Genomic DNA, 57,671 nt, shown 5'->3' with positions numbered 1-57,671 from the left:
GTCAGATTCTCGAGCTTCGCATCGGGCTTGCTTGCAGCGGTCAGCTTGATCACCTCACTCCAGTCGCCGGTTCGAAGAGCGACGGGCAGGAGCGGATCGATGCGGGAGATGCCATCGCGTGGCGACTGAATGTAAAGCGTCTCGCGGAACTGTCCGCGTGCTCCCATAAGCTTGGCGGAGAGTGTCGTCGCTTGGGAGAGCTTTCCCTCTTCCATCAGGTTGGCGATGCCGTACATCAGGTTGTGAACGTAGTTCCAGTCATCGTCGACGGCGACGTGCTGGTCGCGCATGTAGCTCTCGTCAGCAGTGGTAGAGGCGGCGAACCAATGCTCGGCGTGGGCGTAGTCCCCAACGCGGTAGTAGATGTGGCCGGGCATGTGGACCATGTGTCCGGAGGTGGGCGCGAGGCTGGCCAGCAACGCCGCGCTGGCAATCGCCTGCTCGGGATGATTGCCCGGCTCGAGAGCATGGATCCAGTAATGATTGGCGGCGGAGTCGTTCGGAGTCTTCTTCAGTACTTCCGTCAGGATCGCGATCGTCTCCTTCGTCCCCTTCTTCGGTTCACCCGCGTCGTCGTAGCCGTTCTGGAGACTGATCGCGAGATAGATATTCGCCTGGGTGTCGGCCGGGTACTTCTTCACCAGTTCGCGGAAGATCGAGGTCTCCTTCTCATCCAGGGCCGGTGAACCGGTCCCCGCATCCGATGCCTTGCGGGCCTCACTGGCGGCCACAGCGGCGTCGATGTAGAACTTGCCCATCTCGTTGTCCTTGTCGCGAAGCCGAACGGCGTTATCGAGAGCCGCTCCGGAGTAAGCCGTTGCGCCGCTATGCCGGAAGATCAGCGCCTGGTGCAGTCCCCAGTAGCACATCGCGCAGTTTGGATCGACGCGCACGGCTTGTTCAAAGGCGCGAGCGGATTCGTACTCCCAGAAATCGTGAAGCAGATTCAGGCCCTGGTCGAACCAGAGCTGAGCTTCCGGGGTGGAGTTGATCGCGATGTGGCTGTTGCCAATGCCCGCCATCTTCACCGGCACGGGAAGTTTCTCCGGTGGAGGAATCTCCTTCATCGTCATGGCTACGCCATGCGAGGACATATCCATCTGTGCGGAGCAAAGCGATGACGAAACGGCCGCGGCCAGGGCGAAGACAAGAAGTGTTGCAGGTTTCATGCAGCCATCTTAGCCGGTCTCAACCAGTTTTAGGACGATTGATGACGCGGGGGCCAGTCTGCGGAGGAGTCATGACCAAGCCACGTCCAGCGACGGCGACGTTGTTGCGCGAGGTGGCTTTCACCTCGTACATCATCTTGTCGGCGGAGCGAAGGATCGCATGGACTGAGTTGCCATCTTCGGGAAAGGTGGCGAGGCCGAAGCTTCCAGAGACGCCCAGAGAAAGGCCGCGGCTATCGAGGAAGCGAGCTTCGCGCAAGCGTTGGCAGATCTCCATGGTCGTAGCCATCGCGGCATCCTTGCCAACGCCAGGAAGGAGGATGACGAACTCGTCTCCACCGTAACGGTAGGCCGAGTTCTCCGGGCCGGCAGCTCTCTTCAACAAGTTGCCCACTTCCGCCAGCAGGGCGCTTCCGACCTGGTGGCCGTGCGTGTCGTTCACATTCTTGAAGCGGTCGAGATCGACGAAGAGCAGGCTGAACTGCGTCTTCTGCACGTTGCCGGCAAGCTGCACCTGTTGGTCGAGAGTCACGTAGAGGTGACGCGCGTTGAAGAGCCCCGTGCAGTCGTCGGTGATCGTAAGTTCCTGGATCAGGTTCATCGAACGCGAATTTTGAATGGCGATGGCGGCGTAGTCACAGAGGATGCGCAGGAACGAAAGCGAGAACTCGCTCATCAGGTCAAGCTTGCTGTTGAGGAGCTGGATGACGCCAAGCGTCTTGTTGTTCGCGCGCACTGGAAGACAAGCGATTGACTGGATATTCAACTCAGGGTGATTTCGCGAGAAGACAGACCAATGCGGATCGAGTGCGACATCCGGAACGACCAACGTGTTGCCGGTTGCGGCAACCCATCCTGCGACGCCTTCCCCAAGAGGAACGCGCAGGCCTTTCAGGGTCTGTTCGTTCTCGCCGACAGCAATGGCGTAGTAGAGTTCGGTGGTCGCTTCATCCACCATCATCAGCGACCAGCGCTCCGGCCCGAAGAACGACGCCATCTTGTTCATGATGGTGTGAAGGATCTCTTCAAGTTCGAGACTTGACGTAAGCGCACGCGCAACATCGTGGAACACCCGGAGATGGTCCATCTGCGCACTATCGATTGCCTCGTAGTGCTGCTTCTTGCCGCCTAGAAATCCTCGCATGTATACCTCAGCTTACACTGCCAACACAATTGCGGAAGTCACAAGTTTGGGGAGGTAAAGCAGAATTTGCGGGCAAACTATTGTTGTTTTAATGACATTTCAGGTGTTTTGTACCGAACTACCGATCTTAACCGCCAATGTGCACCATATTACGAGCGGGTTTCTGAAAACCTGTTTCGCCGATATGGTGCCTGGCTTCTTTGCGAAAGACTACGTATCGGATGTACGCAGCTAGTTCCGAATCGGATTTGCCTTCGCGAGATTTTTGATAAAGATCGTGATCAATCTGGGAGAAGAGGCAGGTCCGGATCTTCGAGTCCGAGGTGAGCCGGATGCGGCTGCAGTGGCCGCAGAAGGGCCGCGAGACCGGAGCGATGATGCCGATCTCCCCTATGCCGTCATCGAAGGTAAATCGCCGCGCTGTCTCACTTGCGGCATTCGGTTCGAGATCGACCAGTGGCCGCCACGCGTTCAGCCGCGCAACAATCTCGTCCATGGTCACGACCGTCTCCGGCTTCCAGCTCCGATCCTCTTCAAGTGGCATCCACTCGATAAAGCGAACGATAACGCCTTCAGTACGGCTGAACTCCGCGAAACGCTCGATCTGGTCGTCGTTGAAACCGCGAAGAAGGACGCAGTTCACCTTCACCGGGCCGAGACCGGCATCCCGGGCGGCACGGATACCCGCCAGCACCCGCTCAAAGCTGCGTGGAACGCGGGTGATGCGCGTAAAGGTCTCTGAGTCGACAGCGTCCATGCTCACCGTAATTCTGCTCAATCCCGCTGCCTTCAGAGGCGCGGCCATCGATTCGAGCAGGTGCCCGTTGGTCGTGAGTGCGATATCGAGAGGTTTACCTGCATCGCCGAATTCCACGGATGGATACGTTGTTCGCATCTGCGCCAGCTCACTGACCATGTCGACGAGCCCTGCGCGCAGCAGCGGCTCGCCACCGGTGATGCGAACCTTTTCAATGCCGAGTGACACGAAGATCCGGATCATGCGCAGATAATGCTCGATCGGAAGCTCGGTAAAGTTGATGCCCTCTTCGCCTGTCCGGCAGTAGACGCACTTGTAGTTGCAGCGGTCGGTGACCGAGATGCGCAAATCGGTGATCGCTCGACCGTGGCTGTCGGTCAGCCGACCCTCCGCCTCCGGGGCGGAGAGATGTCCTGCCATCACGGGGATGGTAGAAGCGATCGAGATGAGCGTCGGACTGGCCATTAGAGATTGGATGCCCCGCCGGGGTGATGGTTACAATCCGGAGAACATAGCTCTATCTTGCCTGAAAGCCGCGCTGTGTGGGAATTCTTAGCTCTTTGCGGCGAGCACAGCCTTTGTCAGAGCCGGGACAATCTCGAACAGGTCCCCCACAACACCGAAGTCAGCGACCTCAAAGATGGGCGCGTTCTCGTCCTTGTTGATGGCGATGACGGCCTTCGATCCCTTCATGCCGACGAGATGCTGGATGGCTCCCGAGATTCCGACGGCGAGGTAGAGCTTCGGCGCGACGGTTTGCCCGGAGCTGCCAACCTGGCGCTCCATGGGCAGCCAGCCGTTGTCGCAGATGGGCCGGGACGCGGCCAGCTCTGCGCCGAGCGCAGCGGCCAGTTCTTCGATCATGGGGATGTTGTCGGCTTCACCGATACCGCGGCCTACGGAGACGATTACTGGCGCGACGGTTAGGTCTACCGTGCTGGCTGACTCACGAAAGCGCTCGCCGGGCTTGTTGCGGATTTGCGATGCCTCAATCGCGGGATTGATCGTCTCAATCTGCGCCGCGCCCTCGACGACGGTGTCCGCACGAAATGTCCCAGCCTGAATCGAGATGAAGGCTGGAGCCTCCGCAGTCTGCTTATAGTCTGCGTTCAGCTTGCCCTGCAGCAGTTGTCGCACGAAGACTGGCGTACCGTCGCCTTCTGCGTGGATCGCCACAACATCCGAGATCAATACCCGACGAAATCTGGTTGCGAGTGCCGGGGCGAAGTCGCGCACCTGATAGGTGTGGGGAAAGATAACGTAGTTAGGGGCGGCCTGTTTGACGAGCTGCTCCAGCGTGGTCACGTATCCGTCGGAGGTGTATTCGCCTAGCAGCTCGTGTTCCACCAGGAAGACTTTGTCGAGTCGCTTGCTGGCGAGCTCTGTGCCGAGCGCAGCGATGCCGCTTCCGACCACGGCGGCAGAGCAGGAAATGCCGAGAGCCGCGGCAAGCTGTTGACCTGCGGCTAGAGCTTCGAAGCTCATCCGGTTCCAGTTGCCGGCGCGTTGTTCGAGAACGACAAGAACTCCGCTCATATCACCCTCACTTCAAACTTCAACTTTTCGACAAGTTGCGCGGCGATCTGTTCAGGCGTGCCGGTCAGCATCACGGTCTTCTTCTGCTTCTCCGGAAGGTAGACGCGAGCAAGTTTGAGTGCGGCTGCTTCGGAGGAATCGGCGGCCGCGATGGTGTTCGTCTCCTTCGACTTCGCCTTCTTGATGCCCATCAAAGTCGCGTAGCGCAGCTTATTGCCGCCTGACTGGATCGTCAGCAGCGCGGGGAGCGGCATATCGACATGTTGGAACCAGCCATCTTCAAGCTCGCGCTTCACGCGCAGACCGGTGTCCGTCTTCTCCACCTGCATGATGATCGTCGCGTGAGGGATGCCGAGAAGCTCTGCCAGCACAACTCCGGTCTGGCCAAGGCCAAGATCATCGGACTGCAGGCCGGTCAAAATGAGATCAGGCGATTCCGCTTTCACTGCGACCGCCAGCAACTCGGCGACACCAAGCGTGTCGCGCTGGGCGAGGTCGTCGGCTTCGATGTGGATGGCCCGGTCAGCACCCTTGGCCAGTGCATCGCGCAGCGTGCTGGTGACGCGCTCCGGTCCGGCGCAGAGGACGATGACCTCGCCGCCATTCTTTTCCTTGAACTGCAGCGCCTCTTCGAGCGCGTAGGCGTCGGGCTCGTTGATGGCGTAGGTGAGGTCGTCCTCGTCAATCCACTTGCCGTTCGCGGCGATTTGAATTTGCGCGTCGCGTTCAGGCACCTGTTTGATGGCTACGATGATCTTCATGCGGGAAAGGCTCCGGAACTTGGCAAAAATGAATGCTCATTCAGTTGGAGAGTTTAGCGCATGGGAGCGCGGTTTGGCGAGGGGGTGGTGACTGGCTTTGATAGAGTGACGGAATGCCGGTTGTGTTTCGTTATCGCGGCTTCAAGTTTTTCTTCTAGTCGAATGAAGGATCACCTCGCGAGCCGATTCACATCCACGTCGAGAAAGACCAAGCTGAAGCCAAATTCTGGCTTTTTCCCGAGGTTTCGGTGGCCTAGAATAATGGCTACGATGCCCGAACGCTCCGCGAGCTGATTGAGATCGTGAGAGAGAATCGGGAATTGATCGTGAGGACCTGGAATGAGCACTTCGGTTAGTGCAACGCGAGTCCGTTTCGACGGAGACAGCATGTGGGTTGGACCTGAGCGACGGCCGGACGCTGGGTGTGCCGCTGGCGTGGTTCCCTAGGCTGCTTTGCAGCAGTGCGGAGCAACGCGAGCAGGTGCGGATCAGCAGTCATGGGCTTCATTGGGAGGCGCTGGACGAGGATATCTCGGTCGCGGGCCTACTGGTTGGGTTGGGCGATCAGAGTTCGAGTGGGAAAACGTTCGCAGCTTAGATTTTGGTCGGCGGCAAAGCTCGTGCCGTGAGTTGCGCGATGTCGTAGAGCTGCGGCGGAGCTTCGCTGACCGCGGAGAGCGCGTCGCGGAACATCGTGTTGCAGAAGGGACAGGCGGTGCCGACGGTCTGGGCCCCGGTGTCGGCAAGTTCCTTTGCGCGGACATGGCTGACGCGCTCGCCGGACTCTTCGCCAAGGAAGGCGAGTCCGCCGCCGGCCCCGCAGCAGAAGCTGCGTTCGTGGTTGCGCGGAGCTTCGACCAATTCACCGGCAAGAGCGACGATCTCGCGAGGCTGTTCGTAGACGTCGCGATATCGTCCCAGATAGCAGGGGTCGTGATAGACGATCTCGCCGCCTTCAAACTGTTTCGGCAGGCGATCCTTGTGACGCGCCATGAACTCGGAGTGGTGTTCGATCTCCGGAGCGATTCCGTACTCGCGCCAGTCGTTTGAGATCGTCCGAACGCAGTGGGGACAGATGGCAACGATCTTCTGCACCTTCGCCGTTTCGAGCGCCTTCAGGCCGTGTTCCGCCAGGGTCTGGAAGACGAGATCATTACCTAAGCGGCGCGCCGGATCGCCGGTGCATTTTTCTTTCTTCAACACGCCAAAGGTTGTGCCCAGGAAGTCCATGACGCGGGCGAAGTCGGCGATAATCTCCCGGCCTTTGGGATCATAGCCACCCATACAGCCAAGCCAGAGGCAGTATTCCTGCGTGCCGTCGAAGATAGGGAAGCCCTGCTTCGCGATGAACTTATCGCGTTCGACGGCGCTGAGGCCGAGCGCGTTGCCGTTCTTCTCAAGTGCGAGGAAGAGCTTGGTGCCGTAAGTGTCTTCCCATTGGCCGGTGTTGGTGGCGCCACGGCGCAGGCCTACGATGATCGGCAGATGCTGTATCCCGACGGGGCATTGGAACTCACAGCTTCCGCAGGTGGTGCACTGGAATGCGGCTTCCATGGAGAGGTGACTCGTTGGCGCGTCTTCCTTCAAGAGAGGAGCATCTGAGTCAGCTCCGAACTCATTGAGATAGCTACGCATCCCGAGGATGATCTCCTTCGGGTTGAGCACCTTTCCCGTTGTCGCGGCCGGACAGTGCTCGGTGCAGCGCCCGCACTCGACGCAGCTATAGGTCTGTAGCGCAATGAGCTGGGTGACATCTTTGCCAGAGACAAGGCCGAAGTCCTCGTCGCCTGCGAGCGGTGGGATCTTCGAAAATTCATCACGCTTGAGGAAGACGGTCAGCGGGCTGAGGACGAGGTGCAGGTGCTTGGTATGCGGGATCAGCGGAAGGAAGATGAGCAGCGCTAGCGTGTGCGTCCACCAAAGGGCTTTGACCGTGACGGAGCCATCGGTCGCGAAGAACGCGCCGAGATAAGTGACCATCAGCAGAAAGATAAGGAAGGAGATGAAGCCGGACTCGTACGAAATCTTCTTGCCCAGCCAGATGGGGCGGACGAAGAACCGTCGGATAAAGAGGGAAGCGATGGAGACTGCGACCAGCACGGCCCAGACGGCGGCGAAGTCAAAGTAGAACCTGCCGACGAGGCTCTCAGGCGGCAGGAAGCCCAGCCGCAGACCCGCGGCGAAGTGGTTCAGACTGACCAGAGCGAAGGCGAGAAATCCCCAGAAGACGAACGCGTGAGCGATGCCGGGCGCGGGCCGCTGCTCGATCACCTTAGCCTGGCAGAGGACCTCCCAGAAGAACTCCCAGACGCGACGGCCAAGCGGATGCAGCGAGAAGTCAGCGTCCTCTTTCGAGCGCAGAATTGTCCGCAGAATCGGCCCGAAGCGCCAGAAGAAGAGGCCGCCGGAAATCAGGATGCAGAAAGCAAGAAGGCCCATCTCCGATGCGGAGAAATGGGCTGGTTCTGCGAAAATTGGTAGAAGGAATGCGCCCGGCATTGCAGCCGGAGACCACGAAGCGGAGTGTACAACCAGCATCCGAACCCATCCCGCCGGGCGACGCCTGTGTTGGCGCATCGCTCGCAATCGCAACGACTGTTGCAGGAGGTTCCGGTTTCTTCAGAGGCCAGCTAACAAAAGCCTAGTAGCTGATGAACTCGGTGCTCCCGCGGCGTAGACGAAGTCCGGTAAGGCCGAAGAACGTTGCCAGAATCAGCGTGGTCGCGTTCCAGTAGGCAACTGGATGAGCCCAGCCCGGAGAGTAGGTTAGATCCTGACCCGACCACAGTGTCAGTAGCGTCGACACGATGAGGCACTGGAAACAGATGACCAGGAAGAGTTGGCCGCGACGGCGACGCTTGTCCAGGTGTTCCACTTCGTCCGGGGTAAGATTCCGTTCCTTCGGGCTCAGCAACATGTTCGCCATCGGTCTTGTTCTCTCCTGCGTCGGTTCAGTACAGACCCATTAAATCACAGCTTGCTCATTTAGTTGGCCTAAAGGGTTTGTATCGGCTGAATGAAGCATTCGATTCAGGGGTTCGTCTACGCAGCGAAGGATAGCTGAATGTCCATTCATTCGTAAAGGCCGAAATCGATGGGCCTTCGCCTACTCATCCAGCGAGCGCCACGCTTCGCCTAGCCAGTGCTTGACCAGCCGAAGGCCTGTTCTCTTCTCGTTGTCGACCGGCGGCTTCACCCCATCGACCTCCAACCCATTGCCACCCGGCCCTGGCCCTGGTGAATGTGCCAGATAGTCCTGTGCCGGCAAACCGCCGTGTCGCGCCAAAATGGAGGTCAGTTGCGCCTCGTCGACACCGTTTTTGCGGACGAGCCAGCACTCCTGGTCGCCCTCCCATCCCGGTTCATGTTTCCAGCTCCTGTAGCGCGTATTGCCCGCCGGTAGCAGCCAAAGCTGGTAGTTCGCCAAGTCTGCGCCCGCAAGCACATTCCGCGTCATGTGCTTCCATGTCCGGGCTGTGTAGGGAACATCCCAATCCGCGTGGCGAAAACAGTCAATATCGCCACCCGTGTAGACCAGGATAAGGTCCGGCTTGATCTCCTCTACGTCCGACGGCTTGAAGAGCCGCTTTGCAAAATCCGCGGTATTCAAGCCCCACGGGTCGTACACGGCCCAATGTGAGTAATACGTTACCAGCCCCGCTTCGCTCAGGATCAGCTTGCCGGGCGGCAGGTTCGCCATCTCCTGCGCGATGGCGCGCCGGTTGTCGTACTGCAGAACGTAAGCATATTTGCCTTCTGTGAACCAGATCCGCGCGATCAGCACTACCCACAGGAGAACGCTTAGCCGCAGCAGCGTCGGCGCCTTCAGGCGCAGCTCCGTCCAGTTCATCGCAATCAGCAGCGCCGTCCCGATCGGCAGATAGATGAAGAACCGGTGGCCGACGTTCTGGTCCAGTCGCATGGCGAGGTAAAACAGGTTCGGCAGCACAACGATGCACAACAGAACAGCCCGGTTCCGGGCATCAGCTAGACGCCCGCGCATTGCAAAGATCAGCACTACCAGGGAGAAGAGGCCAAGAAGCTTCCATTGCTTCAGCGAGGTCTCGACAAACAGATGCCAGATGCGCGGCGCACTTGCTTTCACAAGGAAGGGCAGCGGTAGCATCTGGCCGAAGTAATGCCAACGCCAGACGAAGTAGCAGAGTCCCGGCACAACAAACAAAACCGTGTAAAGCGCCAGCCGCCGCGAACGAGCCGGATAGATCATCAGACCGGCAATCAGCATGGGAACGACAAACACCACTCCGTCCGGACGGAAGAGGCAAAGCACCAGGCCGGCGATTGCCATCGCAGCATCGTTTCTTTGAAGAAAGAAGTAAACGAACGCAATCAGCAGATAGGCGAACGGCAGGCTTGAAAAGCCCCCGATCGCCGCCACGATCTGTGGCATCAGGGCGATGGTGCCCACTACGAAGAACAGAGAGAGCAACTTCGGCTTGCGCCCTGCGATCCTGATCAGAAGGTCCGCCAGCAGCAGAATCGACGCAACATTCAGTACCGCCACCAGCCACATCGGATCGATGTGCAGCTTCATACCCAGCGAGATCAGCGCCATCCAAGCGAAGTCGGTTGCACCTTCAGCGCGCGGGCCCATCGGAATGAACGTGATGGCGCCGTTGACTGCTAGGTTCCGGCTGAACTGAAAGAGGATCGCCGCGTCTTCGGCCGGAAGGAACAGCTTCGGTGTCAAGAGCAGAAGGAGCGACGCCATCGCACCATAAACCGCAATGGCCCAAACCAGCACCTTATCGAAAAGCGTCCATCCTGGGTCCGGTTCGGCATAATTCAATTTGACAGGGGAATCCGACAGCAGCATGGGTGGTTGGCCTTTCCGGCTTCTTACACGATTGCAAACGCTGAGCTGAATTGATCTGTGAATTAGCTTTCGGTGCGTCGATTATAGCAACGCGCTCAAGGCGTTAGATCGCCTCTGCAGGGTCTCGCCCTACCCTGGTAACCCGGTCGGTACGTCAGCTTCAAGCCATCTGAGGCAGTCTATAGATGTCATCCAGTCCCCGCCGCTTGCTGACCTTCTTCGCTATCGGTCGGCCGGAGTGGTTCGTTGATCCCTCCGGTCGCATCCCCCGACGCCGCGTTCTAAATGAACGCCACTGACTGGATGCTGGTCACGTCGAAGCGCTTGCGGCATCGAATGTTTTTGCAGCCGAGCATGTCGTCGCGGCGGACCATATAGCTCTGTGCCTTGGCGAAGCGGGCGCGGTCCCGGTCGTCTGCACCGCGCGGGAGCTGGGCCTTCTTCCGGCGGACCAGCCAGCTTACCTCGTACTCCCCGGGCTGACCGCAGTGCGGACATGTGATCGTATGCGTACGGCTCTCGGGCCGTTCATCAAAAAAATCGCGTTCTTCCATGCGTGGTGTCCCTCCCCTTTTGGTGCCGACGCGGGCAATACTTCTGCGCCTCCAGTATCTTAGGCCTTGTGTGTCTCAGAGTGAAGTAGTGGATAATGACCGAGTCGCCAGCTTTTGTTCTTGGTGATGGGGAAAGAAAGTGGCATGAAGAAGGCAAAAAAGAGAGTGTTTTCGATTGTGAAGGCGGTCAAGGAGAATGCGCGAGACCGCGTCGGCACGCCGCCGCCGGAGCGCGTCATTCCGGACCCCAAACAGAAGCTCGCGGCGAAGCCGAAGCATCAAGAGACGCTGGCCGATCTGCTCGAAAAGCAGGATGGCGACGTCTAACCCACCTGCGGCTTGGCCGCTGAAGACTCTCGAACGAGGAATTATGTACAGAATTGGACTTTCAGTGGTCGCGCTTGCGGCGATGACGTTTGCGGCGCAAGCGCAGACGATTCAGGTGAACAAAGATAACCGGACGATCGCTATCACTACGACGGACGAGGCACAGGCAATTGCAGACCGGGCGATCGTCTCGATCGGGTTCACGGTGTATGGGCCGGATCAGGATTCGACCTATGGGGAGGCGTCGAAGGTCTCGAACGCCGTAGTAAAGGCACTCAAGGACGCCGGAGTGAAGGCCGAGGGGATTGAGAGCCGCGAGCAGAATCTGACGGCGATCGATGACAACGACAAGGTGCGGTATAGCAAAGGAATTCGGTTCGTAGCGGCGCAGTCGTGGGGCGTCACGGTGCCGGCGAAGGATGCCGCGGAGACGTTGCATCTGGCGATTACGGCGGGAGCGAATAACAGCGGTGGGATCGACTGGCAACTTGTAGACGATCAGGCGCTCGAATCTGAAGCCGCAACGAAGGCGCTGGTGCATGCTCAGCAGATCGCGGAGGGAATGGCGAAGGGACTGAAGGTGACGCTTGGACCGCTGGTCTATGCCAGCAATCAAACGCCTTCAAACGCGCAACCCCGTCAGTTCGACAGGTTGAACGCCTTCGCCAAGATTTCCGATGCTCGAGAGCGATTCCAGCCCCTCGCAATCAGCCCCGCGAAGATCTCCAGGTCCGCTACTGTGTACGCGGTTTTCTCACTGCAATAGCTCTACCTCGATGGCCCTCGGCTCTGCGCCTGACTCATGCTTCCGATAAGCTTGAAGCATGAGTCAGGACGTTGCACTCGCAATCTTTGAATTTGTTGTTCTTCTTTTGGCGATTTCGATCCACGATGCCGCCCAGGCATGGATGGCTAATCGCCTCGGCGACCCAACAGCCAAGATGCTCGGCCGGATCAGCCTGAACCCGCTGAAGCACTACGACGTTCTCGGGACGATCATTTGGCCCGCCCTCTTCATCTTTCGCAGCCCTCTGGTGCTCGGCTGGGGCAAGCCCATCCCGATCACAACGCGCAACCTGAAGCGCTACAAAGATGAGATGTTTATCTATCTGACCGGCCCGCTTGCGCACCTGGCGGCGGCTGCGGTCTGCCTGGCTATACTGGTGGTGCTAAAGCATACGGTTGCCGGCACGACGGAGTCGCTCGATATCGCCTCGCGACTGGCCTTCCGCGATCCCATGGTCTCGACGCTCGACCTGCCGCCGATCTTCCCCATCCTGCTGTTTCTCTACTACGGCATCCTGGTGAATCTGCTGCTCTTCGCCTTCAACTTGATCCCTCTGCCGTCGCTCGACGGCGGGAAGGTGTTGCGCTACTTCTTGCCCTACAACGCTCAGCAGACCTTCGACAGTTGGAGCTTCTACCTGATGATCGCCTTCTTTTTCATCGGCTTCCGAATCATCATGTTCATTCTGGTCCCGATGCTGACGATCTTTGATAGCGTCCTGAACGCGCTTTAACACTGGTCGATCAAGTACCATGGCCTATTGAGGAACACAGCAGGGAATGACACTTTCGACGACTGAATTAGGGCAAAATCCGGCCCCTGCCGGCGGACGGCCACGCGTGCTGAGCGGCATGCGGCCGACAGGAAAACTGCATCTCGGAAACTACATGGGAGCGCTGTACAACTGGGTCAAGCTGCAGCACGAGTTCGAGTGCTACTTCTTCATCGCGGACTGGCATGCGCTGACGACGGACTACGCGGACACCTCGAAGATCAACGCCAATATTGACGACGTCGTCCTGGACTTCCTCGCGGCGGGACTTGATCCGAGCCGATGCACCATCTTCATTCAGAGCGCGGTACCGGCTCATGCGGTTCTCCACCTGCTCTTGAGCAACATCACGCCCGTGACTTGGCTGGAGCGTGTTCCCACGTATAAGGACCAGCAGGAACAGCTAAAGGAGAAAGACCTCGCGACCTATGGCTTTCTCGGATATCCGCTGCTGCAGTCGGCGGACATCCTGCTGTACAAGCCGAAGTACGTTCCGGTAGGTCAGGATCAGGCAGCGCACGTCGAGATCACGCGTGAGATTGCGCGACGGTTCAATCACATCTACGGATCGAAGACGACGTCGGTCCTGTCCGAAGCTCACTCCGATAAGGAGAAACTTACGGCCGAGCTATCGCAGATTGCTCCGGTCAACGAGATTCTTCCCGAACCTGCTGTTATGCTGACGCCCTCGCCAAAGCTGCCAGGACTCGACGGTCGCAAGATGTCGAAGAGCTACGGCAATACGATTCTGTTGTCCGAGACTGAGCCGGATATTCGCGCGAAGTTGAAGACGATGGTGACCGATCCAGCACGCGTGAGGCGGACTGATCCGGGCAATCCGGACGTCTGCCCGGTCTTCGATCTGCACAAGGTCTTCTCGAGCGATGACGTGCAGGCGGAGGTCCGCCAGGGCTGCACGACTGCGGGCATTGGTTGCATTCAGTGCAAGGGCTGGCTCGCGGACGCAGTTGTAAAGGAACTGAAGCCGATCCAGGAAAGGCGAGCTTACTATGAGTCCCATCCAGAGGAAGTTGCCGCGATCCTTGAGGCCGGAAACATCAAGGCCAACGAGCGTGCGAACCTGACGATGAGTGACGTTCGCAGAGCGATGGGGTTGAGATAGTCATGGCCGAGGAGATTGTTCAAAGCGACGCAGTTGAGGCTGAAGATCCAAGCGAGAGTGCGGCAGTGAGCGGAGATGCAGGTCCTTCGACTCCGCTGCGCTCCGCTCAAGATGACGGTTCTGGGGACTCTTCGAAAGAAAACGATGCAGTGAGCGAGCCTACTCTGCAGGAGCCCTTCGCGCTCGAGTCCCGTCCCATCGCTGCGCCCCTGCCGGAGTCGAAGCGCGGCGACGCGAAGAAGAATTCAGCCGCCAAGGAAGAAGCTTCACAGTCGCCGTTCTCCGTCACCGTGGGACAGGTCTATGATGGGCCGTTCGACCTACTGCTCGACCTGATCCGCAAGCAAAATATAGACATCTACGACATCCCGATCTCGCAGATCACGTCGCAGTTTCTCGAGTACACGCACCACCTCAAGCAAGTCGATGTCGATTCTGCAGGCGAGTTCATCTACATGGCGTCGCTGCTGATCCACATCAAGAGCAAGACCATGCTGCCACGCGACCCCAGCGATGTTACGGGGGCTGATTCCGAAGATCCGCGCCGCGAGTTGGTAGAGCGTCTGCTGGAGCACGAGCGCTTCAAGGCTGCCGCGCAGATGCTCATGCAGAAGCAGCAGATCGAAGAGGCGACCTGGTCGGTCCCCGGCATTCGCGAGTTTCGCGAGGACACGAGTGCCGAGCGCGAGATCGCCGCAGATGTCCCGGATCTGGTTCGTGTCTTCCAGGACATTCTGGCCCGGATGAGGTCGCGACCGGTGCTGAATGTGGACGAGGAATCGGTGACGGTTGCGCAGATGATCGAGTATGTGAAGCGCCGGCTGCTGATGGAGGAGAAGCCGGTCTCACTGCGCAAGCTGCTGCACCAGACGCACTCGGAGCGCGCGCTGATTTGCATGTTTCTGGCAATGCTGGAGCTGGTAAGGCTTCAGGCTGTTCTGCTGAATCAGCCCGCATTGATGGGGGACATCCTCATCAAGAAGACGGAGAACTTCGATGCGGTCTTCGCAGATCAGGCTCAGACTCGGGACGACTGGCGCTAACGACTGGGCGATCCACCCACGTCTCAGAAACGAGACGTGGGGCACCCGATTCGCGACTACTTCGTAATCTTCACAAACTCGTCTGTCTTCTCCCAACGCACATGCAGCTCGGCCGAGGTAGCCGTCGTGTTCTCGAAGCTGATGGACATGACTTCCTGCGGGCTGGCCATCGGCTTCGCGGTCATCGGTACCCGACCCAGGTCCTGAGTAATGTCATACTCTGTGCCCCACTGGCCCGTCTGCTTGTTGAGGATCAACAGCCACTCCTTTTCGCTGGGGTAGCTGTAGATGGTGTGCGTCCCAGCTGGCACCAGCAGCTTTCCGAAGTGCAGGTCGGATGTGGTGGTAATAGTAGTGGCGGGGTTCGCGCCGGTGCGCCAGACCTTTCCGTAGGGAACCAGGCCGCCCACGATCTTGCGGCCGCGCACCGAGGGAGCATTGTAGGCGATCGTGATCTTGGCGTCGCCCACTGTCGCCATGGCGGTCGCGGCGGGGCTGGCGAGGGGCTTGCCGGAGTCGGCTGTCTGGGCGGCGCAACCCAGCGTCGGGACGGCGAGAGTGGAACTGGCAAGCAGCAGCGTACAGGCAAGGGAGCGGAGGAACATTTCGGAGGGTCTCGCTTTCTTCGAATCGGCTACACGAACGTCTCCGATGTTCAAGCGTGACGCGGCAGGTGTCAACTTCGGGTGTTTGCCGGATGGAAGTGTCCGACAGGTCGTGCTAGGCTTAAGCCATGCACCCGTAGCTCAGCTGGATAGAGCGGCAGCCTCCGAAGCTGTAGGTCAGAAGTTCGAATCTTCTCGGGTGCACCATCCCTTTCCATCAAATATTTATGCAGACACTCCGTCAACCCCAGCAACCGGATGCGAGACCGTCTGGACCCCTCCACGTTGATCTGCAAACTCGGAGCGGACCGGTGCGCTCTGCCCCACAGGCATGGGCAAAAATCCAATTTCCACGGATTTGGGTCAATGTCTTCTTTTCGTTGGTTGGAGCAGTCACCTTCGTTCTCGGCTTCGTCCTTACCAAGACAGCCCGGGGGTGGGTCCTAGGGCAATGGCTCATCAGTTACGAAGGAGGATTTGTACGACGGGGGCTACCGGGTGAAGTCTTCTACCTGCTTGGAAAGCTGTTTCACGTCTCCCCCGTGGCATTTCTTCTGGTCTCGTGTTTCGCGCTTTATGCACTGATCTTTGTTTCTGTCCGAAGTCTCGCAATGGCATCTTCACGGAATGTGTGGCTTATGGCGCTCCTGTTGTCCCCTGCCACTTTCTGGTTCCAGATCCTGCACCCGCACAACGGGTTCAACAAAGAGATCCTCTACCTCGCCACGCTTTCGGTGTTCGCTGTCCTTCTATCCAAATTTCAGATAAGTGGGATTATGGCGTCGCTCTACATGTCGATTGCGGTGGTTTTGGTAGTGCTGTCGCACGAAGGGATGGTGTTCTATGCGCCATACTTTTTTGCCCTTCTCGTCATCAGCGGCAAGACCGTGCGGCAGGCGGCGATCGAGTGCTCCGTGCCGGCCTTACTGGGGCTGGCGGTTGCGTACCTTTGCTCCCAACACAGCGGCAACGTAGAGGCGGCATCGCAGATATGTTCTTCGCTCGGTTACAAATTAGATCTGGAAGGGAACTCGCAGATCTGTGCCGGCGGTGCAATTGCGTATTTCACTCGAAGCATGGCCTACGCACGCGCGAATACGCTGGACAGTATGCGGAAGTACCATTTTCTGGTGGTGTTCCCCATCTTCGCAGCCATCGCCATTCTACCGGCGGTTGCAGAGAGTGCCCGGATGCTCCGCTCGCGGATGAAACGCGAGGTTGCTGTCTTATGGACGACGGTCGTAATATCGTTTCTCGGCACGGTCATTCTGTTTGTCTATGCATACGATTGGAATCGCTGGATTTACATCCACATCGCGAGCATCACCGTACTGCTTTTGTTCATGGATGGGAAGATCCAGCGAAAGTCCGGAGATGAAACTCCTCCAAACCGGCAGATGACAGTAAAGCGGCAAGCTGCCTGGGCAGTTATCTACGTGCTTTACGCAATACTGTGTTTCACGCCAAATGCCATTCAGGCTGCAAGTCTGGGTTTCCTGAATCGGCTAACGCACTCGCAGCACGCAATGCCTCCCGCTGCCTCGTGAGGTTTGCAATCAAAGCGACGTAAGTTCGTTGGCCTCATAATCTTCCGGTAGCGCGGCGATCGCCTCCGGCTTGCGGGGGCGTATCTTCGCCGGAATGCCAACTGCAATCGAGTTCGAGGGCACGTCCGTGATGACGACCGCGTTTGCCCCTATGGCGACATCGTCCCCAATCTTGATGGGTCCCAGAATCTTCGCTCCTGCCCCGATGTCACAGCGATTGCCGATCACTGGCGATCCGCGAACGAGCCGGTGGCGCAGGCCGATGGTGACGCCGTTGCGCAGGATGACATCATCGCCGAGCACGGCGTCGCCGCTGACGACGATGTCGAAGGCGTGTTCGATCATGAGTCGCTTGCCGACGACTGTCTCGCAGGGAAGTTCGACGCCGGTGACCATCTCACTGAAGACCTTCAACACCTTGTAGAGCATCGAGAAAGGCTTGCGGATCAATCCTGACTTGATGGTGTAGCGCCATTGCCCGAAGCGATAGGTTGCCATCGCCCACAGACCACGGTGGCCGATGGCGCCGTTATAGTTTGCCCAGTCTTCCTTGAAGTCCTTGAACATCGTCCCGCTCCAGAGGGTTATGGGGTGGATTTGTACTCGATGATCGCTGCGTTGCCGCCGCGCTGGCGCTGCCTGCGATATCGAAGCTGGCCGAAGAAGATCGGAATCTGCTGCAGGTGGGAGTGAACGCTGTAGGCGGCCAATAACTTCGTGGATTCAGTGCGGCTTCGAACCTTCATCGCGGTGCGTGCGAACAGTGCGAGCGCGACGAGAAGGAAGAGAAATAAGGGTAGTAGCGACCACATCAGGATCGAAAGCAGAGTCGCAAACGCTGGCCCGCAGGTCCAGAATATCCCGCGTGTCCAGTTGCTGCTGCTTTCGGCGCTCCAGAGTGGATCGTTCGTGTTCGCGTACATCGAAGAGATCTCGGCATACGCATAGCCGGTGCGAACGGATCGCCGCCAGTACTGCTTGAGGGTGTACATCGCCAGGTCATGCAGCGTCATGGGCGCATCGATATGCAGGATGCGATTGCCAAGGCCGCGCATGCGACGGCAGAGATCCGGCTCTTCGCCTGCGATCAGAGATTCGTTATAGCCGCCGACGCTCTCGAGCGCCGACCGGCGGACAAGGGCATCGCCGCCAAAGAAGATCGACCAACTGCTGCCCGTGCTCGATGCCGCGTTCCAGTCCATGTCGAAGATGGCGTTGTAGATCGAATCGGCGGTCCGCATCTCGCGCCGATCCCCGTAGACGCCGGCGATGCTCCCGTCCGCAAGCCGGGGTAGGGAAGTAGCGACAAACTCCGCATTGAGCAGCGTATCGCCATCGAGAAAGAGAATGAACGGAGTATCCGTCGCTGTCCAACCAGCGTTGCGACCACGCGCGGCTGTCGTTGGTCCATCGAGCACGATCGTCCTCACTCCCATGCTCTTTGCCAACGCGACCGACCCGTCAGTCGAAGAGGAGTCGACATAGATCACGTCCAGCAGGTCGCCGGGATAGTTCATCGCTAGGACCGAGGTGAGGCAGGCGCGCAGGCGCTCGCCTTCATTGCGTCCGATGACGACAACACCGATGCGTGGAAGGGACGAATTGGCAGTGGTGTCGCTCATACGGTCGTCTCGATCTCTGCGTTCGCATGCTCGGCCATGGGCGCGACGGCGTCAAGCATCAAAGCTTCAAGCGCGATGCCCGAGCGTTCCCACGTGAATTGCTGAATTAGTTCATGTCCCTGCTTTGCCAGCCTTAGTCGAAGTTCCCTATCGAGCACGAGCCGGATGATGTTCGCCGCGAGCGCAGCCGGATCTTTGATCGGGCTCACCAGCGCGGTCTCGTTGTCTATCGCAAATGCCTCGTCGGCTCCACCGCGTGTCACGGCGATCGCACCACCGCACATCAGAGCCTCCGCTGGCGGCAGCCCCCAGCCTTCGGTCCAGCTTGGGCTGATGAAGACCGCGGCGCGGTTGTAGAAGCTGTTCAGCATATCCTGCGGCGGTTGGTGGTGATATTCGACTCCCGGCGGCAACTTCGGCGGCGCGGGATCGATGCCGAACAGTGTCAGACGTAGCTCCGGAATCGTCTGTCGCGCAATCTCAAAGGCCGCGAGACCGTCCGCTGAACCCTTCCATTCCACGATGTGATACAGCATCAGCAACTGATGCGGATCGCGATCTTCAGATGGCACCGTCTGCCTAAACCGGGTGAAGTCCATGCCGTTGGGGATCAGATGAGACGTCAGTCCCATCTCGGTGGCGATGCGCTGCAGCCATCCGGCGATGACGATCTTTTCGAACGGCGCCTTCCATGTGTCGAAGACGCGCTCTTCCGGTCCGGACCAAGTCTCGAGATGTTGAATGATATAGAAACGTCTGCCCTTGCCCGGAGGGTAGGTGATCGCCCACTCGACTGTCTCCCACGCCGTGGCGACAACGATATCCGCATCGGGAACATTCGCCGCCGAAAGATCCTTCGTCCAGGGCATGCCTACAGCAGGGGAGACGGTAAACCAGTGATCGGGGCGATAGCCGTTCGTCCACTTCATCTTGAAGTAACGCATCACCGCTTTTATCTTTGCCTTCAACCCAAGAGAAGACAGCGGCTCATCGATCCGCAGCAGGTTCGGATGGATGACCTTCACCTGATGGCCTCGCGCGACTAAAAAATTCGCGTACTCGTACACCACCTTGAAGCCCCCCGCCGGCTTGGCCGCGGACATAGGCAGAAGAAAGGTGATGCGAAGCGAATTGGCGCTGGAGGTCATACGGTTGTCCGGGAGTTACGCCTCGGAACTCTCCTTGAAGAAGTACGCAACGCGCCGGGCGACCAGCTCGGGTTCCATGGCCGGATCGAATCCGCGAACCCCTCGTTTTGCAATCAAGTCGGCCCAGGGAAGATTTGCTGACTCTTCGATTCGCCTTGCGAGCAGATCTTCGATGTTTCCGATAACCCGTGCCGGAACACCGCCAACTACGGTTCCCGGAGGAACGTCCTTCGTGACGACCGCCCCCGCGGCGACGATCGCGTTGGGGCCAATCGTAATGCCGGGCATGACGATCGCGTTATGCCCGATGAAGACATTGTCCTTGATACGGACCGCTCCGACTCCCTCGAGCGCGACGTTGTATGCGCGGTTCAGCATCGCGTTCGAGCCGTCGTGACCCAGGATGGTACACGTCGCGAACTGAACATTATTGCCTAGTTCGACATACTTTGGATCAGAGAACTGGGTCGACATCAGGATGCTGCAGTGCTCGCCCTGAGCGTGAAAGACCTTTCGCGCGCGCAGAAAGTCGGCGTACTCGGAGCCGCCCGGACCGCATAACTTCAGGTAGAGCGACGTAAGTCTCCCGGTCCTGAAGGCAATCTTTCTGATGAGGTTCTTGAGCATAGTTCAGAGGCCCTGCTTATCCCAGAATGAGCTTCTTGACGAAGTGGCCGATGCCGAGAAATCCGAGAAACATCGCCGTCGAATAGATGTCCTGCCGCCACACACTGACCTTCTCCTTCCAGACACCCCAGGTCAGCACCAAGTAAAAGGGGAAGTCGCCTGCAGCCACGCTGATGACCGCACCGCGCAGACCGAAGTGAGCATACGCGATAGGGAGAGCGAGGAACATCGTAGCGCAATAGCATGCCGTTCCGATGGCGTTGTACTTTGACTTCCCGAGCGCGAAGAGAATATCGCCGATGGTTGCGTACATCAGCGTATGCCATAGACCAAGCGCAAGGATTGGGATCATCCACGCCGTGTCGGCGTAACGTTTGTCATAAAGGTGAGGGATGATGGTGCCACCGAAGTTGACTACCAGGCTGAGGACCAACGAACCAGCGGCAAGCACGTAGAAACGATACTTCAGGCAGTTCTTGCGGAACTCCGGCAGGGGCAGATGAACCAGCTTCGAGATGAAGGGAAGACCTACACGGTAGGAGAACTGCTGGATGACCTGTCGCGGAATATCCGCAAAGGTGAAGGCGACGATATATACGCCTAGGATACTAGCCCCGACAAGCCGTCCCAGGATAAGCCGGTCAGCCTGCGACGCCATATAGTAAAGCGCCGTCCCGAGCATGATCCACTTCCCGAAATGAACGAGGCTGTGGACCGCGTCTTTCTCCCAGGCGAAGGAGTTCCTCCTTCCCGGAAGAATCTTCGGCAGGTGGCTTATCGAGGTCTTCAGAACCGAGGCAGCAAGAGATCCACCCACGAGCGACCAGATGCTGTGGGTGGCCACCGCGAGACCATAGGTGACAAGAATCGTGACTATCTGGCTGGAAAGATCGATCATCAACAGCCGCTTGACGCCGATATGTCGAGCGGCCGTCATCAGGTTGCTGCTGGCAAAGCCGTCGATGACTGTGCTGAACGCGACAATCGGAATCAGCATGTAGAGTCGGGAATCGCGATAAAAGTGTGCGGCAGGTATTGTAAGGATGAGAGCGACAACCCAGAGGAAACAGCCGCGAACAACCTGGATCGTCCACGCTGTATCAAGAAATATAGGCTCGTCGCCGCGCGGTGATCCGATCACTCCGGGAAGGAGACCAATGTCAGAGATCAGGGTCGCTCCCAGCGTGATCGTGCTTACGAGGCCCATAAGGCCGAAGTATTCTGGCACCAACATGTGCGTGAGCAGTGTGTTGTTTACCAACCTCAGAGACTGAGAGATCCCATAGGACCCTGCGGTCCAAAGGGTCGCCTTAAGCGCTGTTCCTTCGAGATTGCGCTGTTTCGTTGCCTGGAGTACCTCAACAGCCGCAGCCCCGCCCTCGATCTCTTCGGTGGTAAGCGGTGGCAGCAGGGAATCAGAGGACGGCATAGGCTCCTTGGGGCGGGCTATTCAAAATCGGGACTAGCTTTGCCGGGCGTGTCGGAGCACGCCTAAGCGGCGCTTCGGCGATAGTCGGCGATGGTCTTGGCGACATCCTCTTCGGCGCGCTTCTCGGTCACTCCGTTCAGCACGATGGCGATTCCCGCGATCTTCAGCCGTTCCAGCAGGCGCGCTGCGCGGACAAGCTCGTCCTTGCGAGTTTCGCCAGAATCGACGATCAGCACCGTTCCATCGGCGGTGCGTGCAAAGTGTTCCGTATACGCGGAGGTGAAGAGCGGGTCGGCTGCAACCAGGATGGTGTTGTAGTAGCTGCGAGAGCGACGCAGCAACTCTGCGACCTCCGAAGCCGGAAGCGAGATGACGCGATAGGGCTCTTTGTCGACCTCGGTGGAGAGCTGGGCTGAGCCATCTGTAACCGTGAGCAGACGCGGATTCGGCTGTCCAGTTTCGACGCCGGCCGTCTTGGTTGTCGGCTTCGCCTGTCCGGGGTGCAGTATGTTGACCACCAGGACGCGCAAACCGTTGCTTGAAAGCTCAGCGCCGAGCCGTTCCACGATGGTGCTGGAGTTGCTCCGTCCCACCGAGGGGAACACAAAGGTACGTGCTCCGGTGCGGCGATGGGCTTGGTCCAGGCCACCCGCTAGACGCAGGAAGTACTCGCGTTGAATGTCCGGAGAAAACTCCGAGTCGCTCAGCAGCAGGCCGATTGGCGGGAAGCCAACCACTTTCCGGATGTCGCGGCTGGTGTAGATGTGCGGGTCGACTGCATCGGCGATGAACGCTGCAGCGAATCCGGATAGCAGGCACGCGATCAACAGCGCACCGTAAGCGATTGCGGTCTTGCGCTTGACCGCGCCGTTGGGAGGCAGAGCCGCTGAGAAGAGACGCACCGATCCAGGTGAGTCGCCCTCAAGCGAGACGTTCTGGAGACGTGTCTCGACTACGCCTTCCATGGCCAGCAGCCGGTCCACCTCTGAAGAGACCAGCTGGGATTGCTGGAGTCGGGGACGCGCTGTCGATGCCTCCGAAGTTGTCTTTGCAATGTCAGCGGACAGGTCATTCTCTAGGCTTGTTGCACGCGATTTGGCAGACAATGCCCGTTGCTGAATATGCGCGGAAGCCTTTCGGATCGCCTCTCGATTGATCTGTTCAAGACGTTGATCAATCTCAGAGTTATCGTTCTGCATCTGGAGGTAAGCGGGATTGGTAGGCTTCAGCCCGGTCATCAGCGAAAGATTCGCCGCCTTCTTGGCGGTCAGCCCGGATTTGATTGCTCCCACTGAGCCATCCAGGTTCACCTCTTCCTGAGCTGCCTGCAGTAGAGCAGGGCTGGGGGTGCTGCCCGTGCCCAGAGAGCGAAGTTCTGCGTCAGCCTCGGTCGCCTTCTCACGCGCGTCGCTGTACTCCTCGCGCAACTTGCCGAGCCTGTCATCAAAGGGATTGGCCCCGCCAGTGGCTTCATAGTGAGCCATGCCAACATCCTGCAGCAACTGGTTCTGCTTCTGCATGGCAGCGGCCAGCTGACGCTCGATGTCAGCTTTATCCTGCTTCAGGGTTGCCAGCTTCTGATCGTGGCCAAAGACTTCCTGGTCACGCGCATCGGCGAGGTACTGCGATGTAATTTCGTTGACGAAGTCCGCTACTGTTGCCGGACGATCGCTCTCAAGCGTTATCGCGACCTCATAGCTGTGTCCGACCTGCTCTACCTTCAACGCCTTCTGGAGTCTGAGAATCTGGTTCTGCTCCGGCTCGCCGGGAAAAATCTGAGGCCATGCCTGGGGGAACTTCCGGATCGCCTTCTGCAGCGTCTCGTAACGCGTTGCCGACGTCACCTGTTGTTCCAGGAAGGAGTCGTATTGGCGGTCATGATCGTGGCTGTCGCCCAGCGCAGTGGGGAAGATAGGCGAGACATAGACGACGGCTGTGGACTCGTAGGACGGCCTCATACGGTTGTGCAGCACCAAGGCGCCGAGCAGGCCTACTGAGAGCGCAACCCCGACCGCGAGCTTTGCGTGTCGGCGGATGAGGTCGAGGGGCTGAATGCCAACCCGTACAGGCTCGCCGGTGGAGGACGCAACTCCAGGTGGTGAGGCGATCGGGGAGAGCTCGCTGGTTGAGGGCATACTAGATCATTCTCCAGAGAAATTGATTTGAAGCATCGTGCGCTATCTTTGCCGTGCGTCTGTTGCCATGCGTCGATCGACTGCGTCTCGTGCCTAACGCGCCAACGTGAAGATCGTCCCAATTCCGATGATGGGAGATATCTGCTGGAAGAAGAAGCCAGTCTTTGCCAATCCACTGCGCGGCACGAAGATGACGTCTCCGTCGTGCAGCGCAATATCCGTTCCAGCCGGTGGCTGTAGAAGATCTTTGAACTTGACTGTCTGAATCTTTCCCGTTGAGGGTGTAATGACTTGGATCAACGGATTGCCCGCCTTCTCCGTAATGCCACCCGCGCTTGAAAGCAGAGTAGTCACCGTGCTGTTCCCAGCGAGCCTTACCGGGCCGGGGTGAGTTACCTCGCCCAGAACCGAGATCAGACTCGCCTGGTCTTCCGGAAAATAGACGATGTCGTTGCGTCTTAGCCGAACATTGTTCAGAGCTCGCTTGCTGTCGAAGCGTTCGCTCAGGTTTACATTCATCACCTTATCGTCGCCGCGATAAATCACACACTTGCGAGCCATCTGTGTCGTCTTATCGGCGTTGTAGACGAGCCCTGCACGTGTGACCGCCTCAAGCAAAGTTGGCGGTTGGTCGAATGTGATCACGCCGGGCTTTTCAATGGCTCCGAGCAGCAGAATGTGGTTTGAACCGTACTTGGTCACCTGTATGGTGGAAGACATCTCTCCGCTGTAGTACTTCGAGAGGGCTGTATCCACGGCTTTGGCGGCGTCATCTCGCGACTTTTCGCCGATATTCACCGTTCCGATGACAGGCATTGTGATGCGCCCGTCGGGGCCGATGACATGCGCGCCGCTCAACTCCGGCCGGCCGGAGACCGTGACGACTATGTCATCGCCGCCGCCCAGCAGATACTCCTCGTCCGCGCTTGGCTGACTGGCCTCAAGCTCGAGCGGATGCCGCTGCAGACCAGACTCCTGAGGAGTCGACCCGGTGGTGGTGGCACTGCCGTCCTGTCCGCCCGGCTGAGCTTGAGAGAATGCCTGTGAAGACGCGCTCGCGAACAGCATTCCGCAGCCTATCGCGGATACCTGCAGGAACCGTCCAAGGAGAGTTTGGGGAGTGAACTTCATGAAATCTCCTGAGTATGATTGGCGGCTTTGGCGGCCAGAATCTCCTGTGGCGCAACTTCGACTACGGTATCCCGCGTCGTGCGAACCCAGGTAGCTCCCTTTCCGGAGGCGCGTACGGCGGAAGTAACCATCGTGACCCGCCAGAAGAGATATACCGGAGACAGCAAAAGAGCCTGTAGGCTGCCTTTGCGGTCTGGACTGACTCTAACGATCGCGGCCATGTGCAGCAGGATGACGCCGAAAGCGATGAGCACGTAGCTCCGAGTCAGGCTGGTTGGGTAGAGCAGGAGAAGTCCCAGCGAAAAGACCTCAAGGGCGAGGGGAAGCCCGAGGAGGTCGATCAGGGGTTCAGAGAGCCTAAGTTTGCCTGCCGCTACATTGCCCACGAGCCGAAAGCCCCAGTCCCGCAGCAGGCGCAGGCGTCCACCCTCCCAGCGTGAGTGCTGGCTCGCCGAGGTGCTCGCGGAGAGCGGCATGTCGCCCAGCACGTAAGCTTCTTCGATAAAGCGGACTTTATAACCGCGCTCCACCAGCGATAGGTGGAACTCCATATCTTCAACGATCGAGTGGGCGTCGTAGGCCACGTCTTCCAGCACCTCGCGCCGCATCGCGAAGCCGTTGCCGAAGATGCCGCAGGAGAGACCAAGATTATCCCGACCTCGCGCGCGCACCACGTTGATGCCCAGAAACGCGAGCGAAGTAAGCCCGGTCCGCCACGAAGCCGAGAAGTTCCTCACCTGGTAACGGCATTGCACCACGGGAGAGGACGCAAGCTGCTTCAAGACGACTCGAACAATATTAGGCGAGACAGTCGAATCCGCATCGACGATCATCACCGCATCCGCCATTCCCGGGCCGAACGCGTACTCGAAACCGTGCTTCAGAGCATGACCCTTACCTGCACGGGATAGATCGTTGACTACCTCGACCCGCGCACCGGCCTTCCGCGCCCGTTCGGCGGTGGCGTCGCTGCAGTTGTGCGCAATCACCAGCACGTCGTCAGGGTTTCCGGTCGCCTCCGTCAGGCTTTGAACACAGCGGGCGATGCACAACTCTTCGTTGTGGCTTGGAACGATGATCATCATGCGTTTCGGGGTACGCGAACTGGCATCGTTGAAGTCATGCCGATAGTTCTCGAGTTCAGCTGCCGTGCCCTCGGAAGCATTCAGGGCAACCACGCCGCCAGTCACGGCCTCTTCCCGCCGGGCAGGCAGCATCGACCCGATCGTGAGCAGGAACAGCTCGACCACAAGCGGAAGAGTAACAAGCAGGAGAACCCATTTCAGGAAAACAGCGAGAGCCAGCAACACAGTTACTGCCATACGAACCTACAATCCCGAGACACCACCACAGCCTTAAGGGTATGCGTCGAAACCCATGTTTTCAACAAGGAAATGGCTTCTTCGGTGCAGATTGCAACGAATGTGTTAGACGCACCGCCGCAATCTTCAGAAGCGGCCTGTGCGCCGGGTTCGCGAGCCATGGGCTCGAAGTCACCTTGTACTGGGTGCGACCGAGTGAGCCACCTGGATACTGTTAGCTGCGATCGTCCAACCTCAGGCTCCGTGAAACCTGTAAATCGATCTCTCATCGACCGACTTCCTCTTTGAGGAAAGGGCGCGTGGTCGACCTGGGTTCAGCTGCGGGAGCTTTGGAATCGATTCGACGCAGGGCATCGGCGACCTTCGGTGCAAGGCGGAACAGACGCTCCTGCAGAAACGCAGTCCGGAAGAGTCTACGCAGGCTCGGCCGCATACCGACCAGCCAGATGTCCTGGTTGCGGTCGCGCATCTTGCTGCTCAGATCCACCAGGAAGCCCATCGCATCGGCACCGATCGATGTTGTGAGATTGAGATCCAGGATCATTGGCGAATCGAGATCTTCCAGCTTTTCCAGAGCCTGGTCGAACTCCTCCACTACTTCACCGGTAAATCTTCCCACCAGCGTGATGACCAACGCCTGGTTCTCCTGGAAGACCGAGATGCGCGAGAGCGCCGAAGTTCGAGGCTGCGTGGATACCGCCAGCATCTGCAACGACAGGTGACGAAGGATGCCCATCGCGTTGCGCGTGTACCGGCCGCCCAAACGGCCGGGCTCCTTGTAAAACCGGTGCATCCACTCGAGGCCGGACTTCTGCATCCACTCCGGAGCGCGAGTATGGGTGCCGGAGAGAAAGTCGAGCGAAGCTCCCACGCCGATGCAGACGGGCACATGCAGCCTGCTGCGGTGCATCGCCAGCCACTTTTCCTGCTTCGGATTCCCGAAGGCCACCAGCAGAATGTCGGCGTCCGACTCTTCAATCATTCGCAGGATGCTACCGTGATCCATGTCGTCTATGGAGCCAAAGGGAGGGGAGAATCGCCCCGCAATCTGCGCTCCGGGATAATTGCGCATGATCCACGCAGCAGCATCGCGAGAGCGTTCTTCGGTCGCGCCCAGCAAGAAGAGGCGTCGGCCTTTACGCTGTGAGAGTTCGGCCAGGCGCGGAAGCAGGTCTGATCCTGCCACGCGCTCTTTCAGCGGAGTTCCCATGATGCGCGAGGCCCAGACGAGCGGCATTCCATCGGGAAGCACGAGATCGCAGCGCTGAAGGATATCCATCAGTTCGTCGTCGCCAATCGCCTTCATCAGGAAGTCGATGTTCGCGGTGGCGATCTGGTGAAAGCCGTCCGTCTCGATCAACTTGTCCAGTGCTTCGATCGTCTCGTCCATCGACAGGTTGTCGATGGGTACGCCCAGGATTGCGATGCGTTTGAGTCCGCCTCCCATGTTTGCTCCCGCCTGCAGGATACTTGGTGTTCCGTCGCGATACGCCGTACTTGCGGACTCCCGCGAGGCGACGCCCCCGGTGCACATCTGGATGTCCAACTCGCTCTTCTGACGGCTGGACCAGACCCCAACTGGTCCCGTGATGCTGATCTGGGCTATATCCGTGCCGCAACCGGTCGCCGTGAGATCCGCGCCAGACAGAAGAATGGCATCATACTCAAACCTTTCGGTGCTTCCATCATACACCGGATGAACAGGGCCACCCAAACTCCGGCTCTCCCGAAAGTTCCCTCTCGGGACCATCGACAGGATGCTCGCCGCGCAATCATTGGCGGCTCCATTCAGCGGCCTTTCGTGCCGTCCAAGGGAGTGGCAGACGTTTCGCCGATGTCTCCGGCTATTAAACTTGACGCCATCAGCCGATAACTTTTCGCCGCAGCGGAGCTTCAACGCTACAACCTCACAATTGTCTTCCTTCGGCAACTGTGTCCTCTTCCGCACCAGGATTTGAGTTCTGCGAGACGGTCAGACCGACTTAGGGATCCAATCAAAGCGGGCCCGAAGAGATGCAATGGCAAAATCCATCAACCCTCCGATCATGGATGCTGTAAATAAGCCTGTCCATACATCTTTGGACCGCATCGAATCCCACGCGAAGGGGATGAATTCTTTGTGGAGACCCGGATACTGATTCTCTTGAGATGGCGCGGGGGAAGCCAACGGAAAGGTCGCGATCAGGACGCGATCTGCGGTTGCCTACCAGGGCTGGGGAGGGGAAACCCGTCCGCCCTTAGTCTCTTTCCAGGCCAGGCTCATTAGGTCGGCCAGCCGCTTCTGATTGCGCACCTCGCAGCGCGCATCCTCCCCGCTCCGAAGCCGGTTCCGCCATGCCCGCAACAGGTACCAGATCTCCTCCAGCCAGCGTACCGCGACCGCAGTCGAACCTTTGTGCTTCCGGTAGTAGAGCAGGGTGCTGCGCATCCGCCACAAGACCAATTGCGCTCCGGTCTGCGACATCTCGAGAGTCTTGATCTGGCGCGAAGATTCGCCACCTACATGGACCACGCAGATCTCCGGCCAGTACATGATCTTGTATCCGGCGCTTTGGATGCGCAGGCAGAGGTCTACCTCTTCGTAGTAGAGAAAGAACCTCGGATCGAAGAAGCCGTACCGATGCAGAATATCGGCGGGAATGATCGAGTAAGCGCCGGGTACCCAGTCAACCTCTGCCGCTTCCATGGGGTCGGCCCACGTCCGATCCGCCTGACCGAAGAAACGCGACCCGGGATACTTGTCGGCCAGGCCCGAGATCACGAGCAACTGGCGCATCGGATTGGGAAACATCCGCGCTGAGGGTTGCAGTTCACCGTCGCGCCCCACCAGCCGTCCGCTTGCCAGACCTACGGTGGGATCCGCCTCCATCTTCTCAAGGGACAAGCAAAGCGTGTCGCGTTGCAGGAATGCGTCCGAGTTGAGCAGGACGATATAACGGCCATGGGCAGCAGCAAAAGCAAGGTTGTTGGCGCGCCCGAAACCCAGATTCTCAGTGCTCTCGATGACCCGAACCCAGGGAAACTCCTCCCGAACCATCGCAGCCGATCCGTCGCGCGAGTGGTTGTCCACGACAATCGTCTCCACCACAAGGTTGCCGGTCGCGACCGCCACTGAATCGAGGCACTCACGCAACACGTCGCGGGTGTTGAAGGACACGATCAGAATCGAGATCGCGGGCTTCGGGGATCCAGTGTCGTTTGCTTCGTTCTGCATGAGTGGTAGCGTTCGCTCCGTGGCCTTGTCGATCTTTGCCTTCGTCTCTGGTCCGCACCTCGCGGCTCCAGACCTCAAATGCCGAGTCTTGCGTTCAGTCAGGATGAAACTTCTGGGGCACGGCTCGCTAGACCGCCGGTGCTGAGTCCGTGCCGCTCGAATACTCGGGCGAGAGTGCCGATGTTCGTATACAGATCATAGCTCGAAAGCACCTTCTCCCGGCCCGCCCTGGCGAGCGTCATGCGCCGGGCCGGATCACCTATTAGAGATGCCATGGCATCCGTCAGGTGAGGTTGGGAGGACGGCGGGACCAACAGCCCCTCCATCCCTGGTTCGATCAGTTCAGGTATTCCCGCTACAAATGTGCTGATGCAGGCGATCTGCATGGACATGGCTTCCATAAGAGCCACCGGAACTCCCTCGGCAAAACTGGGCAAGACGAAAAGGTCAGCCGTTCCCAAAAGGGCACGGGTCGCGGGGTGGCTCAGTGCGCCATGCAGTGTGACGGAATCCTTCAACCGATAGGTTTGAATAAAGTCCTCGAGCGAGCTGCGTCCGTCTCCGTCGCCTACGATACTTAATCTCACCTGGAGCCTGCGGTCAAGCAATTCCCGAAAAGCTCCGAGCAGAATCATCTGCCCCTTCGCCGGATGCAACCGGCCCACTGAAACGATATGCAGCGTCTCCCGCGTCGTCTCAGGTGGTGGAGCAAAGACCGCAGTCCGAACGCCCAGCCGGCAGACTTCAAACTTACCCCACGAAGCGACCGGCGCAATCTTGTACAACTGACTCCGGCAGAAGTCGCTAATGCAGGTCACAAAGCTTGCCTGTCGCAACTTCTGCTCTAGAAACGATGGACCCACATCGTAGAACTCCTCCGGCCCATGGATCGTCAGCGAGTACGGAATCCCCCAGGCGATCGACGTCAGCATGCCGACGGTAGCCACCGAACCGCCAAAGTGCACATGGAGATGGGTACATCCTCTTTGCAGCATCCATTCGCCGAGAAGGATGGCCTCGACCAGATAAAAGAGGGAATAGGCCATTCCGGGTAGATCCCACGGGCGCAGCGCCAGCGCTGCCGACAAGCCCCGTCCTACCACGCCCGGTCGCCGGACAAGAGTCCTGAACAGTATCTTGAGAATCGCCCCCTTGGGCGTTTCTTTGATGTAGAACGTGCGTGCCGCCTCGCGCGTCTCATCTTCGGGAAATCCTCCTGCCGGTGGATGAATCGAGTTAATCGATGCCGTTTCGATCGAGAAGCCGTGTTCCCGCATAAGCAGGACTTCATTCAAGAAAAAAGTATGGGAGATGGCCGGATACTGACTTAACAGATAGGCGATGCGGGTCGGCCCGGCGGTCGAGGGGGTCACCACGTCAGTCTACCGTCCAGTCGAAATTTGGCAGTCCCACGGGAGATGTAGGCTGGACGACCTTGACGCGGCTTCTATTCCTCGCGCACTTGGCCCCGAAGGGCGCCGTATCAAACCTTTGAGAGTCAATGACCAAGCCAGGCGACACCAATCCATTCAAGTGAAAGAATAGGAAGCTAAATAGTAATCTGGGGAATCTTTGGGAGCTCCAGCGAACGCGTACTACGAAATTCGGCCATTCGTCTGGCCGCAAACATGATGAGCTCAGGATGCCTTAAGCTACCCATAAGGTTATAAAGAAACCGTAATCAATTGCACACAACTTTCAGTCGATAGGAGTGGGCAATCGCGTTTCCGCGATAACCAGCTTCAGCGACTCCGGCCATGCAGCCGTCTTCCAGCCGAATGTTCGTGACAGCTTTTGGCAGTTCAGGCGCGAATTTCCTGGTCGAGCCGCGGGCGTAGGATACTCGCTGCTTGGAATTCCTGTGACCTTCGCCATGGTTGCATCTGGCTCTAATTCCTGAATCATCGCGATCGCTTCCCTCGCAAAGCCTGCCCAGGTCGTCTCGCCGCCGCCCGCAACATGATAGATGCCTTTGAATGGAGCGGCTGCTTCGCGCCCGTTCCCGCATTCCGCGATCGCGTGCGCCGCCACCTGCGCAAGACTCCGGCTCCAGGTCGGAGCTCCATGCTGATCGTCGACGATGCGCAACTCGCTCCGCTCCGCTGCTAACTTCAGGATCGTTCGAAGGAAGTTCTTCCCAGTCGATCCGTATACCCAGCTTGTCCGGAAGATCAGTGATGCCGCCCCGGACCCCAGGAGTGCCTGCTCTCCAGCCAGCTTGCTCGCGCCGTAGGTGCCCAACGGGCCGGTCGCATCCTCCTCGACCCACGGAACCGTTCCTTCGCCGTTGAAGACGTAGTCTGTTGAGAAGTGGAGGACCGAGGCTCCAATCGCCTTCGCTTCAAGCCCAATCACTTCTACGGCATCGCGGTTGATCGCATAGGCAAGCTCGGACTCGGACTCTGCTTTGTCCACGGCCGTATACGCTCCGGCACTCACGATCCAGTCAGGCCTTGCACTCCGCACAAAAGCGCGCACCGAATCGGCACTGGCGAGGTCCATCTCCGCGCGTGAGGGGGAGATCACCTCGCCGAAGGGAGCAAGTGTGTGCAACAGTTCGCCGCCCACCTGTCCCGAGGCTCCTGTCACCAGAAACCGCTGCCCGGCCAATCGAGCCACCCTAGTAGACCGTCTCTTCAAGGAGCCGAAGCAGATACTTTCCGTAGGTGCTCTTCTTGATGTCTTCGGCAAGCGCCGTCAGTTCAGCGGCATTAATGTAGCCGAGACGATAGGCGATCTCTTCCGGGCATGCGACCTTCAAGCCCTGTCGCTGCTCGATGGTGTGGATGAAGTTGGAGGCCTCGAGCAGGGAATCGTGCGTCCCCGTATCCAGCCATGCCAATCCACGACCGAGCACTTCCGTCCGCAACTCGCCCGCGTTTAGATACCAGATGTTGACGTCTGTGATCTCAAGCTCGCCGCGCGGCGAAGGTTTCAGGTTTTTCGCAATCTCGACCACACGGTTGTCGTAGAAGTAGACGCCTGTGACCGCGTAACGCGACTTCGGCTTCAGGGGTTTCTCTTCAAGCGACACCGCTCGCCGCTGATCGTCGAATTCCACCACGCCATAGCGCTCCGGGTCCATCACCGGATAAGCGAATACAGTCGCCCCCGTCGTACGCGAGGCAGCATCGCGCAGCGTCTTGGCAAAGTCATGGCCATAGAAGATGTTGTCGCCCAGAACCAGGCAGCAGCCTTCGCCCGCGAGGAACTCTTCGCCAATCAGAAATGCCTGTGCCAGGCCGTCCGGCGAAGGCTGCACCGCGTACTGAATCTCGATCCCCCACTTCTTTCCGTCACCGAGCAACTGCTTGAACCGGGGCGTGTCGGAGGGCGTGGAGATGATCAGGATGTCTCGTATCCCCGCCAGCATCAGCACTGAGAGCGGATAGTAGATCATCGGCTTGTCGTAGACGGGAAGAAGCTGCTTGGATACCGCCTGTGTCACCGGATGAAGCCGCGTGCCGGAGCCGCCGGCGAGGATAATGCCCTTCATTTCGTACCTGCTTCCACTGCAGCCACCGCGAAATCTGTAAACGCCGCGCTGCTTCGATCGGCGTAGTTCTTATTCACCCACTGCTGATAGGCTCCGCTGGTCACGTCCTTCAACCACTCGGGGTTGTCGAGATACCACTGGACCGTCTTGCGCATCCCGGTCTCGAAGCTTTCGGCCGCGTGCCAGCCTAGTTCGCCTTCAATCTTGCGAGCGTCGATCGCATAGCGCCGGTCATGTCCGGGACGGTCCTGCACATAGGTGATCAGCTTGCTGTGCGGGACGAATGGCGAGTCTGGACGGAGCTCATCGAGTAGAGCACAGACTGTGTGAACCACCATGAGGTTTGCCCGCTGATTGCCACCACCCACGTTGTAGGTTTCGCCAAGACGGCCGTTCTCAAGAACCGTGGCGATCGCGCTACAGTGATCCGCTACAAACAGCCAGTCGCGAATCTGCTGGCCATCGCCGTAAACAGGCAATGGCTTGCCCGCCAGCGCATTCAAGATCATCAACGGGATCAGCTTTTCGGGAAACTGGAAGGGACCGTAGTTGTTCGAGCAGTTCGTGATCAACGCGGGAAGCTTGTACGTATGCACCCACGCGCGCACCAGCATGTCCGATGATGCCTTCGACGCGGCATACGGCGAGTTCGGCGCATACGGTGTCCTCTCGTGGAACGCCGGATCCTCGGGCGTCAACGTGCCGTACACTTCGTCCGTTGAAACATGCAGGAAGCGGAACAGTTCCTTTTCTTCCCCAGCCAACGACTCATAGAATGCCCGCGCGCAGCGCAGCATTGTGAACGTGCCATCGATATTGGTCTTCAGGAATGCTTCGGGTCCTGCAATCGACCGATCAACGTGGCTCTCGGCCGCGAAGTGAACGACCGCTGAAGGCCGATACTCGGCCAGCAGCTTTGCGACCAACTCGCCGTCATTGATGTCCCCGTGAACGAAGATGTGGCGAGGATTCGAGGCGATCGACGCGAGATTGCCCAGGTTCCCGGCATACGTCAGGGCGTCGAGATTGATCACCGTCTGACCCGCGGCGACCGCAGCGAGTACGAAGTTCGATCCTATGAATCCGGCGCCGCCGGTGACCAGCAGCGTCTTGTGCAAACTCATGGCGAATCCCTTTGTCTTGAGGAAAGTACATCGCTAGGTTACAGGCTGCGAGGCAAAATCTGCCTAACGAATTTGTTGTACATGCAAGGGGGGAACGGAAATTCAGACTATGGACCTCTCCATGAAAGCGATCGCAACAGGCATCAAGCAAAAACTCTCTGGAAGGCATACTTTCCCGTAGCGGCGGGTGCTTGAATCTCTTCGACCGAGCGAGTGGGACGGATCGACATGGCCCAGCCAAGCATAAGGAACAGGATTTGCATCATGGGGTCGCCCAGGTACACCGTCGTCAAACTGAAGGCGGATGCGACGATCGCGCCCAATAGGCAGTAACAAAACAGAATGTCCTCACGATTTCGAAGGCTGATACAAAGCTTGATCAATTGCCAGATCGCAAGCAGTTCCATCGATACAAAGAGAAAGACCCCGACGTATCCCTGCCACATCGCTACGCGAATGTACTCGTTGTCGATAGAAGTCTGGTCTTTGCTGTACCCTGTGGTCCCATTGCTGGCGAGCTCTGGAGTTCCCCATCCCCACAATCCGCCCTGGTCGATCAACGGCCTATAGGTTGCAATGAGATTGCGGCGATAGCTTGCATTCAGTTGGTCGCGGTCGGTCGTCTTGGTCTCGTCGACATCGGTGTACTTGTTCAGCGCCACACCAGCGATGGTGATTGCCACGACCAGGCCGCTCACCGCAATGATGGCGGCCCGCCTGCGATCGCGCGAGAAGCCAATCGACGCTACGATCAGACCGAATCCGCAGCCGATCCACGGACCGCGAGACTGCGTCATGAACAGGCCCATACACATGACCAGCGTAAGGTAGAGCGGCTTCCTGCGCGAACGGAAGAACCTCAGAAACTTCGAGGAGTTCCAGCTTCCGGTGCCGAATAACCATAATTGCAGCAGCAGTCCGGTAGAGAAGATCATGCCCGCGGTAATGGCGTGACCGTAGGGACCAGCGATGCGACCGAAGCCCCAGCGCGTCATAATCCCCCATCCGGACGGCTCGTGAGTCAGCCTCTCGACAAACGTCTGGAATGGATTCTTCTCCATTCGGTACTCCCATAGGCTGACAAGGGAGACGACGGCAAGACACAGCACCAGGGTCTTCGCGAACTGCTTTCGCATCCCGGTCTGCTCAATCAGCGTCCGGCCTATGACGTAAGGAAAGAGGGTCTTCGAGACAATGAGGCAAAAAGCGTAGATGGATATCTTCAGGTCGTGCCGGTGGGCATCCGCGTAGAACGCGCTGAAGGTATTGAAGACGACGCACGCGTCCAGCAGCGTGAGCTTCAGCGTCCCATACCAGGCGTAGAGCCCGATCAGCGCCAGGAAGAGCGTGACGACCGACGTGACATTGAGAAATAGTCCCCCCATCCGGAACTGCAGGTACATGGGGATGATCATCATGCACGGCACGTATACCTTCAGCATCACGCGCGCGGCAGGAGATGCGTTGAGCATTCCAATCGCGATCAGGGCCGGAATAAGGATGAGTGCTTGAACCATAATGGGATCAAATTCAGCGGCAAAAAAAGGTTCTCAGTTGCAGGACCACTTCTCCGAGATACGCCGCCGGAGACACTAAGATTCAGTTATAACCCGGCGCTTCAACGCCTTGTACTGCCAATTGGTTGTAGTAGCCTTCAGGTTCACAACGGAAGCCCCGCCGATCTTCCCCAAGCCTGTCAAATGCGACTTTCGTGCGAGCCGGTGATCATCGCTTTCATGCTAGACTGTGCCCTGCTGACGATCTCATTTTACATGGCCGGATGCAGCGCTTAACCTCTTTGCCGACAAACTTGCCGACAAGCTCCAGACGATCCCTATGGCTTGCACGACTCGCCGTCCTTCTGGGAGCGGTCGAGTTTCTTGTTCGCGCTCTCGGCCGTGTTGGTGCGAATTGGCTTAGCGATCTCGCAGCCCCCTATACCAGCTCAACCCTCTGGCTCGCCGGTGCCAATCCCTACAACCCATTCAAGTTCCTCTCCACCTGGCAGACAAGGGGCGGCCCGAACCTTGGCTTGAGCGACTGGGTCTCGGGCACGCATTCTGTTTATCCTCCGCCTACGCTCCTATTGATGGCTCCCTTGGCGCTGCTCCGCTGGAACTCCGCCGTCTATCTCTTCGTGCTGATTGGACTGGTGTTTTACGCGGCTGCGATCTATGGATTGCTGCGCGTCGGCTGGCCGCAGCACAGCTGCTTCGCAAATCTCGCGAAGGAGCCGATGGCCCTGTTCTTTATCGCCTTCGCGCTAGGCTTCGCTCCCGTTCACACCGCATTCCACTCTCTGAACATCGTTCTCATCGCGTCCGGTGCGGCAATGCTCGCAGTCGTCACATCAATTCGTGGCGACGCCATCGCTGCCCGATCCGATGCTGTTCAGGAAGCTCTCGCGAAACCCCGCAGCTTGAGCGTGTCGAAGAGTGCCATCGTCATCGGTATTTGTGTGACTGCCGCGATCCTGCTCAAGCCGACCACCGGCGTCTTTCTTCTGCCGTGGCTCATGCACAATCGCCGCTGGCGTCTGATTGCCGCGATCCTTTTCTCGTGCGGAGTCATCACGGCTCTATCCCTCGCGCCCCTTGTGGCGCATCAGGGAATGTCATGGCTCGCCGATTACCGCGAGAACGTCAGCTTCCTATTTACTCACGGAGGCAATGCCGATGTTTCGCCCCAGAACACCGAAAACACGGATCGCATCGATCTCCAACTGGTAGCTTTTGCCCTGTTCCCGGATCGTACCTTCGCCTCCGCTTCCGCCGCGCTCGTTTATCTCGTGCTGCTTTTTCTCTTCAGCAAGAGAGCAGCGTGGCGCAAGCCAAATGCGATACCGGAACCAGAGATCAGGCATTACGGCCTGCCGTTGCTTGTCGCCGCCGGTTGCCTCGCCCTTGGACTTCTTCCCAGCTACACCCGCATGTATGCAGCAATCGTGCTGCTGCCACTTATTCTCTGGTGCTTCACCCATCTCCATTTCAGCTCCGCGCGGTGGCTCTTGTTCCTGCTGTCGGACTTCCTTCTCAACACCAGCGCGATCGTTAGAAAGTTGGGAGAAACGGTCGGCATCATCGTTCGCTCACCTCGCCTCTGGGATCTCACGCTCGGTGGCCATACCTGTTGGATACTCCTCGCGATTGGCATCGTGCTGCTGTGGGCCATGCGGGAGCAGACCAGCCTTGCGCCGAAAGGCTTGAGCGCTGCCGCCAAAGATGCCGTCCCTGTTCCGCTAAGATGACTCCATGCCCCCGCTAACCGAAAGCTTCGACCTCATCCGGGTGATCAATCTCCCCGACCGCACCGATCGGTACAAAGAAGTCACTCGGCAACTTCGGGCACTCGGACTTGAGTGGAAGCAGGGCAGCGTCGAAATCTACGCCGCGACCAGGCCCACTGAACTAGCCGGCTTTCCATCGCTGGGTGCACACGGATGCTTTATGAGCCACCTCGGTGTCCTGCGCGATGCTCTTAGCCGCGATGTCGAAAGCGTTCTCATCCTCGAAGACGACTGCGATGTTCCCTCCAGTAACTGCGCTGCAGTGGGAGAGGTCGCGCTCGGCCTGAAGCATTGCGACTGGCAGTTTGTTCACCTTGGCCACATCGCGCCTATCCCGCCTCCGCCGTCGGGCTCCAGACCTTCGCTTGTAGAGTTCCCGGGCCATCTCCAAAACCTGCACATGTATGGCGTTCACCGCAGCGCTCTTGCTCCGCTCGTCGAGTATCTCGAGGGCTGCCTGGTGCGGCCACCGGGCGATCCTGTCGGTGGTCCCATGCACGTCGACGGCGCTCTGACCATGTTCCGCGCTGCTCATCCCGAGCTTGTCACTCTCATCGCGCAGCCTTCGCTCGCCGGCCAGCGAAGCTCCCGCAGCGACATCACCTTCGGCGCGTTCGAGTCAGTCCCTGGCCTCCGGCAGGCGATGAGTGTAGCACGCAAGCTCAAGACCGCCCTCAAGCGTTAGGGCTTAGCGCTTTGGGGCACACCCGTGGCTGGGAGCAACTAGTGACGTCATCGAAAAAGGCGGTAGCGTAAGCGATCCCTTGCCCGGAACGAAGTCGTGCTCCACCCGCCCGACGATCTTCACATTTTCCTGACGTTCGTTCGTGTCCGTAATTCTGGCCGAGGTCAGCGTCTCTACAGATACCGTCCCCTGCGGAACGCACGCGCCTTCAAACCCAACGACTCGTGGCGTCGTTCGGCTCAAGTTCAGCAGGATCATGGTGTCGGTCTTGCCGTCGGTAAATGCGAAGGTTTGGAGTTCGTGTACGTGGCTCAGCTCGATCTCGTCGTTGGCGCTCTTCGGCTGGTTCCACATCGGATCGTCTCCGCTGATCGTGGCCCTCAACATCGTCGGGCGTATCGCATGGTTCGCAAGCTGCTGCGCCAGGAACGATGGCCTCACCCGGTTTGTCGGGCCACCCATATCCACCACCACCGCCCACACCGGCGACGCCGCATCCTTGTTCCTTCCTGATGTGTCATTGAAGTGATAGGTTCCGCCTCCAAGCTGGAAGGTGTTTTGCACCTTGATGCCGTCGTCGCGCAGCATCAGAAGCATGTGGTCGATCGACGCGATCCCCGCCCCCACCGACGGCACTACCGAGTCCAGGCTTGCCTGGCTCGCTGTCCCACCTGTCGTCCCGATGTTCGTCTCATACACTGCCAGGTCGACCGGATGCACCGCCGTCGCCACGGCATTCGCCTGCTTATGCACGATACCGGTAGCGGACGTGTCCAGCATTTGCGGCTGCGCAAACATCGGCCCGAAGATGTGTTCGGTGGAACTGTCGTCGCCAAAGAAGGTAAAGGTGTAGGGAGCAATATCTAGAGTATCGATGCCCCTCGCTCGATCGAGGATAGCCTTCGTCAGATAGGTATTTACAACCTGCGCATTTGCGATCAGGTCGAAGTGGCCGCCGGTATATGCCGGGGAGGAACGCACGAGTCCAAACACCTTCGTTGTCCGGTCAGAGTACGCATTGGCATCCGCCATCGACTCCCCGGGCTGGGCGGTGTTCCACGCCTCATTGCCATACTCGAGATGGATCGTCTTGAACGTCTTCGTCCAGGGCTCAGGATGTCCAAGGGATGCTCGCAGAGCACCGTACTTCGTCGAAGGGCCGCCGCCTAGATACTCCATCAGGTTCGAGACGTCCTTGTTCGACCAGCCCATCTGAATCGTGTACCAGGGCTCCGCTCCCAGCTTGTCGCAGAGCACGAGAAAGTCATGCAGTCCGATCGGTATGTCTGTCGCCGTCGAGAAGTACCGGTTATACCCACTGACCTTGCGGCCTGCCTCGGGCGCGAGCATGTTGTCGAGGTTGCTGCCCCAGTTTCCGCCGCTGTCCATGTAGCGCAGCACCCCGGGCTGTAACCGCTGCAATGCTGAGACTACGTCGTTGCGAAACGCAGTCCCGTTCGAGCTTGCCTCACTCAGGCTGACGTCATCGATTAACGCTTCGCCGCCAATCACCGTAATTCCGAACGCGACCGTTCCTACGGCACCGGTGGGCTCATGGGCCTCGAAGGGCAGGGAATACTCCTTCCACTCAGAGGTCAGCGGGGCGTCCAGCCGGAAGATCGGGCCGTTGCCTCCGGGGCGCTCGGCGTAGACATTCAGCGACTTGTTTCCGCTGATGCCCTTCGCTTTGAACCGGACCACGTAAGGTCCTCGCAGTTGGATATAGGACCGCCCTGGCGTCGAGTCGAAGTACTGCTTCAGCGTGGCGCCTTGGTCGCCGCGTGGTGCCTTCAACCGGATGGCCTGCTTGCCTGCGGTATGTGGCGGCAGGTCTTTTGACTCTACTGTGATGGTCGCTCCGCCGATCAACTGAGCATCCCAACCGGCCGTAGCGTAGCCGTCGGTCATCTTGCGCACGACAATATAGTCACCGGCGGCGGGAGCTTTCGCAGCCTGTGCGAACTGGACCACTGCGCCCGCCTGGCTGCTCGCGCCCGTGCTGTGAAGAATCGTGCCGGTCGTCCCGCTGGCCGTTCCTGTGATGACCTCGTAGTTGCCGCCGTCCAGAAATCCCTCTGGCCAGGATCCGTTGTTGGCACCGTCTGTGCAGGAGGTCGCCGTTACCTTGCCGCACGGAATCACCGTCTGCCACTCCAGTCCCTCGAAGCCTGGATTGCGGTCGACAAGATTCTTCATGATCTGTTGCGAATCGTAGAAGTCCTGTCCTCCAAGGTTCATCCCCATCCTCTTCACGTCCTGATGAAGGATGGTCGGGCTCACCTGAATGACCGTCGGGCCCTGCGCCGTCGCTGTCACCGGGGCCGTCACCATCATCGAGGTCAACAGGGGAGCGCGCATCCGGCGCTTAAGCATCCACCAGGCACCCAGCGATGCGACGAGTATGACTCCGATGACGCTGGAATTGATCAGCTTCTTTCTCACATCGCCTCCACGGGCCGGGCAAGCAGGAGCTGTATTAGACTCCGAACTTGTTAGCCCCCACCTCGATACTGACACATGCACGGGTGGTCCCGGTAGCCGACTGCAAGACGTTCACGGAGTCGCCCGCACTACTCTTCCCCATGACGGTAGGAGATTAAAATCGCAGGCCCCCGTCATCTGACGGGGGCCTGCGGGCTGAGTACTTCGGTTGTAGTTGCCAGATCCGCGGGGCACTACTTCGGTGCGGTCGTGACGGTGAGCGGGAGCGTTACCGTTCCGTTATCGTTGAAGGAGAAGAGGTAAACGTAGTAGGTGGTGCCCGGCTGGAGCCCGGTAAAGGTGTAGCTGGGCGCCGTCATGAGATTGTTGTCGTACGGAGTGATATTTCCGTATTGGTTAGTCAATCCGTAGTTGACTCCATTGTGTGCTGGCTGACTAACATTCCAGGATACCACGATAGTTGTAGAAGTCGCAGAAATATTTGGGTTGACGATTGCGAGAGGTGCCAGCATCGCTACGGTCTTCACCCCGGAGATGACGGGGTTCTGAACGCTGATCGCCCGGACTGTTGGCGACACATTGCTTGCTGGCATGGTGAGCACGCCCGCCGGCGAGATCGTGCCGGCGGTCGTGATCCATGTGACTGCTGAAGAGAAGTTGCCCGTGCCATATACCGAAGCAGAGCAGGCTACGTTTGCGTTAGCTAAAGCGGAGGCCGCAGCGCAGGCGACCTTGACCCCGCTGACGGTCGCGGTCGTGTTCGCCGACGTGATGGCTACGGTCGCCACAGCGCTCTTGGTTGCATCCTGCGTGCTGTGGATGGTGATAGTGATGGAACTGCCCTTGGTGGGAATCGTCAATACACCGCCCTGGTTGATGCTCCCTGCGGAGGTCGACCAGGTAACTGCGGAGGAGAAGTTGCCTACGCCTATCGCGGACGAGGTGCAGGTAACGGTGCTACCAGCGGAAGCCGAAGCAGGGCATACGACGCCTACGCTGGAGAGGGCTCCGTTGAGGGAGATCGTAGCTGCGGCCGACTTAGTCGGATCCTGCTTGTTGGTTGCGATGACGGTGACAGTAGACCCTGTGGTAGGCGCCGTGAGGATACCTGCTTGAGTAATGCTGCCCCCAGAGGTAGACCAGGTAACTGCGGAGGAGTAGTTGCCTACGCCTATCGCGGACGAAGTGCAAGCAACGCTGCCGCCCGCTGTCACCGAAGCAGGGCAGTTGATGCCAATGCTGGAGACTACGCTGCTGAGTGTGATCGTCGCCACGCCGGAGATGAGAGGATTCTGCGTGCTGACCGCTCGTACCGTGACTGAGCTTCCAGTCGCGGGTGCCGTCAACACACCGCTCGAAGTGATCGTTCCTGCGGTAGTCGTCCAGGTGATCCCGGAGGAGTAGCTTCCGGTGCCTCTTACTGTCGGGACGCAGGTGAGGGTTCCACCGGCATTCACGCTCGATGCACCGCAGTTCACCGCTACTCCGGTGACGGAGGTTGCAGCACCCGTGGTCGCCGTTATCGTCTTCGACACGGTCTGGTTGTTGACGAACGAGTAGATCACCAGGGTATAGGTGGTTGAGGGCTGCAGTCCGGTAATCGAGTAAGTCGGTGTCTCCGTCAAGGTGGTGTCATACGGAGTGCTGCTGCCCAGAGCCGCAGTGGCTCCGTAAGTAACTCCACTATGAGCGAGGGTGTTCACTGTCCAGCCAACCGTTATGGAATTGGTGGAGGCTGAAGTGACCGGATTGCTGATCACGAGAGGCGAGCTGATGCTGATGGTGCTCGACGAAGATTTGGTGCTGTCCTGTGCGCTGGTCGCGGTAATCGTCGCCGACGTTCCGCTTGCCGGCGCCGTGAAGACTCCGCCCGAGGTGATGGTGCCAGCCGAGGTCGTCCAGTTCACGGCCGAGGAGTAGCTTCCGGTTCCAGTCACAGTCGCTCCGCAGGTCGTTGCCCCGCTCGGCGCCAGTGTGCTCGCAGCGCAGGCTACCGTAAGCTTCGTTACGCTGCTTGACGGTGTTACCGCGATGGTTGCAGTAGCAGACTTGGTTGTGTCCTGCGTGCTGGTGGCCTTCACCGTGACTGAGGTTCCAGTCGTCGGTGCGGTCAACACACCGGCAGCGCTGATGCTTCCTGCCGAGGTCGACCAGGTAACACCCGAGGAATAGCTACCTGTGCCGGTAACGCTGGGAGTGCAGGCCACTGTTGCGCCAGCCGAAACACTGCTGGAGCCGCAGGCGATGGAGACGGCGGTGATGGTTGACTGTCCGGTGAGCGAGATCGTGAGCGACGCCGACTTCGTGGCATCCTGCACGCTGGTCGCCTTCACCGTCACCGAGGTGCCGGTCAGAGGAGGCGTAAGCAGGCCCGTGGTGCTAATGCTTCCGAGCGATGCCGACCAGTTCACGGAGGAGGAGTAGCCGCCAGTTCCGGTTACCGTTGCCGTGCAGCCAACCGTTCCACCGATGCTGAGGCCAAGGACGGAGGGGCAGGCAACCGAAACTCCGGTGACCGTGCTTGACGTGCTGGCTGTGGTTACGGCGTACGTCTTCTCCACAGTCTGGTTATTGATGAACGAGTACACCACCATGTAGTACGTGGTGGCCGGTGTCAGGCCGGTCAGGGTAAGGCTTGGCGTGGTGGACGTGATCGGGCTATAAGGAGTGCTTGAGCCAAGCCCCGAGGTTGTGCCGTAGGTGATGCCACTGTACGCAACCATGTTCAACGGCCAGGAGACCGTGACGGTTGTGCTCGTCACCTTGCTCGAGGGGGTGCCCATGATCAGGACCTGGGACAGCGCGAGAGTGACGGTAGCAGTCTTCGTCGGGTCTTGCGTGCTGGTTGCCTTCAAGGTCATGGTGCTACCAGTCGTCGGCGCGGTGAGCGTGCCGTTGCTAGTGACGCTGCCCGCCGATGCGGCCCAGGTGTAAGCCGAAGAGAAGCTTCCCGTTCCGTTGACTGTAGCTGTGCAGGTGGTTGTGGCACCCTGATTGATTGCAGTCGATGGGCAGGTCGCTGTTACGCCAGTGATGCTGCTATTAGCAATCGAGATCGTTATTTTGACCTTCTGAGTTTTGTCTTGATTGGAGATCACGGTGATTGTCGCTTTTCCATTCGAAGGAATCGAACTTGGAGCGGTGTAATTGCCGTTGCTGTCGATCGTCCCGGTATCGGCTGACCAGCTGACACTGGAGTCATATTTACCCTGACCGACGACGTTCGCGGTGCAGGTCGTTGAGTTGCCCGGAGAGAGCGACGCATTGGCGCAGGTTGCCGTCATGCTTGTGATCTCAATCGGAACAACCGGAGCATCAACACTCACAACGGTCATCGAGAACGGAGCCAAGGTTAGCGTCGAGCTTGTGGTCAGCGTCTGAGACTTCGACGTAATAGCCACATTCTGTGATGTTTCGTTATTCGCGCTAAGGCTCGTCCCGGTCAGCGTGCTGATCGTTGCCGTGCCTAGCGGAGTGTTCAGGCCGGCAAAGTTGACGGGCAGAGCGGTGGTGCGGCTCAGGTTGAACAGAATGATGTTCAGCTTGGTGCCGTCTGTGAAAGCGAAGCTCTGGAGATAGTGTGCCCCCGCCAGGCTGAAGTCGTCATTTATGGTGTAAGCCTGGTTCCATGTCGGGTTCGCTCCGGTCTGCGTTGTCGTTAGCAACGTCGGCAGAATGGCGGAGTTCTCGAGTTGCTCGGACAGAAAGGTCGGTCTGACGCGGTTGGTCGGCCCGCCCATGTCAATCACTCCACCCCAGATCGGTGAGAGCGTTGCGTTCGACCCGCCGGAGCCGATAAAGGGAGCACTCGGGCCGGCCAGAGCAAAGAAGTTCTGATCGGTGATGCCCAGGTCGCGGAGAAGAAGTAACTGGTTGACAGCTGTGGAGAGACCTGCGCCAACGCCAGCTATGTTGGCGTTCACCAGAGCCTGCGAGGCGGTGCCCTGAATGGTGCCCATGTTCTCTTCATAGATGGCTAGCTTGGCTGGCGGATTCGCCGCCGCAGCCAGGACTGCAGACTGATTCAAGATCCCGCCGACCGTGCTGTTCGCCGCTTCGGGCTCAGCGAACATCGGGCCGTAGATCGCTTCGTTCGACGAGACGTCAGAGAGAGTGCCGAACGTGTATGCGGCGACAGTTACCGTGTCATAGTTGGTGCTCGTGGAGAGTGCCTGCTGGGACCACCAGGGATTCGCCTGAAACCCGTCCTGAACCAGATCGAATGCCTTAGCCGAGTAGGACGGAGAGGACTTGGCCGTTGTAAAGATCACGCCCGCCCGCTTGCCGTAAGACAAGGGGTCGGTCATGCTGGCACCCGGGTTTGAGGTGTTCCAGACTTCGTTACCGAACTCAAGATGGATCTTGGGAAACACAGTGGTCCACGGAGCTGTCTGTCCGAGGGCTGCGCGACGCGCTCCGTAAGTCGTGGAGGTCGATCCGCCGAAGTAGTCCATCACGTCGAGCATCTCTTGCGTGGTCATGCCGGTCGGCATCGTAAACCAGGGCTCGGCTCCGATTGTCTGGCAGAGAACAAGATAGTCGTGCAGGCTTAGCGGGATATCGTCGTTTTCGGAGTTATGGTTGCTGTATCCCGCGCGCCGCCGTGCGAAGTCCGGTTGTATCAGGTTGTCAAAGGTGCTGCCCCAGTTCGTACCTGAGTCCATGAACCGCAGAATGCCAGGCTTGAGCTTCTGCAGAGTGGCGACGACCTCGTCACGATAGACGGTGGGGTTGTTTGCGCCAGCAGCCGCCGTGAGGGCTACGTCGTCAATCAGCATGGAGCTGCCTGCAAGGTAAAATTTCAGGGCGACGGTCCCGGGGACATCAATGTCCTTCGCGGTAAATGTGTATTTGTAATCCTGCCAGGATGTGGTCAGTGTCACTACCTGGTCGAAGAAGGTGACGCCCGGACGGCTCATGTTAATCTCTACTTTGTTGCTCCCGCCCGTTCCTTTAGCCCGGAAGGTAATGGTGTAAGTCCCATTCATCTGCAGATATGACACACCCGCGGTGCTGTCCATGTAGCTTGTCACGGAGGCCTGGTCCGAAGTGCCCTGGGTCACACGCAGCGCCTGCTTACCCGGTGTGTTCGGAGAGAGATCGGAGTATTCGGTGGTGAAGGTCGTTCCTGCGGATCCTTGCGGCCACCAGCCCGCTGCCGCGTTGCCGGGAACGGACATGCGTACAACGACATAATCGCCCACCGCTGGTGCTTTGGCGAGGGCGGGAAACTTGATCGTGACACCAGTAGCACCGATTACCGCGGCGGTGCTGCTCTGAACCGTAGTCGTCTGTCCTGTAGCCGCGCCGACGATAAATTCGGCCTGTGCATTTGCCAGAAAATTCGCTGGCCAATAGGTGTAAAGGTCGTCGTCCGTGCAAGTGGTCGCGGTGACGTACTCGCAGTGGATGATCGACTGCCAGATTTCACCTTCGAAGCCAGGGTTGCGGAACGCAAGGTTTCGCATGAACTGCCCGGAGTCATAGAAGTTTTGATTGCCAAGCACCAATCCGATGCGCTTTGCCGTCTTCAGTTTCGGCGTGTCAGTAATGTTGATCGTCGTCGGTGTCGAAGCTGACTGCCCGAATGAGGACGTTGTGGAGCAAATAGCAAATAGCGCAATCGCTATCAAACGACCGTACATAGAGAATGTGTTTTGCTTGAGTCCTGAAATGTGCATGAGGGAGGGCTCCGAAAAAAATTTAGTTAAGGCAGCAGTTACATACTTCAGTGCTTGAATACCGGCTGTTGAACCGGATACATTCATGCATAACGGAAAATGGGGGCCTGCAATTCGGGACCTTCTTAGTCCTCTAAGCGAAATGCTATTTCGGCACGCCGGTAGAGTGAATTGCCGAATAGGCGTATCAAGTCCTACGAAGGTGTTATCGCTCTGTGGTTGATTGCTCAACGCGAAGCTCCTGTCTATCGTCAGATCTCTGGCTATGGGCGAAATGAAAAGTCTTCCTTCAACTGTCGGAACGGGGCGCTGGTATCGGTATCGTGTTTCGACTCTGTTGGACCCGGAGTTTCAAGTTCGGCCAAGCCTTCTAAGGCACACATATAGCCAGTGCTTCACGAGGAGGCTCGCGTTTGAGAGATGTCTGGTTTAGTTATTAATTACAAGGCTAGAGGCGATGGACCACTTCTACAATAGGAAATAAATTCCCAAATATTGAATTTTTGGGGCGTACTAACACGTGGTCGCGACGTTTAAGCCAATGTTTACATCGATTTAACATGCAACTTTCGTTCGGGTGCCAGGCGCGGAGTACAGGGAACGGTAAAGTTCAGGGGATTGATTTGTCCTCTGTATCGGCGAAGATCGATCAGGCATGAACACCCTTACACGCGGTTCGGCCACACTGAAGTACCCGGCGTTTCCCGATGTGGGCATACAGGTCGGCATCTGACGCCAAGGCCTCAGTTAGAGGTCAGCGTGCCTCCGCCAGCAGGGATTCTTCCAGCCATTTATTGGAACTTAGTGAAGACGATCAGGAATGACGCCGTACTGGATCAGTAGCTCGAAGGGAACAATACGCAGCGTGTCCTCGTGCGTCGCCTCGAGCACGACCGGACATCCTGCGCCCGCCTGCTGCACCTGCAGCCACCGCGCCGCGCACACGCACCATCGATCTCCGGGCTTCAGCCCAGGAAATCCATAGGCCGGCATCGGGGTTGACAGATCGTTGCCCAGCGCCTTCGAGGCCGCAAGGAACTTCGCATCCACCACGCAACAGATGGTATGAACTCCGAGATCATCCGGGCCAGTCTCACAGCATCCCGTCCGATAGAAGCCCGTCATCGGCTCGCAGCCACAGGTCGAGAGTGGTTGGCCGAGCACGTTTTTGCCTGGAGCTTTAGTCGGCTCACTGATTGCCATGATAAAGACCTCGTATATCCTTGCCCGTCGGCTATAGCCGACGGGAACTTCTGATCGAACTACTTCGAGGCCATTGCAAGCTGCTGCTGGTATTCCTCGTAAGGTCCCTTATGGTCGGTGATGCGGAAGTCTGTTGGGCCGCCCTCAAAATGCCAGATGCGTGTCCCTGCTTCTTCGATCAGGTCCTGGTCATGCGTCACCAGGAAGACCGTGCCCTCGTACTTCTGAATCGCCTGGTTCAGAGCATTGATGCTCTCGAGATCAAGGTGATTCGTTGGCTCGTCCAGTACCAGCACGTTCGGCTTCTGCAGCATGATCTTGCAGAACAGCAGCCGTGCAGCCTCGCCTCCCGATAACGCATCGGTTTTCTTGAGTCCCTCTTCGCCCTTGAACAGCATCTGGCCGAGAATGCCGCGAATATCTTCCTTGGTCGCTTGCGGATCAAACTGGTGCAGCCAGTCAGATGCCGTCATGCCCAGTTGGATCGATCCCTTGTGGTCCTGCGCGAAGTAGCCGATCTGCGCCTCATGTCCCCACTTCACCGAGCCCGAGTCGATCGAAACATCCTTCTCGTCAATGCCAGGTCCGTTCGCCAGCAGAGCCTTTAGCAGCGTTGTCTTACCCTGGCCGTTGCGGCCCATCAGGATGACCTTATCTCCGCGAGAGATGGAGGCGGAGAAGTCGTTGATGACGTGCTCGACCTTGCCGTCTTTCTGCTCGTAGCTCTTGTTCACGTGCTCGAACTCCAGCACGTTCTTGCCCGAGGGCCGCTCCATCTTGAACGCGATGTACGGACGCGCGATGTTCGAGCGCGCCAGTTCGCTCGTCGCCAGCCGCTCGACTTCCTTCTTACGCGAGTTCACCTGGCTTGAACGCGTACCGGCGGAGAACCGCGCGATGAAGTCGTTCAACTGCGCGATCTTCTTCTCGCGCTGTTCGTTCTGCGATTCAATACGCGTGCGGACGCTGGTCTTCTGAAAGACCATGTCATCGTAGCCGCCGTTGTAGGTGATGATCGTCTCGTAGTCGATGTCGGCGATGTGCGTACACACGTTGTTCAGGAAGTGACGATCATGCGAGATCGTGATCACGGTCCCGTTGTAGCGGATCAGAAAGTCCTGCAGCCAGTGGATCGATTCGAGGTCAAGATAGTTCGTCGGCTCGTCCAGCAGCAGCGCCTGCGGATTACCGAAGAGCGCCTGCGCCAGCAGGACACGCACCTTCTGGCCACCCTGGAGCTCCGACATCTTGCGATCGTGCAGCTCGTCGGGAATGTCGAGTCCCTGCAGTAACACTGCTGCATTCGCCTCGGCTTCGTAGCCGTCTTCGTCGCCTACGGTGCCTTCGAGCTCGCCCAACCGTGACCCGTCTTCGTCGGTCATCTCGGCCTTGTTGTAGATGATCTCGCGCTCTTCAAGCGCCGCCCACAAAGCCTTGTTGCCCATGATGACGGTGTCTATCACGCGATACGCATCGAAGGCGTACTGATCCTGCGAAAGCACACCAATTTTGCGCGGACGGACGACCGTGCCCTTCTGCGGGTCGATCTCGCCCGTCAGACACTTCATGAAGGTAGACTTGCCTGCGCCGTTCGGCCCGGTGAGGCCGTAGCGCCGTCCGGTCGTGAAAGTGACCGACACATCCTCGAAGAGAAGCTTCGAGCCATACCGCATAGTGACATTTGAGACAGAGATCATGAGGATTCTTCCTGGGTTCGTAACAAGATGGGTTGGCCCGTAGGCCTAATGTCTAGTTTATGGGATTCGCGAGCTGACGTTCGAGAAAAGAGTCGAAAAATGGCACGGTAAACGCAGTATCTCCATAAGAGGGACTGTAGATCATCTCTTTCCGGATGAGCGTTGCGCGTAACGGTCTCACAGAGGTTAATTTGACAGCGCTATTTTCTGCCGATCCGATGACGAGCGAGGTTCTGCAAGAAGTTCGTAGAACCTCATAAACTCTCTAGAACTGCTACGACTGCCCAATAAGAACGCCCGCAGCAAACACCAGACCGCCGCCCACGATCACCTGCAGGCATGAAAGCGCAAAGCTGGTCTTGAAATACCGGTGTCGGATCAGCGCAATGACGACTAGTTCAATCCCAACGACTGCGTAAGCCCAGGTCAACGCCGTGTGGACGTTGGGGATGAGAAAGGGAAGCGTGTGCAGAAATCCGCCAAGAAAGGTCATCAACCCGGTAACGATCCCGCGAAACACCGGATTTCCCCGTCCTGTAAGTTCGCCGTCATCCGATAGACCCTCGGAAAAGGCCATCGATATTCCTGCCCCGACCGCCGATGCCAGCCCGATGAGGAAGACGGTTCGGGAGTTGTGCGTTGCAAAGGCAGTCGCGAAGATCGGCGCAAGCGTCGACACCGATCCGTCCATCAACCCGGCAAGTCCGGGCTGCACGATCCGGAGAACAAAGCTTTTATCGTCACCGATGATCTCGGTGAGTTCGCTGATACCAGGAATGTCGGACATAGAAGAAGTGTAAGTCCAAATCCTCCTAGGCAATGAAAAACCGCTCCGGTCCTACGCTGGTTGGCGTGAGGGACGGAGCGGTTTCAATGCAATCGGGTAAAACTGGGCTTATTGGCCGCGACGAGCTGGGCCAGAGCGGCTGCTGCCACCCGGACGTCCGCTACCCCCGCCGTTGGACGAGCGGCCGAAGTTGCTCGGACCACGTCCGCCGGAGTTGCGTCCGCCGGCGAATCCGCCGCCGCCGCTACCAGAACGGCTGCGACCGCCATTTGAGTTGCCGTAGCTGTTGGTCGGGGTGGTCATCGGAGTGACAGGCTCGTTGCCCTTCCAGGAACGAGTCTCCATCTGCATCAGGTCGGCCGGTCCACGCGAGGTGAGATCGACAGGCTTGTTGCGCTCTTCCTTTTCGAGGTTCTTGTCGGCCTCGCGCCATTCAAACTTGATCTTCAACTCGCGCTCCAGCTTGCGGGCATCAGACTTCTCCTGCGGCATAACGAAGGTCGTTGCAACGCCCTTCTTGCCCGCGCGGCCAGTACGGCCAATGCGGTGGACGAAGTCGTCAGAAGCGTTGGGCAAGTCGTAGTTCACTACGTGGGCGATGTCGTTCACGTCGATACCGCGAGCGGCCACGTCGGTAGCGACGAGAACGCGGTGCTTGCCGTTTGCGAAGCCCTTCAGGGCGGCAGTGCGCTGCGACTGCGAGCGGTCGCCGTGGATCACGTCTGCATCATGGCCAAGCTTTTCGAGCTTCTTCGAGATGCGATCGGCACCATGCTTGGTGCGCGAGAAGACGAGGAACGTTCCCTCTTCCTGGCGCAGCATCTGGTCCAGCAGGCCGAGCTTCTGGTCCTGCATCACGGTGTAGACGCGAAGCTCAACACGGTCTGAAGGCTTCGAGGTCGTACCAATCTCGATGCGAACCGGCTTGTTGACGTAGTCGCGAACGATCTCGCGGATGTTTGCGTCCAGTGTGGCCGAGTAGCACATCGTCTGGCGGGTCTTCGGGATCGCGCCAACGATGCGGCGGATGGCGGGAAGGAAGCCCATGTCGAGCATGCGATCGACTTCGTCAAGAACGAACATTTCGACGCTGCTCAGGTTGACCGAACGGCGGCGAAGGAAGTCCTCAAGACGGCCAGGGGTCGCAACGACGAGACGAGGGCCGCGATCGAGCTGGTCGAGCTGCGTGTTCTCGGAGAGACCACCGCAGACCAGGACGGCATCGCCCTTCGAGTTCGGGACGAGCTTGTTGTAAGCCTCAAGGACCTGCATGGCGAGCTCACGCGTCGGCAGCAGGATCAGGGAACGGATCGGGCCGCGCTTGCCGCGCGTGCTTGGAACCGAGTTGGCGTCCATGCGTTCGATCATCGGGATCAGGAAGCTGAGCGTCTTGCCGGTGCCGGTTGAGGCAGTGGCAAGAATGTCTGCACCTTCAAGCGCCGGCGGAATGGCCTTGGCCTGTACCGGGGTCGGGGTGCTGAAGCCGGCAGCCGTAAGGCGGCTCTTCAGTGAGTCGGAGATGTTGAAGTCGGTGAAGCGAACATCGGCAACGAGCGGCATGCCGGTAGGGGAGACCGCAGACTCTGCTGTGGCGCCATTGTTTGAAGGGGTGTTGTTCTGAGAGAGGTTCTGAGGAGCGGCAGTCGCTTCCATCTGTGGTTCTAGAGTTGCAGTAGTCAAGATAATCCTTATCGTTAGGTCGTTCTGGCTGGTCATACCACTCGGGGCACACGACAATCGTCGTAGCTCTTTCAAGCGGCGTACCAGACGGATCAGGCCATATGGCCCAGGTATGCAGTCATGGACTTACTTTTTCAGCATTGCTGTACCGGGAAGGTGAAGCGCTGCTGCTGCACGGCGAGACTCGTCCGATGACGAGGCCTCCAGCCAGAGCATCCAGCGCGGCTTCTGAGCGTTCAAGCTCTTATTAGAAGGTCTGCGGTGGGTAGGGCGGTTCGCAGTCTCTGGCCAGAATCCAAATCCATTCGGAGTCTTTGCCTGCGATGCCCGCGCCGTTTTTGACCAGCGCAATAAAAGAATAGCACAGATCGGGCTCGATGTTACAGCTCTGCGTCGAGGACTATTCGCTTTCGTCCCATTGCCTGCGATCCGACCCACACCGCCACGCACAGCGCGACCAATAAATTTCCCGCAGCATCGAGCGCTGGAACGCCCTTCGGCCCAAGCATGCCGAAGCCCCAGCCCTCGACTTTGGTCATATAGACCACCGGTAGATTGCCGAGGGAGACCAGGATCGTATATCGGCTGCTCGCGCTCTGACCTGCCGCGCCCAGCGTGTACATCACCACGCCAAGAAAAAAGGCATAGCAGAGTCCCGTCGTCAACAGGTAGAAGCCGACTCCAAGAAAGTAGACCATAGGGGTCATCGGCGCGAGCGCAAGATAGATCCCCGAGAGGGAGCATGCAAATCCAGCGGCACCATAGGCGATGCGGCGGTCCCAATGGGCCGGAACGATCACCGCTGCAAACGCTCCCAGCATCATCAGCACGCCGCCCAGCAGCCCGTTCAGCAACATCACTCCGTGCTCGGAAACCTGATAGTCCTTGGCCATGGCAGCAAACAGGCTCTGCGCGGAGCCCGAACCTACCGGCGAGACCAGCAGCAGAAGCCCCGGCAGCGACTTCCACGAAAACAGCGTCTCGCGAATCTCTCGTCCCATCGTTCGGCAGGTCTTCAGCAACTCTTTTGTAGCTGTCTCAGGTGCCGGCTCGGGAATGGTCAACGCGATCGTTGCTGGAAGCGCAACCATCAACGCCGCAATCGTTCCCGCGACTGGCAGTGGCATGCGTTTTGAGAAATACAGCAGCGCGGCCCCGCCCAGTGCGGATGCTGTGAGCATCCCCCCCTGCATCCATGCCGCGCCTTTTGCCTTGCCCTGCTCATCCAGCGTCGTCGCTAGAATGCCGCCGCCAGCGGCTGTGGTCAGCAGGTTCAGGCAGAATCCTCCGAAGAGCAGGCTGGTCGCCAGTTCGGTGTGACGGGGAAGCAGCAGAATCGAAGTAAACAGAGCCGCTCCGCTCAGAGCGGCGAAGACGATCATCCACGTCCGGCGACGCAGCCAGAAGTCAACCACCGGGCTCCATAGAAAATAGAGCGCCATGGGCAGCAGGACAAAGGCCACCATCGATCCGATCCGATCGACCGTGTATCCCATCTGGCGGAGCAGGTAGGGCAACGGAGTTTGGATATATCCCTGAAAGATGCCGAAGGGCAGGGGCATCAGCACAAAGATCCAGGGCTGCGGCCATCTCCGCGCAGCCGCCGGGACTTTGGCCACATCGCTCTCTTCACTGGCAGGGACTTCGAGCATCGCGGGGACCTCCAGTGAAAGCTCTAAAATGCTCGGCGTGCAGCGTTTATACCATCACAGGTGCCGGTCTCTGGAACGGCTTTGGCGAATGTTGATCGCCGGAATAGAGAACTCCAATGCCACGAAATCACCGTGGTAGCATCGACAAAAATTCAACAGGATGCTGGTCGGGAGAAAAACATGAAGCAGGAAATGATCGTCGGCAAAGTAGCCCTCATTGTGATCGACATACAGAAGGCACCAGGGCCGCCGGGTGAGGCATCCATCCCGCTGATGGGACCGGGTGACACGATGATCGCAAATGCTCGCGAACTCATCGCGGCTGCTCGGGAGGCCGATGTTCCGGTTGTCTTCATCCAGGAGGTCCATCGTCCGAACCTGATCGACTTTGGCCGGGAACTTGACGGCGTCGAGGGAGTCCACTGCCTCGAAGACTATCCGCTGACCGCCATCTCCGACGAGATCGGCTTCCGCCCCGAATCCGACTACTGGATCAAGAAGCGGCGCTACTCCGCATTCTTTGGCACCGAGTTCGCGATCCTTATGAAAGGTCTGAAGGCCGAGACATTGATCCTCATCGGCGGCTTGACCGATGTTTGCGTTCACTACACTTTTGTCGATGCCCACCAGAGCGACTTCTACACCCGAGTCGTCGAAGACTGCGTCATCGGCTCATCGTTCGAGGCCCATAATGCATCCCTGGCGGCGATGGAGTACCTGCAGACGGGTGCCCGGCGCTCGACCGACGAGATTCTGGCGGCCTTCGCGGCAATGAAGCCTGAACTTGTTATGGCTTAAAGGCAAAACCCCGTTTGCCTGTATTTTCCCAGCAAACGGGGCACTTCGAAGATAAATTCTAGATGTGGCAGCTCGCCATGCCGCGCTTTTCCAGATACCGCTGGTGATACTCCTCGGCCTTCCAGAAGGTCGTCGAGGGGAGTACCTGGGTCGCCACCCGTTGGCGGTACGCCCCGGATGCGTTCAGGTCGGCGATCTTGGAGCAGGCGACACGATACTGCTCTTCGCTATTCGTGAAGATGACGCTTCGATACTGCGATCCCCAGTCCGGCCCTTGCCGGTTGATCTGGGTAGGATCGTGAAGCGAGAAGAAGGTGTCCAGAAGCGTCTCATAGTTGAGCCGCGACGGATCAAAGGTGACTTCGACCACCTCGGCGTGGCCGGTTCGGTCGGTACAGACTTCCTTGTAGGTCGGGTGTTCGAGCTCCCCACCTTCGTATCCAACGGCGGTATCCAAAACTCCAGACATTTCGCCAAAACGGGCTTCTACACCCCAAAAACAACCTGCTCCAAAGACTGCCTTTTCAATTGCCACGGGTGCTGCTCCTGTTCTCTATGGAAAGGCTTTGTTGCCTGACTCTGATTGGATGCCGGCGACGCAAATTTGTCATCGGGCGAAGCGTGAAATCTTCTGTGAAAAGCTGGAGTAGATTCCTCCACTCGATAGACCTCCGTCAAGCGGTTGAAGAGATTTATCTACTCTTGTCGTAGGAAATCCTCTTCGGAAGGTGACGTGGTAGACTTCGCGCGCACTTTCCAAGGAGGTTTTGATGCGACCGAAAAGTATGTTGCTCGCCCTGTTCCTGGCGACGACCGGTGCAGCCGTGGCCCAAGATCCATTTGTGGGAACTTGGGTGTACAGCTCTCAAAAGAGTCCCAAGCCTACGATCACGTATGGAATTAAGGATCTCGGCGGCGATCGCTATGCGTTGACGGGAAGCACCGGAGAGACGACCGAGATCAAAGCGGATGGCGTGTCGATCAAGTCCCCCTCAGGGGCAACTGTCTCATTCAAGAAGGTGAACGACCACACCTGGCAGATGGACAGAGTGCAGGGGCAAACCATGGTTCGGACCTATACGGTCTCCGCCGACGACAAAAACCTGGTGCTGTTGGACGTGTTCACTGGGCCGGATGGCGGCCACGAGAAGACGACCACCACTTACGCGCGAACGGGGCCGGGCAAGAGCATCTATGGCGAATGGAAGTCGATCTCTCTGGAGGAAGAAGTCTCCGGCGAACAGAGTTTCACCATCGAGCCTTACGGTAAGACGGGTATCACCATAACGTCTGCTGCAAATAAGCACCGGACCGACCTGGAACTCGACGGAGTGCAGCATCCCGATAAGAATTCGGAATCGGCCAAGGTCGAAACGACATCAGGAAGCCGAGTGAGCGCACGCCACATCCACATGGAAGATCAGGTGAATGGTAAGCCTGATAGCGCAGAAGAGTACGAGGTCTCCGAAGATGGCAAGACCTTGACGATGGTCAGCACGGCGCTGAAGACTTCCGCGAAGTTTACAACCGTTTGGGACAAGAAGTAGGGCCTGCTAGCTGGGCCGACGGGACGGCCTGGTGTTTGACGCAAAGGTCCGCCGCGGCGGGGCGGTTCGCTTTTTTACCGGTGCCTTGAGCTGCGCAAACTCCGGAAGATTCTTCTTGGGGACGACCTTCTTGCCGCTGGCAGCGCGGGAGAGCGCCATCACCTCGCCCGGCTTCAGTTCGCGGAACTCGCCCGGCGGCACATCGAGGCGAAGGGCGCCGTAGCCGATACGGCGGATCTTTTCGACGTGGTGGCCGATCTCCTCAAACATCTTGCGGAGCTGGCGGTTACGGCCTTCGGTGAGCGTGAGTTGATACCAGGGGTTATCGCCTCCACGAACGAGTTCGATCTGGGCGGGAGCGGTGATGATGCGGTCGCGGCGTCCGGCGCGGACCTCGTCAAGACGGCCACGGTCGATCATGATGCCGCGACGAATCTGGTCGATGGCGGAGTCGGGCGGAACTCCCGAAACCTTGACGAGATAGGTCTTTTCGACTCCGGCTGCAGCCTTCGAGAGCGAGTTTGCCAGTTCGCCGTCGTTGGTCATCAGCAACAAACCTTCGGACAGGTAGTCGAGGCGGCCGACCGGGTAGAGGCGGACGTTGTCGCCGTGTGGGCCGGACTTCGGCGCCGACATCAGGTCCATGACCGTCGGGCGCTTCTGCGGATCGGTCAGGGTGGTGACATATCCGCGTGGCTTGTTGAGCATGTAGTAGCGCTGCTCTTCGGGGCCTTTGAGAAGTTTGCCGTCGACGCGGATGTGGTCGCGGCTGGCGTCCGCGCGGGTGCCGAGTTCGGTGATCGTGGTGCCGTTTACCTGGACGCGGCCTTCAAGAATGATCTCCTCGGCCTTGCGGCGGCTGGCGATGCCGGCTTTGGCAAGGATCTTCTGGAGACGGTCGCCCGTGGGCGCGTCGGGTTCTTCGGGCTTGATTTTGGAAGTGGGTGTATTGGGGGACTTCGGCATAGTTTCCAGCTTTCTGACTGCGGAGAAGCTCGTCGCGGTCGGGCGGTACTTCTTCCAGTGTATCGGTTCGCGGAGTTCCGAGCGGAAAATCTGATTTCCAGCAAGTCGAGGAAAGTTCTTGCATCCAGATACACTTTCGATATATCTATTACTCAGATATATCGAAAGTGTATCTGGAGAGAAGGTTGATTATGTTTGAACATTTTGGATTTGGAAAATTCGGTGCTGGTTTTCGAGGATTTGGCCATGGAGAGGGGCATCACGGCTTCGGCGGTCGGCACTGGGGTGGCGGACGAGGATTTGGCAGGCCGTTCGATCATGGCGAGCTGAAGCTGGTGATTCTGGCGCTGATTGCGGAGAAGCCGCGGCATGGGTACGAGATCATTAAGGCGATCGAGGAGCAGTTTGGCGGAAGCTATACGCCGAGTCCGGGCGTGGTGTATCCGACGTTAACGATGCTCGAGGAGATCGGATTTGCGACGGTTGCCGAGGCTTCTGGCAAAAAGTCTTACACCGTGACTGACGAGGGAAGAGCCTATCTCGAGTCGAATAAGGGTTCCGCAAATGCGGCTATGGGGCGGATGCGCGAGCGCGGCGGGGGATCGGGCAGAGCGCCGCAGCTGGTCCGGGCTGTACACAACCTGAAGATGGCTTTACGGATGCGGCAACAGAGCGGTCCGATGACGGAGGAGCAGCTCCAGAAGATTGTGGCGGCGATTGACGCGGCTGCGGTGGCGATCGAACGGAGCTGATGAACAGTACGAACGAAAGGATTATCACGATGATTACGGACATTTCGACGTTGACGAAGATCTCTGAGGGGCGCGTAGCCACCGAGAACGCAAGCAGCTATCTCCGGAAGCTTTGCCAGCACTGGGCGCATAAGTTCCCGGTGAAGTATGACGACACGCACGGAAAGATCGACCTGGCTGCGGGCAAGTGCATCTTGTTTGCGGATGCTGCCGGGCTGACCGTGAAGCTGATGATGCCGGAGGATGGCGACGAGCTGCGGTTGCAGCAGGTGGTGGAGGAGCACA

The 57,671-nt window shown here is 58.5% G+C and carries 47 protein-coding genes, 1 tRNA gene and 1 pseudogene (2 of these 49 only partly in view); 15 read left to right on the top strand and 34 right to left on the bottom strand.

All coding sequences use genetic code 11. The features are described from left to right. The 5 genes from HDF16_RS06200 to HDF16_RS06180 all read right to left on the bottom strand — a co-directional run. On the bottom strand, positions 1-1,169 hold the 5' portion of the coding sequence (locus HDF16_RS06200; RefSeq protein ID WP_184214595.1) for a hypothetical protein. 637 nt of this gene lie to the left of the window's left edge; only the first 1,169 of its 1,806 coding nucleotides appear in the window; it begins with the start codon at positions 1,167-1,169; the stop codon falls past the left edge of the window. Positions 1,170-1,188: 19 nt separating this feature from the next. Further along, the gene (locus HDF16_RS06195) at positions 1,189-2,313 is read right to left on the bottom strand and encodes a sensor domain-containing diguanylate cyclase (RefSeq protein ID WP_246408794.1); all 1,125 of its coding nucleotides are present in this window, start codon (positions 2,311-2,313) and stop codon (positions 1,189-1,191) included. 127 nt (positions 2,314-2,440) lie between these two features. Continuing rightward, complete coding sequence (gene moaA, locus HDF16_RS06190) at positions 2,441-3,535, bottom strand: GTP 3',8-cyclase MoaA (protein ID WP_432432236.1); 1,095 nt, start codon at positions 3,533-3,535, stop codon at positions 2,441-2,443. A gap of 87 nt (positions 3,536-3,622) precedes the next feature. Next, a complete protein-coding gene (locus tag HDF16_RS06185) occupies positions 3,623-4,606 on the bottom strand; it encodes an electron transfer flavoprotein subunit alpha/FixB family protein (protein WP_184214593.1) in 984 nt (327 codons plus the stop codon). Then, positions 4,603-5,367, bottom strand: coding sequence for an electron transfer flavoprotein subunit beta/FixA family protein (locus HDF16_RS06180; protein WP_184214591.1), 765 nt, complete (start codon positions 5,365-5,367; stop codon positions 4,603-4,605). Before HDF16_RS06180 ends, HDF16_RS06185 begins: the two co-directional genes overlap by 4 nt. A 170-nt stretch (positions 5,368-5,537) precedes the next feature. Here HDF16_RS06180 and HDF16_RS31780 point away from each other — a divergent pair. Beyond that, positions 5,538-5,624 (top strand): annotated as a pseudogene (locus tag HDF16_RS31780) (DUF4160 domain-containing protein); the annotation flags it as partial. 137 nt (positions 5,625-5,761) lie between these two features. After that, entirely contained in the window at positions 5,762-5,965 is a 204-nt protein-coding gene (locus HDF16_RS06170; protein WP_246408792.1) for a DUF2442 domain-containing protein, read from the top strand. On the opposite strand, the gene HDF16_RS06165 is transcribed toward HDF16_RS06170, so the two are convergent. The 4 genes from HDF16_RS06165 to HDF16_RS06150 form a co-directional block, all read right to left on the bottom strand. Beyond that, a complete protein-coding gene (locus HDF16_RS06165; RefSeq protein WP_246408790.1) occupies positions 5,962-7,806 on the bottom strand; it encodes a (Fe-S)-binding protein in 1,845 nt (614 codons plus the stop codon). The two genes, HDF16_RS06170 and HDF16_RS06165, sit on opposite strands and share 4 nt — an antisense overlap. Before the next feature lie 202 nt (positions 7,807-8,008). After that, positions 8,009-8,293: a hypothetical protein gene (locus tag HDF16_RS06160; protein WP_184214589.1), complete on the bottom strand. Its 285-nt coding sequence runs from the start codon at positions 8,291-8,293 to the stop codon at positions 8,009-8,011. A 180-nt stretch (positions 8,294-8,473) separates the two neighbouring features. Continuing rightward, positions 8,474-10,177: a hypothetical protein gene (locus HDF16_RS06155; RefSeq protein WP_184214587.1), complete on the bottom strand. Its 1,704-nt coding sequence runs from the start codon at positions 10,175-10,177 to the stop codon at positions 8,474-8,476. A gap of 308 nt (positions 10,178-10,485) precedes the next feature. After that, positions 10,486-10,758 carry a hypothetical protein gene (locus HDF16_RS06150; protein ID WP_184214585.1) on the bottom strand — a complete coding sequence of 91 codons (273 nt, stop codon included), beginning with the start codon at positions 10,756-10,758 and terminating at the stop codon, positions 10,486-10,488. Positions 10,759-10,902: 144 nt separating this feature from the next. Here HDF16_RS06150 and HDF16_RS06145 point away from each other — a divergent pair, with 144 nt between their 5' ends. Genes HDF16_RS06145 through HDF16_RS06125 form a run of 5 tightly spaced genes read left to right on the top strand, consistent with a single transcriptional unit; the run spans position 10,903 to position 14,810 of the window. Continuing rightward, positions 10,903-11,085 (top strand): hypothetical protein, encoded by a 183-nt coding sequence (locus HDF16_RS06145; RefSeq protein ID WP_184214583.1) that lies wholly within the window; start codon positions 10,903-10,905, stop codon positions 11,083-11,085. Continuing rightward, positions 11,072-11,851 (top strand): SIMPL domain-containing protein, encoded by a 780-nt coding sequence (locus HDF16_RS06140; protein WP_184214581.1) that lies wholly within the window; start codon positions 11,072-11,074, stop codon positions 11,849-11,851. Before HDF16_RS06145 ends, HDF16_RS06140 begins: the two co-directional genes overlap by 14 nt. Positions 11,852-11,909: 58 nt before the next feature. After that, on the top strand, positions 11,910-12,605 hold the full coding sequence (locus HDF16_RS06135) for a site-2 protease family protein (RefSeq protein ID WP_184214579.1): 696 nt from the start codon (positions 11,910-11,912) through the stop codon (positions 12,603-12,605). A 46-nt stretch (positions 12,606-12,651) separates the two neighbouring features. Next, positions 12,652-13,767 carry a tryptophan--tRNA ligase gene (gene trpS, locus HDF16_RS06130; RefSeq protein ID WP_184214577.1) on the top strand — a complete coding sequence of 372 codons (1,116 nt, stop codon included), beginning with the start codon at positions 12,652-12,654 and terminating at the stop codon, positions 13,765-13,767. A gap of 2 nt (positions 13,768-13,769) precedes the next feature. Next, complete coding sequence (locus tag HDF16_RS06125) at positions 13,770-14,810, top strand: segregation and condensation protein A (RefSeq protein ID WP_184214575.1); 1,041 nt, start codon at positions 13,770-13,772, stop codon at positions 14,808-14,810. A 56-nt stretch (positions 14,811-14,866) separates the two neighbouring features. On the opposite strand, the gene HDF16_RS06120 is transcribed toward HDF16_RS06125, so the two are convergent. Then, complete coding sequence (locus HDF16_RS06120; RefSeq protein ID WP_184214573.1) at positions 14,867-15,415, bottom strand: DUF2911 domain-containing protein; 549 nt, start codon at positions 15,413-15,415, stop codon at positions 14,867-14,869. Between the two features lie 130 nt (positions 15,416-15,545). On the opposite strand from HDF16_RS06120, the gene HDF16_RS06115 reads away from it, so the two are divergent. Together HDF16_RS06115 and HDF16_RS06110 are read left to right on the top strand one after the other, a co-directional pair. Further along, positions 15,546-15,622, top strand: a tRNA-Arg gene (locus HDF16_RS06115). 431 nt (positions 15,623-16,053) lie between these two features. Further along, positions 16,054-16,962, top strand: coding sequence for a hypothetical protein (locus HDF16_RS06110; RefSeq protein WP_221312566.1), 909 nt, complete (start codon positions 16,054-16,056; stop codon positions 16,960-16,962). A gap of 9 nt (positions 16,963-16,971) precedes the next feature. Here the strand turns inward: HDF16_RS06110 and HDF16_RS06105 are convergent, their stop codons facing one another. The 15 genes from HDF16_RS06105 to HDF16_RS06035 form a co-directional block, all read right to left on the bottom strand. Further along, positions 16,972-17,529, bottom strand: a complete 558-nt coding sequence (locus tag HDF16_RS06105; RefSeq protein ID WP_184214569.1) for a serine O-acetyltransferase — start codon at positions 17,527-17,529, stop codon at positions 16,972-16,974. Between the two features lie 17 nt (positions 17,530-17,546). Then, positions 17,547-18,584 carry a glycosyltransferase gene (locus HDF16_RS06100; RefSeq protein WP_184214567.1) on the bottom strand — a complete coding sequence of 346 codons (1,038 nt, stop codon included), beginning with the start codon at positions 18,582-18,584 and terminating at the stop codon, positions 17,547-17,549. Continuing rightward, positions 18,581-19,732: a glycosyltransferase family 4 protein gene (locus HDF16_RS06095; RefSeq protein ID WP_184214565.1), complete on the bottom strand. Its 1,152-nt coding sequence runs from the start codon at positions 19,730-19,732 to the stop codon at positions 18,581-18,583. The genes HDF16_RS06100 and HDF16_RS06095 overlap by 4 nt, the downstream gene beginning before the upstream one ends. A 15-nt stretch (positions 19,733-19,747) precedes the next feature. Beyond that, positions 19,748-20,359 carry an acyltransferase gene (locus HDF16_RS31190; RefSeq protein ID WP_184214563.1) on the bottom strand — a complete coding sequence of 204 codons (612 nt, stop codon included), beginning with the start codon at positions 20,357-20,359 and terminating at the stop codon, positions 19,748-19,750. 16 nt (positions 20,360-20,375) lie between these two features. Continuing rightward, positions 20,376-21,788 (bottom strand): oligosaccharide flippase family protein, encoded by a 1,413-nt coding sequence (locus HDF16_RS06085; RefSeq protein ID WP_184214561.1) that lies wholly within the window; start codon positions 21,786-21,788, stop codon positions 20,376-20,378. Positions 21,789-21,850: 62 nt separating this feature from the next. Beyond that, the gene (locus HDF16_RS06080) at positions 21,851-23,923 is read right to left on the bottom strand and encodes a GumC family protein (RefSeq protein ID WP_184214559.1); all 2,073 of its coding nucleotides are present in this window, start codon (positions 23,921-23,923) and stop codon (positions 21,851-21,853) included. Between the two features lie 93 nt (positions 23,924-24,016). Beyond that, positions 24,017-25,054: a polysaccharide biosynthesis/export family protein gene (locus tag HDF16_RS06075; protein WP_184214557.1), complete on the bottom strand. Its 1,038-nt coding sequence runs from the start codon at positions 25,052-25,054 to the stop codon at positions 24,017-24,019. Further along, complete coding sequence (locus HDF16_RS06070; protein ID WP_184214555.1) at positions 25,051-26,376, bottom strand: glycosyltransferase family 2 protein; 1,326 nt, start codon at positions 26,374-26,376, stop codon at positions 25,051-25,053. Before HDF16_RS06070 ends, HDF16_RS06075 begins: the two co-directional genes overlap by 4 nt. A 265-nt stretch (positions 26,377-26,641) precedes the next feature. Beyond that, entirely contained in the window at positions 26,642-28,090 is a 1,449-nt protein-coding gene (locus HDF16_RS06065) for a WecB/TagA/CpsF family glycosyltransferase (RefSeq protein ID WP_184214552.1), read from the bottom strand. Positions 28,091-28,579: 489 nt separating this feature from the next. Continuing rightward, the gene (locus tag HDF16_RS06060) at positions 28,580-29,590 is read right to left on the bottom strand and encodes a glycosyltransferase family 2 protein (protein ID WP_184214550.1); all 1,011 of its coding nucleotides are present in this window, start codon (positions 29,588-29,590) and stop codon (positions 28,580-28,582) included. A 98-nt stretch (positions 29,591-29,688) separates the two neighbouring features. Continuing rightward, positions 29,689-30,963: a glycosyltransferase gene (locus HDF16_RS31185; protein ID WP_184214548.1), complete on the bottom strand. Its 1,275-nt coding sequence runs from the start codon at positions 30,961-30,963 to the stop codon at positions 29,689-29,691. A 325-nt stretch (positions 30,964-31,288) separates the two neighbouring features. After that, positions 31,289-32,209, bottom strand: a complete 921-nt coding sequence (rfbD, locus tag HDF16_RS06050; protein ID WP_348641256.1) for a dTDP-4-dehydrorhamnose reductase — start codon at positions 32,207-32,209, stop codon at positions 31,289-31,291. Between the two features lies 1 nt (position 32,210). Further along, positions 32,211-33,086 carry a glucose-1-phosphate thymidylyltransferase RfbA gene (rfbA, locus tag HDF16_RS06045; RefSeq protein WP_184214546.1) on the bottom strand — a complete coding sequence of 292 codons (876 nt, stop codon included), beginning with the start codon at positions 33,084-33,086 and terminating at the stop codon, positions 32,211-32,213. After that, positions 33,083-34,210 (bottom strand): dTDP-glucose 4,6-dehydratase, encoded by a 1,128-nt coding sequence (gene rfbB, locus HDF16_RS06040; RefSeq protein ID WP_184214544.1) that lies wholly within the window; start codon positions 34,208-34,210, stop codon positions 33,083-33,085. The genes rfbA and rfbB overlap by 4 nt, the downstream gene beginning before the upstream one ends. 143 nt (positions 34,211-34,353) lie before the next feature. Beyond that, positions 34,354-35,727, bottom strand: a complete 1,374-nt coding sequence (locus HDF16_RS06035) for an O-antigen ligase family protein (protein WP_184214542.1) — start codon at positions 35,725-35,727, stop codon at positions 34,354-34,356. 293 nt (positions 35,728-36,020) lie between these two features. On the opposite strand from HDF16_RS06035, the gene HDF16_RS06030 reads away from it, so the two are divergent. Together HDF16_RS06030 and HDF16_RS06025 are read left to right on the top strand one after the other, a co-directional pair. Beyond that, entirely contained in the window at positions 36,021-37,457 is a 1,437-nt protein-coding gene (locus HDF16_RS06030) for a glycosyltransferase 87 family protein (protein WP_221312564.1), read from the top strand. Between the two features lie 4 nt (positions 37,458-37,461). Continuing rightward, positions 37,462-38,181, top strand: coding sequence for a glycosyltransferase family 25 protein (locus HDF16_RS06025; protein ID WP_184214538.1), 720 nt, complete (start codon positions 37,462-37,464; stop codon positions 38,179-38,181). A 3-nt stretch (positions 38,182-38,184) separates the two neighbouring features. On the opposite strand, the gene HDF16_RS06020 is transcribed toward HDF16_RS06025, so the two are convergent. From HDF16_RS06020 to HDF16_RS05990, 7 genes are all read right to left on the bottom strand, one after another. Further along, positions 38,185-40,623, bottom strand: a complete 2,439-nt coding sequence (locus tag HDF16_RS06020) for a hypothetical protein (protein WP_184214536.1) — start codon at positions 40,621-40,623, stop codon at positions 38,185-38,187. Between the two features lie 233 nt (positions 40,624-40,856). Beyond that, positions 40,857-46,304, bottom strand: a complete 5,448-nt coding sequence (locus HDF16_RS06015; RefSeq protein WP_184214534.1) for a hypothetical protein — start codon at positions 46,302-46,304, stop codon at positions 40,857-40,859. Between the two features lie 801 nt (positions 46,305-47,105). Further along, on the bottom strand, positions 47,106-47,507 hold the full coding sequence (locus tag HDF16_RS06010; protein ID WP_184214532.1) for a DUF2237 family protein: 402 nt from the start codon (positions 47,505-47,507) through the stop codon (positions 47,106-47,108). A gap of 59 nt (positions 47,508-47,566) precedes the next feature. Beyond that, positions 47,567-49,204 (bottom strand): ABC-F family ATP-binding cassette domain-containing protein, encoded by a 1,638-nt coding sequence (locus tag HDF16_RS06005; RefSeq protein WP_184214530.1) that lies wholly within the window; start codon positions 49,202-49,204, stop codon positions 47,567-47,569. A 274-nt stretch (positions 49,205-49,478) separates the two neighbouring features. Further along, the gene (locus HDF16_RS06000; protein WP_184214528.1) at positions 49,479-49,991 is read right to left on the bottom strand and encodes a VIT1/CCC1 transporter family protein; all 513 of its coding nucleotides are present in this window, start codon (positions 49,989-49,991) and stop codon (positions 49,479-49,481) included. Positions 49,992-50,099: 108 nt separating this feature from the next. After that, positions 50,100-51,671 (bottom strand): DEAD/DEAH box helicase, encoded by a 1,572-nt coding sequence (locus HDF16_RS05995; RefSeq protein WP_246408788.1) that lies wholly within the window; start codon positions 51,669-51,671, stop codon positions 50,100-50,102. Positions 51,672-52,051: 380 nt separating this feature from the next. Continuing rightward, positions 52,052-53,323: an MFS transporter gene (locus HDF16_RS05990; protein WP_184214526.1), complete on the bottom strand. Its 1,272-nt coding sequence runs from the start codon at positions 53,321-53,323 to the stop codon at positions 52,052-52,054. A gap of 180 nt (positions 53,324-53,503) precedes the next feature. Here HDF16_RS05990 and HDF16_RS05985 point away from each other — a divergent pair, with 180 nt between their 5' ends. Continuing rightward, positions 53,504-54,121 (top strand): cysteine hydrolase family protein, encoded by a 618-nt coding sequence (locus tag HDF16_RS05985; protein WP_221312562.1) that lies wholly within the window; start codon positions 53,504-53,506, stop codon positions 54,119-54,121. A 58-nt stretch (positions 54,122-54,179) separates the two neighbouring features. Here the strand turns inward: HDF16_RS05985 and msrA are convergent, their stop codons facing one another. Continuing rightward, a complete protein-coding gene (gene msrA / locus HDF16_RS05980) occupies positions 54,180-54,656 on the bottom strand; it encodes a peptide-methionine (S)-S-oxide reductase MsrA (RefSeq protein ID WP_184214524.1) in 477 nt (158 codons plus the stop codon). 235 nt (positions 54,657-54,891) lie between these two features. Between msrA and HDF16_RS05975 the strand changes: the two genes are divergently transcribed. After that, entirely contained in the window at positions 54,892-55,668 is a 777-nt protein-coding gene (locus HDF16_RS05975) for a hypothetical protein (RefSeq protein ID WP_184214521.1), read from the top strand. Between the two features lie 6 nt (positions 55,669-55,674). Here HDF16_RS05975 and HDF16_RS05970 read toward each other — a convergent pair whose 3' ends face one another. Then, on the bottom strand, positions 55,675-56,634 hold the full coding sequence (locus HDF16_RS05970) for a pseudouridine synthase (protein ID WP_184214520.1): 960 nt from the start codon (positions 56,632-56,634) through the stop codon (positions 55,675-55,677). A gap of 191 nt (positions 56,635-56,825) precedes the next feature. On the opposite strand from HDF16_RS05970, the gene HDF16_RS05965 reads away from it, so the two are divergent. After that, positions 56,826-57,386, top strand: coding sequence for a PadR family transcriptional regulator (locus HDF16_RS05965; protein WP_184214518.1), 561 nt, complete (start codon positions 56,826-56,828; stop codon positions 57,384-57,386). Between the two features lie 29 nt (positions 57,387-57,415). Next, positions 57,416-57,671, top strand: the 5' portion of a protein-coding gene (locus tag HDF16_RS05960) for a DUF2218 domain-containing protein (RefSeq protein WP_184214517.1). Its footprint extends 80 nt past the window's final position; 256 of the gene's 336 nt are visible here — the first part of the coding sequence; its start codon is at positions 57,416-57,418; its stop codon lies beyond the right edge, outside the window.

Origin of the sequence: Granulicella aggregans, assembly GCF_014203275.1 — a bacterium.
GTDB lineage: Bacteria > Acidobacteriota > Terriglobia > Terriglobales > Acidobacteriaceae > Edaphobacter.
This window is presented reverse-complemented; position numbering and strand designations above follow the sequence as displayed.

What these genes read in the sequence shown, in the direction of transcription:
- HDF16_RS06140 (WP_184214581.1), top strand. Translation starts at nt 11,072, where the DNA reads ATGGCGACGTCTAACCCACCTGCGGCTTGGCCGCTGAAGACTCTCGAA.
- HDF16_RS06005 (WP_184214530.1), bottom strand. Translation starts at nt 49,204, where the DNA reads ATGATCTCTGTCTCAAATGTCACTATGCGGTATGGCTCGAAGCTTCTC.
- HDF16_RS06060 (WP_184214550.1), bottom strand. Translation starts at nt 29,590, where the DNA reads ATGCAGAACGAAGCAAACGACACTGGATCCCCGAAGCCCGCGATCTCG.
- HDF16_RS06125 (WP_184214575.1), top strand. Translation starts at nt 13,770, where the DNA reads ATGGCCGAGGAGATTGTTCAAAGCGACGCAGTTGAGGCTGAAGATCCA.
- HDF16_RS06070 (WP_184214555.1), bottom strand. Translation starts at nt 26,376, where the DNA reads ATGGCAGTAACTGTGTTGCTGGCTCTCGCTGTTTTCCTGAAATGGGTT.
- HDF16_RS06160 (WP_184214589.1), bottom strand. Translation starts at nt 8,293, where the DNA reads ATGGCGAACATGTTGCTGAGCCCGAAGGAACGGAATCTTACCCCGGAC.
- HDF16_RS06185 (WP_184214593.1), bottom strand. Translation starts at nt 4,606, where the DNA reads ATGAGCGGAGTTCTTGTCGTTCTCGAACAACGCGCCGGCAACTGGAAC.
- HDF16_RS06000 (WP_184214528.1), bottom strand. Translation starts at nt 49,991, where the DNA reads ATGTCCGACATTCCTGGTATCAGCGAACTCACCGAGATCATCGGTGAC.
- HDF16_RS05965 (WP_184214518.1), top strand. Translation starts at nt 56,826, where the DNA reads ATGTTTGAACATTTTGGATTTGGAAAATTCGGTGCTGGTTTTCGAGGA.
- HDF16_RS06165 (WP_246408790.1), bottom strand. Translation starts at nt 7,806, where the DNA reads ATGGGCCTTCTTGCTTTCTGCATCCTGATTTCCGGCGGCCTCTTCTTC.
- HDF16_RS06145 (WP_184214583.1), top strand. Translation starts at nt 10,903, where the DNA reads ATGAAGAAGGCAAAAAAGAGAGTGTTTTCGATTGTGAAGGCGGTCAAG.
- rfbA (WP_184214546.1), bottom strand. Translation starts at nt 33,086, where the DNA reads ATGAAGGGCATTATCCTCGCCGGCGGCTCCGGCACGCGGCTTCATCCG.
- HDF16_RS06180 (WP_184214591.1), bottom strand. Translation starts at nt 5,367, where the DNA reads ATGAAGATCATCGTAGCCATCAAACAGGTGCCTGAACGCGACGCGCAA.
- HDF16_RS06025 (WP_184214538.1), top strand. Translation starts at nt 37,462, where the DNA reads ATGCCCCCGCTAACCGAAAGCTTCGACCTCATCCGGGTGATCAATCTC.
- HDF16_RS05990 (WP_184214526.1), bottom strand. Translation starts at nt 53,323, where the DNA reads ATGCTCGAAGTCCCTGCCAGTGAAGAGAGCGATGTGGCCAAAGTCCCG.
- HDF16_RS06100 (WP_184214567.1), bottom strand. Translation starts at nt 18,584, where the DNA reads ATGAGCGACACCACTGCCAATTCGTCCCTTCCACGCATCGGTGTTGTC.
- HDF16_RS06010 (WP_184214532.1), bottom strand. Translation starts at nt 47,507, where the DNA reads ATGGCAATCAGTGAGCCGACTAAAGCTCCAGGCAAAAACGTGCTCGGC.
- HDF16_RS06105 (WP_184214569.1), bottom strand. Translation starts at nt 17,529, where the DNA reads ATGTTCAAGGACTTCAAGGAAGACTGGGCAAACTATAACGGCGCCATC.
- HDF16_RS06110 (WP_221312566.1), top strand. Translation starts at nt 16,054, where the DNA reads ATGGCGCTCCTGTTGTCCCCTGCCACTTTCTGGTTCCAGATCCTGCAC.
- HDF16_RS06075 (WP_184214557.1), bottom strand. Translation starts at nt 25,054, where the DNA reads ATGAAGTTCACTCCCCAAACTCTCCTTGGACGGTTCCTGCAGGTATCC.
- HDF16_RS31190 (WP_184214563.1), bottom strand. Translation starts at nt 20,359, where the DNA reads ATGCTCAAGAACCTCATCAGAAAGATTGCCTTCAGGACCGGGAGACTT.
- rfbB (WP_184214544.1), bottom strand. Translation starts at nt 34,210, where the DNA reads ATGAGTTTGCACAAGACGCTGCTGGTCACCGGCGGCGCCGGATTCATA.
- HDF16_RS06150 (WP_184214585.1), bottom strand. Translation starts at nt 10,758, where the DNA reads ATGGAAGAACGCGATTTTTTTGATGAACGGCCCGAGAGCCGTACGCAT.
- HDF16_RS06095 (WP_184214565.1), bottom strand. Translation starts at nt 19,732, where the DNA reads ATGACCTCCAGCGCCAATTCGCTTCGCATCACCTTTCTTCTGCCTATG.
- HDF16_RS06195 (WP_246408794.1), bottom strand. Translation starts at nt 2,313, where the DNA reads ATGCGAGGATTTCTAGGCGGCAAGAAGCAGCACTACGAGGCAATCGAT.
- trpS (WP_184214577.1), top strand. Translation starts at nt 12,652, where the DNA reads ATGACACTTTCGACGACTGAATTAGGGCAAAATCCGGCCCCTGCCGGC.
- HDF16_RS05985 (WP_221312562.1), top strand. Translation starts at nt 53,504, where the DNA reads ATGAAGCAGGAAATGATCGTCGGCAAAGTAGCCCTCATTGTGATCGAC.
- HDF16_RS06120 (WP_184214573.1), bottom strand. Translation starts at nt 15,415, where the DNA reads ATGTTCCTCCGCTCCCTTGCCTGTACGCTGCTGCTTGCCAGTTCCACT.
- HDF16_RS06035 (WP_184214542.1), bottom strand. Translation starts at nt 35,727, where the DNA reads ATGGTTCAAGCACTCATCCTTATTCCGGCCCTGATCGCGATTGGAATG.
- HDF16_RS05975 (WP_184214521.1), top strand. Translation starts at nt 54,892, where the DNA reads ATGCGACCGAAAAGTATGTTGCTCGCCCTGTTCCTGGCGACGACCGGT.
- HDF16_RS06015 (WP_184214534.1), bottom strand. Translation starts at nt 46,304, where the DNA reads ATGCACATTTCAGGACTCAAGCAAAACACATTCTCTATGTACGGTCGT.
- HDF16_RS05970 (WP_184214520.1), bottom strand. Translation starts at nt 56,634, where the DNA reads ATGCCGAAGTCCCCCAATACACCCACTTCCAAAATCAAGCCCGAAGAA.
- HDF16_RS06135 (WP_184214579.1), top strand. Translation starts at nt 11,910, where the DNA reads ATGAGTCAGGACGTTGCACTCGCAATCTTTGAATTTGTTGTTCTTCTT.
- HDF16_RS06085 (WP_184214561.1), bottom strand. Translation starts at nt 21,788, where the DNA reads ATGCCGTCCTCTGATTCCCTGCTGCCACCGCTTACCACCGAAGAGATC.
- HDF16_RS06080 (WP_184214559.1), bottom strand. Translation starts at nt 23,923, where the DNA reads ATGCCCTCAACCAGCGAGCTCTCCCCGATCGCCTCACCACCTGGAGTT.
- moaA (WP_432432236.1), bottom strand. Translation starts at nt 3,535, where the DNA reads ATGGCCAGTCCGACGCTCATCTCGATCGCTTCTACCATCCCCGTGATG.